The organism is Rhodovulum sp. DZ06 (assembly GCF_050586345.1).
Classification (GTDB): Bacteria; Pseudomonadota; Alphaproteobacteria; order Rhodobacterales; family Rhodobacteraceae; genus JBOCEF01.
This window is the reverse complement of the sequence record NZ_JBOCEF010000044.1, coordinates 1-42,982: the sequence shown is the minus strand read 5'-3', so window position 1 is coordinate 42,982 and position 42,982 is coordinate 1. Positions and strand designations below refer to the sequence as shown.

Sequence of the window (42,982 nt, the reverse complement as noted above, 5' to 3'; positions counted from 1 at the left end):
GGGGGGGGGGGGGGGGGGGGGTCGGGGGGGGGGGGGGGGGGGGGGGGGGGGGGGGGGGGGGGGGGGTGGGGGGGGTGGGGGGGGGGGGGGGGGAGGGGGGCCCCCCCCCCCCCCTCCCCCACACCCCCTCCTCCCGCACACTGGGGGTGTGCGCGGATCCGGCGTTGTGCGTTGTGGGCATCGGCGCGCGGCCGGCGGACCTCGCGGTCCTTCGGCCCGCATCGGCCCGCCCGCCCCGCGCTGTCGCGCGTTTTCCCCCGCCGGGCGCGCGCGGCTGGCGGAGCGCCGCCCCACGCAAGCGGCGCCCGGCTCAGAACGCCTTGCGCAGGGAGGCCGCCGTCAGGCGCGGAGTGACGAGGGGCTCTCGCGGCGGGGCCCAGGTCGCGCCCTCCTCCGCCGCCATCCGCGCGATCTCGCCCGAGGCGAGCAGCGCGCCGACCCGCGCGTCCACGAAGGCCCCGAGGGCGGTGTTTTCTTCAAGATGCGCGACGCCGATATTGAACCCGATGGCATGGCGCCAGGAGCCGAGCCGCAGCTTCGTCACCCGGTTCTGCATCCGGTGATGGTCCCAGGCGTCCACGTCCACCAGCGCGGCGTCGAACTCGCCCGTCTCCAGCCGCCACAGGAACCGCCCGCCCGGGGGCGCCATCACGCTGGCGCGCTTCTCCGGCCCCGGCAGGTGCAGGCCGAGGAGGGCGCCGCCGAGCGTGCCCTGCTGCACCCCCACCACCAGCCCCGAGAGGTCGTCGAACCCCTGCGGGTCCCGCCCCTCGGCCGAGGGCGCCATCACGAAGCCCATCTCCGCCCGCCGGTAGGGGCGGCTCAGCGCCACGGCGCGCAGGGGCACGAAGGTCCCGATCCGCCAGCTGTCGGGCCGGTCCACCCAGCGCGGCGGCGCGGCGGAGGGCGCGGGGGGCGGGCCGAAATCCCCTTCATAGAGCGGCTCGCCCATCACCAGGTCGCACAGGCCCATGGAGAGCATGGCGTAGACCTCGTGCGCGGGGTCGCTCTCCTCCTCCTGCTCGCTCTCGTACCAGACGCCCTCGGGCGCGAGGCCCGCCGCATCGGCCAGCGCCGCCAGCAGGCGCCATTCCAGCCCCGCGCCGCCCCCGGCCCGGCGGCCCGAAAGGGCGCCCCCATCAAGCGGAAGGCAGGCCGAGAGCCTGCCTTCCTTCACCGTCTCCAGGGGTCCCGCCGGGGCGGGGGCGGCCGAGGATTGCTCCCCGACCGCCTCCGCGCTTTCCGGCGGGGCCGCCGCCTGTTCGCCGCCATTGGCGTCGCCGCCCGGCTGCTCCTTGCCGCCGCGGGTGGAGACATAGAGCCAGAGCTGCTCGAGCTCCTCGGGCAGCAGGATGTCGCCCCAGGCGGGCATGTCGCCCTTGCCCTGCATCACCGAGGCCAGGAACCGCTCCTTGTCGTCCTGCGGGAACTTGCGCAGGTCGTAGGAGGAGTTGCCCGGGTTGACCATCCCGATCCCGTGGCAGTGGGAGCAGAACTGCTTGTAGACCTTGCCGGCCTTCTCGATCTCGTCCGCCGCGGCGGCGGGGGCGGAGAGAAGGGCGGGCGCCGCAAGCAGCGCCAGCCCCATCAGCATCCTGCGGATCATCGCGCCCCTCATCACTCGTCCATCAGCGCGAAGGTCCAGACGGAGCCGCCCGCGGGCACGTCCGCCAGCCGCTCGTCGCCCGAGAAGAGGGCGTAGACCGCGCCGACGCCGCTGGCGACGGTGACGTACTGCTTGCCGTCCATCTCCCAGGTCACCGGCTGGCCGACGATGCCGGATCCGGTCTGGAACGACCACAGGTGCTCGCCCGTCTCGGCGGCGTAGGCGTCGAACTCCCCGGTCATGCGGCCGGTGAAGACCACGCCGCCATCGGTGGACAGAACCCCGCCCATGCGCGGGATCGGCGTGCCGTCCTGCCACTTCACCTCGCCCGTCATCACGTCGACGGCGCGCAGATAGCCGCGGTCGCCCTCGGGCCAGGCCCAGCTGAACTCGGCGCCGAAATAGAACACGCCCTTGCGGTACATCGGCTCGACCGCCTTGTAGTTCATGCCGATGTTGAGGGTGTTGATGAAGGCGGTGCCGCCCGGGGTGACGGCCATGGGCGACCAGTTCTTGCCGCCGAAGGCCGAGGGCCAGTAGGTCACCTGCTTGCCATTGCGCGCATCATCCGCCAGCTGGTTCTCGTTCGGCTTGCCGGTCGAGAGGTCGATGCCCTCGGCCCAGTCCACCCGGTCGACGAACTTGTTGGCGGCGATCAGCTTCCCGCTCTCGCGGTCGATGACATAGAGGAAGCCGTTGCGGTTGGCCTGCACGATGGCCTTGCGGGCCGCGCCGTCCACGGTGACGTCGGTCAGCACCAGCTCGTTGGTGCCGTCATAGTCGAACGGGTCGTTCGGGGTGAACTGGTAGTGCCACTTGATGGCGCCGGTCTTGGGGTCCATGGCGACCATGGAGCCGGTATAGAGGTTGTCGCCCGGCCGCAGGCCCGCGTTCCAGGAGGCCGCGTTGCCGACGCCCCAGTAGACGGTGTTCAGATCCGGGTCGTAGGTGCCGGTCAGCCAGGCGGGGCCGCCGCCGTTCTTCCAGGCGTCGCTGTCCGAGGGCCAGGTCTCGGAGCCCGGCTCGCCCGGCGCGGGGACGGTGTAGGTGCGCCACAGCCGCTCGCCCGACTGGGCGTCATACCCTTCGATATAGCCGCGGATGCCGTATTCGCCGCCCGAGATGCCGACGATCACCACGCCGTCCACGATCAGCGGCGCGACGGTGAAGGAATAGCCGTCGCGGAACTCGGTCGATTTCGTGCGCCAGACCTCGGCGCCCGTCTTCGCGTCCAGCGCGATGACATGGGCGTCGAGCGTGGTGCGGTAGAGCTTGCCGTCGAACAGCGCGCCGCCGCGGTTGACGATGCCGCAGCAGGCGACGCGCGGGGTCTCGGCCGGGTAGTCGACGCTGGTCTTCCACACCTGCTTGCCGGTCGCCGCGTCGATGGCGACGGTTGAGGCGTGGGTGGTGACATACATCACCCCGTCCATCAGCAGCGGCGAGCTTTCCTGCCCGCGGGTGTCGGCGAGGGAATAGTTCCACACCGGCACGAGGCGTTTCGCGTTGGCGGTGGTGATCTGGTCGAGCGCGCTGTGGCGGGTCTGCGCCTGGCTGCCGGAATAGGTGAGGATGTCGCCGGGGGTGGTCGCGTCGGCCGCAAGGTCGGCGGCGGATTGCGCGGTCGCCGCCCCGGCCGACAGGCCGAGGGCGACCGCCAGCGCGGCGCGGGCCGCGAGACGGATGGGCTGCATGGTATCCTCCCAGACATTTTGTTTTTGTAGGAACCATAGTGCGCCCGTTGCATTATTTCGCCATCATACAAAAGTCGAACACCTGTATTCTGTGGTTCTTGCTGCGGAGGCGGAAAGACGAAAGGCGGCAAGGACTTGCGCCTTGCCGCCCGGTCCGCCCGCCCGGGGGGGATGTCTGACGATTTCGAAGGACGATCCGCCCCGCGGGGCGCCCTCAGCCCGGCGCGGCGCGCCAGTCGGCGAAGGCGATTCCACGCGCCGCGCAGTCGCGGATCATCGGCGCGGGGGCCCAGGCCAGGGGGTCTTCCTGCGCCAGCGCCTCCAGCCCCGCCAGCACCGCGGCGGGCCCGAGGCTGTCGGCGTAACGCATCAGCCCGCCCTTGCGGCGCGGGAAGCCGTAGCCATGCACCGTCACCAGGTCGATATCCGAGGCCGAGGCGGCGACGCCCTCGGACAGGATCGCGGCGGCCTCGTTGATCATGGCGAGGAGCAGGCGGCGGCGGATCTCCTCCGGGGTGTAGTCCACGCGGGTCACGCCCTCGAAATGCGCTTCCTCGCGCACGAGATCCTCGACCAGCGGGTCGATCACCCGCTGCCCGCCGGGATAGCGGTACCAGCCGACGCCGACCTTCCGCCCGAGCCGCCCCTCGGCCACCATCCGGTCGCTGATCGGGATGTAGCGCCGGGCCGGGTCGCGGGTGGCGTCCTGGCGGCGGCGGTTGGCATGGGCGATGTCGAGGCCCGCGAGGTCCTGCTGGGCGTAGGGGCCGAGGGTGTAGCCGAAATCCTCCATCGCCTCGTCCAGCTCCCACGGGTTGGTCCCGTCCATGAGCAGCGTATCCGCCGCCTCGCGCTGGCGGGCGAGGATGCGGTTGCCGATGAACCCGTCGCAGACGCCGGCCACCACCGGGATCTTGCGCAGAAGCCGCGCCAGCGCGAAGCCGGTGGCGAGGGCGCGGTCCGAGGTCTGCGCCCCGCGCACGATCTCCAGCAGCTTCATGATGTGGGCGGGCGAGAAGAAGTGGAGGCCCACGACCCGGGCGGGATCGCGCGTGCCCGCGGCGATCTCGTCGATGTCGAGATAGGAGGTGTTGGTGGCCAGCACCGCCTCGGCGGGCAGGGCGGCGTCGAGCGCGGCGAAGACGGCGCGCTTGACCGCCATGCTCTCATAGGCCGCCTCGATGGCGAGGGTCGCCCCGGAGGCCTCGGCATAGTCGGTCGTCGTGGTCAGCGCCTCGGCCCGCGCCTGCGCCCCCGCCGCGTCGATCTTGCCGCGCGCAAGGGCCTGGTCCGAGAGGCGGGCGATCATCTCGCCCGCCCGCACGGCCCCGTCCGCATCCGCCTCGATAAGGGTCACCCGGGTCCCGGCCATCAGCAGCGCCCAGGCGATGCCCGAGCCCATGGTCCCGCCGCCGATCACCGCGACATGCGCCAGGGGCGCGGGTTCGGCGCGGAGCGCGGCGGGTTGGACGGCCCCGCGCTCCGCGTCTTCAAGATGCGCCATCGCCGCCCCCTCCTCCGCGCTGGGCGGAGGAGGGGGCGCGGGTTTCTCCGAGCCCGGCGGCGGCGCGGCGTACATCAGGCGCCCGCGGCCTGGGCGGCGGAGAGGGCCGCGGCGGCCTCGGCCTCGGCCGCCAGCCCGTCGGCGAAGGGCGCGGTGCGGGCCAGCGACAGCAGGTCGATGGCCTTGAGCGCGGCGGCGTTCCCGGCGGCCTTGGCGCGCGCGGCGTCGAACGCGGCCTCGTCCACGTCGCCGGTGTTCAGCTCCCACACCGGGACGGCCATGCCGAGCCATTCGCCATTGGTCATCTCGGCGAAGGAGAGGGCTTCCGCGTCGATCTCGTCCACCAGGCCCATCGCCTTGGCGTCCGCTGCGCCCACGGCCTCGCCGCCCGCGATCATGGCCAGCGCGCGCTCGAGACCGACGAGCCGCGGCAGCCGCTGGGTGGCGCCGCCGCAGGGCAGGGCGCCCGCGGCGGCCTCGGGGAAGGCGATGGTCGCGCCGGGGGCGGCCACGCGGTACTGGCAGGCTAGGACCAGGTCGGCGCCCGCGCCGGTCGCATCCCCTTCGAGGACGGCGATCCACGGAACCACGCTGGTCTCGATCCGCGACAGTGCCTCCTGCAGCGACGGCCCGCCTTCGGGCGCGGCGGGGGCGGCGGCGAGGGCGCCGGAGACGATCACCCGCTCCAGCCCCTCGGCCTCGGCCCATTCGGCGGCGGAGAGGAGGCCCTGCCGGATCTCGGCGTCGAAACGGTTGGACGGGGCGGCCTCGATGACGACGTAGCCATAGATGCCTTCGCTGCGGCGGGTGACGGTCATGGTGTTCCTCCCGGAAAGGTCATGCGGTTCTGTTTGCGTAAGGTCTGGCTGGGTGCGCGATATAGTGCACCTGGCTGGCGGGTTTCGGCGCGGGGGCCTTCGGGGCGGGATCAGCCGCGGCCCAGGAAGCCGCGCTCGTGGATCAGGGCGACGAGCGCGTCGCGGGCCTGGTCGCGGGACATGCCCGATGTCTCGAACCGCGCGTCGGCGCGTTCATAGAGCGCCTCGCGCGAGCGCAGGATGGATTTGAGCTGCTCCATCGCCTCGGGGCGGCCCGCCATCGGGCGGGTGTCGCCCTGCTCCAGCACCCGCTCCATGTGCTCTTCGGGGCGGGCCTTGAGCCAGATGGTGTGGAAATGGGTCAGCAGGGTCTTGTAGGTGTCGGGCTCGGCCACGATGCCGCCTGCAACGGCGAGGATCATCGCGTCATGGGTGGCGATCACCCGCTCCAGCGCCTGGGCTTCGAGCTTGCGATAGCCTTCCTGGCCGTAGAGGGCGAGCACCTCGTTCACCGGCATCCCGGAATGGGCCTCGATCTCGCGGTTCAACTCCACGAAGGGGATGCCGAGCGACTCGCCGGTCAGGGCGCCGAGGGTCGACTTGCCCGCCCCGCGCAGCCCGATCAGGCAGATGCGGGAGGATTTGAGGCTCTCGGGCGGATGCGGCGCGAGGATGTCGAGCACCCGGGCCCGGTCGGCGGCGGAGGCGGTGCGGAACAGGTCGGCGGCGCGCAGCACCTCGGAGGTCCAGGGGTCCTCCTCGCCCACCAGCCACTCGATCCGGTGGTCGAGGGCGATGGCGACGCGCATCAGCAGGCCGATGGAGATGTTGCCCTCGCCGGCCTCGAGCTGCGCGAGATAGCGCGGCGAGACGCCGGAGATTTCCGAGACCACGCGCCGCGGCAGGCCCTTGAGCTCGCGCGCCTTGCGCACCCGCTCTCCGACCGTGCGGATCAGGGTGTCGACCGCCGCGTCGGCGTCGTCTTCCGACGCGCGCACGGCCTCTCCCTTGAAGTTGGTGATCTCGCTCATGCGCTCCGCGGGGCCGGATCAGGGGCCGGCTTGAGTGTGCAATATCCTGCACAGAATGCTAGCAGGGCCGGGGCGCGGGTCAATGCGGTTCGACGGCGTCCCGGGGCGGTATCGTGGTGGACGGCGCTCAGTCCCCGGCGGGGCGCAGATGCGCCTCGACCAGCGCCCGGATCTCCTCCGGCGGGGGGGCCTTCACGAACTTCACCGCGTCGGTGAAGACCGAGGTGAAATCCCCCGCGAAGCAGAGCGTCCCGTCCTGGCGCCCCTCGACCCGGAAGGTGATCGAGGTGGTTCCGAGGCGGCTCGGCCAGACCGAACAGACCAGCCGGTGCCGCGGCGTGACCGGGGAGAAGAACTCCATGCCGAGCTTCACGAAGGGCGTGCCGATCTTGCGGTCGAGCTCCATCTGGTACCAGCCGCCGCCCAGCTTCTCCTCCCACCAGCCGTTGATGGCCTCGAGGGCGAACCAGGGCAGGCGGCCGGTATAGGCGATGCGGGCCGGGTCGCAATCGCCCCAGCCCACGCGGATTTCATGTTCGTAGACGCTCAATCCCGGCCCGCCTCGATGATCTTCTGCGCCAGCAGGGCGGGGTTGGAGAACTGCACCTCGTGCCCGCCGGGCATGGAGACGTAGCGGAAGAGGCCGAGCTTTTCCGACAGGCGCGGGTGCCAGGGCATGGAGCCGGGCTGGGCCATGTCGTCGAGGCAGTGGATGTAGGACTTGCCGCACTCGAAGGCCGCCGGGGGGCGGGTGAGGCTGATCTTGTCGAACATCGTCCCCGAGGGATGGGGCTGGAGCTTGGCGTAGATCGCCTCGGCGGTCTCGAGGTCCATGTCGTTCATGAACGCCTCGCGCACCACCGGCCAGGGGAAGGCGATGCCGCCGTCCTCGCTGGCCGCGCGCAGGCCGCCGAACATCTCGGCCATGAAGGGGGGGACCATGTCGATCAGGCTCTCGCCGTCGTTCGGCACGAAGGCCGACCAGTAGACGAGGCGGCGGACCGTGCCCGCTTGCAGGCGGTCGAAGGCGCCGGTGATGACCATGCCGCCCCAGGAATGGCCGACCAGCACGATGTCGCTCAGCGCGTTGTCGCTGATGAAGCCGGTCAGGGACGCGATGGCGTCGTCGAGGCCCACGCCCTTGGAATCGCCCGGCCGGTTGCCCGCCATGGTCGGGGTGTGGACGTGGTGGCCCGCGGCGCGCAGGGGGGCCGCGACTTCGGCCCAGGTGTCGCCGTCATGGCAGGCGCCGTGGACGAGCACGAAAGTGGTCATTCTGTTCCCTCCCAGGAAGCGTCGCCCGTCCCCCGTCGGTTGCGGTGCAGGGGATCGGGCGGGGCGCCGGGGCGCCTCAGTAGGTCTCGACGTGGTAGCGGCCCTCGGCGCGCAGCGTCTCGCGCGTCGCGTCCCAGGGCAGGCCCACGGATTCGGCGATGTTGAGAAGGGCTTTCTCGACCCCCTCCTCCATGCCTTTCAGCCCGCAGACATAGATGTGCAGCTTCGGGTCCTGCAGCATCTCGGCGATGGCGTCTTCCTCGGCCATCATCCGGTCCTGCACGTATTCCTTGGGCTGCCCCTCGACGCGGCTGAACACGAGGTGCTTTTTCATCACCTTTTCGGGCACCTTGTTCAGCGGGCCGAAATAGGGGAGCGCGTCGGGGGTGCGGGCGCCGAAGAACAGCATCATGTCCCCCGAGGCGCCCGAGGCGACGCGCTGGCGGCGCATGGTGAAGGCGCGGAACGGGGCCGAGCCGGTGCCGGTGCAGACCATCAGCAGGCGCGTGGACGGGTCGTCCGGCATCAGGAAGGTGCCGCCGAAGGGCCCGGTCACCTTCACCTCGGCGCCTTTCTCGAGGTCGCACACGTAGTTGGAGCACAGCCCCTGGTCTTCGCGCTTCACCGTCAGCGAGACGTTGTTGTAGTTCGGCCGCTCCCCGTCGCGGGGGGAGGAGACCGAGTAGAGCCGCGGCAGGTGCGGCTTGCCGTTCTCATCGGTCCCCGGCGGGATGATGCCGATGGACTGGCCCTCGAGCACGGGGAAGGGCTGGCCGCCGAAATCGAGGATGATGTGGCGCACGTCCGACCCGGAATCCTCCTTGGTCAGCCGGTAGTTGCCCTGCACCTTCGCCACGGCGGGCTTGCCGAGATTGTAGAGGTTCACCGAGGGTTTCGAGGCCGAGGCGGGCGCGACCGACTTGCCGCCGACGCCGGAATGCGCCTCCTCCAGCAGCTTCGCCATCGCCTCGTCCAGCGCCTCGACGCCGCCGCTCTCGCCGCCGCCGGCCAGTTCCTGCTGTTCGGGCAGCTCGTCCCATTCGAACTGCTCGTCGAGCGAGTAGGGGGTTTCCACCACCCGCCATTCGTCGATCGAGCCGGTGGGGCAGACGGGGATGCAGTCCATGCAGAAATTGCACTTCTCCGCGTCCACCACGACGTTGTCGTCATTGTGGGTGATCGCCTCGATCGGGCAGGTCATCTCGCAGGTGTAGCAGCGGATGCAGATCTCGGGGTCGATGAGGTGCTGTTTGATCGGGGCGTTCATGTCGTCTCTCTCGGGGGCGCTGCGCCGCGTGGGCGGGGCGGCGCGCGGCTCCTGTCGGGCCGGAGGCGCGGACGGCGCCCGGCGCGGACGGGGCGCGGGCGCCGCGGCGCGCTCGGCGTGTTCGGTGGGACGGGGCGGGCCGAAGGGGCCTGCGCCGGGGGGCGCGGCTCAGCCCTTGCCGGGGCGGTTCAGCACGGCGTCGGGCAGGGACAGCATCTGCATCAGCGCGGCGCAGAAGCCCTGGCAGTCCTTGCAGCCGAGGCAGGGGGTGTCGAGCGCGGCGAGCATCCGCCCGGCGGCCTCTGAGCGGGGCGCGTGGCCCACGTGGCGGTCGATCTGCATGTCGTCGTCCTCCCGCTTGGTGCTGCCGCGCAGCGCGGCGCCGGGGCGTGCGCGCGTCTCCCGCCGCGCGTCTCCCGGGGTCGGCGCCGCGGCCGGGGGATCGCCCCCGCCCGCGGCGGTCATGCATCCGGCCCTCAGGCCATGTGCAGCTTCACATACTCGAAGTCGCCCGGCTTGTTGTCGATCCCGACCTTCGGCGGGGCGATCCAGGAGGCGTATTTCCCGGGCTCGAACTGCGGCTTCATCAGGGACGCGATGTAATCGCCGTCGGCATGGGTCGGCAGCCACTTGGGCAGGCCCGCGTCATACTCGGCGCCCGAGACCAGCTTGCCGTCGGGGTCGAAGTTGTGGCCCGCGAAGACGCCGATCTGGCGGTTGAAGCTCTCGTGCGGCAGCTTCAGCTCGAACTCGATCCCCGCCTTCTGGATGATCTTGTTCCAGCGCCCGACGCCGCCCGCGGCATCGCGGGTGTAGTCGTCGCGCAGGCGCATGTTGATCGCCGTCAGCGCGGGCACGTCGCGGGTCACGACCTGGCCGTCCTCCACGGTGCAGACCGAGTAGGTGTCGTTCTGCAGCTTGTGGTCGTCCTTGATGCGGTGCTCCATGTACCGGCCCTTGATGCCGGAGTTGAAGGCGTTGGCCGCGTTGGTCGACACTTCCTGGCCGAAGAGATCGAGCGACAGCGTGTAGTGCAGGTTCAGCTTCTTCTGGATCGTCGGCAGGTCGATCACGTCGTAGGAGCGGATCTTGTCCACGTCATACGGGTCGGTGATCCCGTGCTCGTTCATCACCTGGCAGGTCTTTTCGATCGTGCGCCCGACGCCGGTCTCGCCCACGAACATGTGGTGCGCTTCCTCGGTCAGCATGAAGCGGCAGGTGCGCGAGAGCGGATCGAAGCCCGACTGGGCCAGCGATTCCAGCTGCATCTTGCCGTCGCGATCGGTGAAGTAGGTGAACATGAAGAACGAGAGCCAGTCCGGCGTCTCCTCGTTGAAGGCGCCCAGCATGCGCGGGGCTTCTTCCGAGCCGGAGGAGCGGCGGAGAAGATCATCGGCCTCTTCGCGGCCGTCCTTCCCGAAATACTTGTGCAGCAGGTAGACCATGGCCCAGAGGTGCCGGCCCTCTTCCACGTTCACCTGGAACAGGTTGCGCATGTCATAGAGCGACGGCGCGGTCAGCCCGAGGAAACGCTGCTGTTCGACCGAGGCCGGCTCGGTGTCGCCCTGGATGACGATCAGGCGCTTGAGCATGTTGCGGTACTCGCCCGGCACCTCCTGCCAGGCGGGCTGGCCGGCATGCTCGCCGCAGGGGATGGTGCGCCCCTCGGCCTGCGGGGCCAGCAGCACGCCCCAGCGGTATTCGGGCATCTTCACGTAGTCGAACTTGGCCCAGCCCTTGGGGTCCACGGACACCGCGGTGCGCAGGTAGACCAGCGACTGCTGGAAGTTGTCGGGGATCAGGTCCGACCACCAGTTGATGTAGCCGGGGTGCCATTTCTCGAGCGCCTTGAGGACGCGCTTGTCCGAGCTGAGCCCCACGTTGTTGGGGATCTGGGTGTCGTAGCTGACGTTGATCAGGTCCAGCATCAAGTCTCTCCCGTATCGTGTTCCGCCGCGCGGGGATGCGCGCGGCGGGTTTTGGTTTGGGGACGCGTCAGACGCGTTCCATGTTGTAGTCGCCGCGCACGCCGGTGCCGTAGCGCTGCAGGGCGCCGTCGGCGCCGACCGCGTTGGGCCGCTGGAAGATCCAGTTCTGCCAGGCGGTGAGGCGGCCGAAGATCCGGGTCTCCATCGTCTCGGGGCCCGCGAAGCGCAGGTTGGCTTCCATGCCGGTCATCGCGTCGGGGGAGAAGGAGGCGCGCTCTTCCATGAAGATGCGGATCTCGTCCTCCCAGTCGATGTCGTCGAACATCTCGGTGATCAGCCCGGCCTCGTCGGCGGCCTCGGCCTCCATCGCCTCGCCCTTGCGGGCCTCGAGCGCCTCGACGGCCTCGGGCTCGCCCAGGAAGCGGGTCTGAAGGCGCGTGAGGTCATTGCCCATCGGGTAGCGGCCGAAATTGCCCTCGGACAGCGTGATGGTGGCGAGGGGGCGGTTGTCGCCCTCGAACTCGTCTTCCATCATGTAGCCGCGGTCGACGGCCCAGAGGAGCTCGGCCAGGACCCCGGCGAAGCAGGAGCCGTGCTCGACCAGCGCGACCATGGAGCGGGAGGTCATGTCGACCCGCTTCAGGATGCGCTTCCAGTACTGCAGGATCTCGTTGGCCAGCCAGTCGCCATCGTTGGCGAGCAGCAGCGCCTCCTCGGCCAGCACCGCCTCCGGGTCGCCCGCGGATTTGAACACGAGGAGGCCGATCTCCTTCTCGTTGTTGCGCAGGTGCAGGATGGCGTCGTCCAGCTCGCGCCCGAGGCGCAGCAGGTAGGACTTGTCGCCCAGCGCGTGGAGCGCGGCGATGTCGGCCGGGGCGTCGGCGTCCGGGCCCTTGAGCGTGATGGTCGCCTTGCGGCCCTTGCGGTCGATCTCGACCTCGACCAGCGAATAGGTGACGCCGTCGTCCGAGAAGGTCCGGTCGATGGGGCCGAGGGTGATGCCCGTCGCGTCCGCCTTGGAGGACGCGGCGGCGAATTCCTGCGCCCGCTCGGCCACCGCGGCGTCGAACTTCGAGTTCGGGATCACCTCGTCCACCAGGCGCCAGTCCTTGGCCCGCTTGCCGCGCACGCCTTCCTCGATCGAGCAGAAGATGTCGGCGCGGTCGCGGCGCACCTTGCGCTTGTCGGTGACGCGGGTCAGCCCGCCGGTGCCCGGCAGCACCGCCAGCAGCGGCACCTCGGGCAGGGCGACGGCCGAGGAGCTGTCATCGGTCAGCATGATGTGGTTGCAGGCGAGGGCCAGTTCATACCCGCCGCCGGCGCAGGAGCCCTTGACCGCGGCGATGTATTTCTGCCCGCTGTCGGCCTCGGCGGCTTCGAAGGTGTTGCGCGTCTCGTTGGTGAACTTGCAGAAGTTGACCTTGTGCGCATGGGTGGCGCCGCCGAGCATGCGGATGTTGGCGCCCGCGCAGAACACCTTATCCTTGGCCGATTTCATCACCACGACTTTGACTTCCGGGTGCTCGAAACGCATCCGCTGGACGACGTCCGCCAGCTCGATGTCCACGCCGAGGTCGTAGGAGTTGAGCTTCAGCTGGTAGCCGTCGAACAGGCCGCCATTCTCATCCACGTCCATGAACAGTTCCGCGACCGGGCCGTCATAGGTGATGCGCCAGTGGCGGTACTTGGACGGGTCCGTCTGGAAGTCGATGATCTTGGTCACGGGCCGTTCCTCCTGGGTTCGGTAGTCTTGCTCTGGGAGGCGCGCCGGGAGCGGCGCCGGGCCCGCCTGGGGGCCTCCGGGTTGATGTGCACAATAGTGCGTTCGTTGCGTCGGGTAAATACCCTATGTGCAGGATTTTGCACGGTATAAATCACGCAAAATCAATTACTTAAACCGCGTGCAGCGCCTTGGGCGCCGTGTCGGCGTCGAATGATGCATTATAGTGCATCATTCGACGAATCGTCCGCCGCCTGCGCCCGCATCGCCGCCAGCGCGGCGCCGTCCAGCCCCGGCAGGGCCGCCCCGCGCGAAGCGGCCTCGGTCAGCTCCGCCTCGGCCCGCGCCAGGATCCGCGCCGCCGCCGCGCCGCGGTCCATCCGGCCCTTCAGGCCTGCATTGGCCAGCCCGATCAGCCCGCGCAGCGCCAGCTTCTCGGCCGAGGCCGGGGGCAGGGCCATCCACACCGCCTCCCACAGCTCGTGCGCCTCCCAGTAATACCGGCGGGCGAAGGCCTCGCGCCCGGCGGCGAAGGCGGGGGCGAGGAGCGCCCCGGGTCCCTCCGGCACCGCCTCCGTCAGCGCCGCGAACAGCGCCTCGGGCGGGCGGGGGGTGCGGCCCGGCAGGTGGGGCGCCGGGGGCAGGGGCGGCAGGACGCTCATGGCCCGCGCCGCGCGCCGGGGGTCATTGGGCGGGTCACGGGGCCTCCGCCTGCGCCGCCCCGGATGTCGCCTTGTCCCGCGCCAGCCGCGCGACGAACCCGGCGACGGCGTCCAGCACCGCCTGGGGCTGTTCGAACTGCGGCGCGTGCTTGCAGTCCCCGAGCATCAGCACCTCGACCGGCGCGGGGGAGCGTTTCGCGATCTCGTCCACCTGCGCCCGCGTGCCGTACTGGTCGCCCTCGCCCTGGATCGCCAGCACGGGCACGCGGATGCCGTCGATGGCGTCGGCCACGTTCCAGTGGTGGAAGTCGGGGTTCAGCCAGGCGTCGTTCCAGCCGCGGAAAGCCGCTTCGGGATCGTCATGGTGCTTGCCCATGCGCGCCTTCATGTCGGTGGTCGCGAAAGCCTCGGCCGCGTCCTTGATCGACTGGAGCCCCATCGGCTCGGCGAAGAAATGCGGCGCCATCACCACCACGCCGCGCAGGCGCGGGTCGTCGACCCGGCCCGCGTATTCCGCGGCGATGGTGCCCCCGTCGGAATGGCCGAACAGGATCACCTGTTCGGCGCCCACGGCGTCGATCACGTCGGGCAGGACCTCCACCGCCTCGCGGGTCATGTAGTCCATCGGCCGCGGCAGCTTGGCGGGGTCCGAGCGGCCATAGCCCGCCCGCGACCAGGCGAAGACGGGCAGGCCGGTGGCCTCGGTCAGCTTCCGCGGAAAGTCCCGCCACAGCCCGAGGCAGCCGAGCCCCTCGTGCAGCAGCAGGATCGCCGGGAGCTCCGCCGAAGGGGCGGGCCCGAAGCCCGCCCACTCCAGCGATTTGCCCGCCGCGACCAGCCGACCCGCGCCCGCGCGCCAGTCCAGCTTCGGTGCGGGCCTCGATGCGGGCGCGCTCACGCCGGGACCTCCTCCGCCGCGGGGGCGGGGGCGAGGCCGCGCAGCTTGAAGCGCTGGATCTTGCCGGTCGCGGTCTTGGGCAGCTCGTCCACCACCTCGATCCAGCGGGGGTATTTCCACATCCCGACCGCGGACTTCACCTGCTCCTTCAGCGCGGCCTCGAGGCCCTCGGGCTTCTCGCCCTTGAGCACGATATAGGCGGCGGGCTTCTCCAGCCCCTCGGCGTCGCGGCGGGCGACCACGGCGGCCTCCAGCACGGCGGGGTGGTCGATCAGCGCCTGCTCGACCTCGAAGGGCGAGACCCAGATGCCCGAGACCTTGAACATGTCGTCGGCGCGCCCGCAGTAGACATAGCGCCCGTCCGCCGTGCGCTCGTACTTGTCGCCGGTGCGGGTCCAGTGCCCGGCGAAGGTGCTCTGCGATTTGTGCCGCCGGTTCCAGTAGCCGTCTGCGGAAGAGGGCCCGCGCACCAGCAGCTCGCCCACGCCGCCCTCGCCGACCTCCTCGTCATGCTCATCCACCAGCCGCACTTCATAGCCGGGGACGGGCACGCCCGAGGTGCCGTAGACGATGTCGCCGGGGCGGTTGGACAGGAAGATGTGCAGCATCTCGGTCGAGCCGACGCCGTCGACGATGGGCGCGCCCCAGATCTTCTCCCACCGCTCGCCGATCTCGCGCGGCAGCGCCTCGCCGGCCGAGGTGCACAGGCGCAGCGCGTGGTCCGGGGCGGTCCCGGCCTGCTCCTGCGCGTTGACCATGGCGGCGTAGAGGGTGGGGACGCCGCAGAACACGGTCGGCTTGTGCTCGGCCAGGATGGCCGAGACCGCGTCGGGCGTGGGGCGGCCCGAATAGATCACCGTGGTGGCGCCGACATGCATCGGGAAGGACATGGCGTTGCCGAGCCCGTAGGCGAAGAACATCTTCGCCGCCGAGTGCACCACGTCGTCCTCGGTCAGCTTGATGACGTCGGACCCGAAGGTGTTGGCCGTGGCGGCGAGCGAGGAATGGACGTGCCGCACGCCCTTGGGCGCGCCGGTCGACCCCGAGGAATAGAGCCAGAACGCCAGCTCGTCGCCGCAGGCCTCGACCGCTTCGATCGGCTCGGCGCCCGCGCAGAACTGCTGGTAGCTCTCGGTCCCCTCGGGCGCGTCGCCGATCACCAGGATGGCGCGCAGGTAGCGGTTGCCCTCCACCGCCGGCTTGACCGTGGGCCACAGCGCCTCGGACACCACCAGGATCGAGGCGCGGCTGTCATTGAGGATGTCCTCGTAGACCGGGGCGGCGAGGAGCGTGTTCAGCGGCACCGGGATCGCGCCCGCCTTCATCGCGCCCCAGAACACCACCGGGAACTCGACCTGGTCGAGCACGATCATCGCGATCCGCTCCTCGCGCCGCACGCCGTGACGCTCGAGCGCGCCGGCGAAGCGCGAGGTCTCCTCGGCCAGGCGCCCATAGGTGAGGGCGCGCCTGGCGCCGTCGGCCTCCTGGAAGGCGATTTTGGACCCCCGGCCCGCCGCCACGTGCCTGTCTACGAAATGAACGGCCGCATTCTCGTTATTCGCAACTGAGTTCACGACTTTTTCTCCTCCCTGGCGGGGATCCGCGCGGCTTTCACTTGCCTCGGCGCGAATCGTTCCGTCTTATTCCACATGCCTCTTGGATGCGTCCGCCGTCCCTCCCGGGCGGCGCTCATCGCCCGGTTGCGGGCGGGTCGGCGCATCTTCCTCTCCCAAGCGCGGAGCCCGATCAGACCCTGGCGACATGTGCGTTATAGTGCATGATTTCGCGCTTCAGGCAACGGGGGGCTTTACCTGTTGCACTTTTTTGCATACACCGAAATCGAGGCGAACGCGGCCGGGAGACCGCTGCGCCAGGATTGGGAGGATCAGATGAAATCCAGACTTTCGACCGCGGCGCTGGCCGCCGCCCTCGGGCTCGGCCTCGCCGTCGCCGGCCCGGCCGCCGCGAAGACCAAGGTCGGGCTGCTGCTGCCCTACTCGGGCACCTATGCCGCGCTGGGCGGCGAGATCACCGACGGGTTCAACCTGGCGCTGGCCGAGAGCGGCGGCGACGAGGTGGTGGTGGTCTCGGCCGACACCGAGGTGAAGCCGCCCGTCGGCCTTGCCATGGCGCGCAAGCTGGTGCTGCAGGACAAGGTCGACGTGATGGTCGGCATCGTGTCCTCGGGCGTGCTCGGCGCCGTGCGCAACTTCGTCGACGGGATGAAGGTGCCGCTGATCGTCGCCAACGCCGGCAATGACGGCGCGACCGGCGCGCAGTGCTCCAAGTACATCACCCGCGTCTCCTTCTCCAACTCCCAGGTCAACCGCCCGATGGGGACCTGGATGGCCGAGAACGGCGTGAAGAAGGTCTACACCCTGGCCCCCGACTACGCGGCCGGCCACCAGCAGATCGGCGCCTTCAAGGCCGCCTTCGAGGCTGCGGGCGGCGAGGTCGTGGGCGGCGAGTTCACGCCCTTCGGCAAGACCAAGGATTTCGGCCCCTACCTGACCAAGGCCAAGTCCTCGGGCGCCGAGGCGGTCTACGTGTTCTACGCGGGCGGCGAGGCGATCAGCTTCGTGAAGCAGTACGGGTCCTTCGACATGGAGCAGAAGCTCTATGGCTCGGGCTTCCTGACCTCGCCCCTCTACGTGAAGGCCGAGGGCGACGCGGCGGTCGGGGTCACCACCTCGCTGCACTACGTCCCGACGCTGGACACCGAGCGCAACGCGGCCTTCATCGAGGCGTTCAAGGCCAAGTACGGCCGCATGCCCTCGGAATACGCCGTGGCCGGCTATGACAGCGCCAAGGTGCTGCTGATGGCGATGGCCCAGGGCGCCAAGGGCCGCGAGGCGATCGCCGGCGCGCTGCCCAAGATCAGCTACACCGGCCCGCGCGGCCCGCTGGAGATCGACCCGGCCACCAACAACGTGGTCCAGAACGTCTACATCTACGAGACGGTCAAGGGCGCCGACGGCGAGCTGACCCAGAAGGTCGTCGGCACCATGCCGGCGGTGCGCGACGCGGCCAACGGCTGCACGCTGAACTGACGATCCGTCGCCGGGCCGCGCATCGCCGCGCGGCCCGGCGGCCCCTCGCCTTCCCTTTTTCGCCGCCCCCTTCCGCGCGCCGCGCGGGCCGCCGGGGCGCGTTTCCCCCCTACATCGACGGAGCGCCGCGGATGGATACAGGATTCTGGATCCTGCAGGTCCTCAATGCGACCCAGTACTCGATGCTGCTGTTCCTGTTGTCGATCGGCCTGACGATCATCTTCGGACTGCTGCATTTCGTGAACCTCGCCCATGGCGCGCTCTACATGATGGGCGCCTATATCGGGATCTCGGCCGCCGCCGCGACCGGCAGCTTCTGGGGCGCCTTCGTGCTGGCCCCGCTGGCCGTGACCGCGATCGGCGCCTTCCTCTACTTCACCCTGATCGACCGGCTGCGCGGGGCGGGTCCGATGAACCAGGTGCTGGTGACCTTCGGGCTGATCTTCGTGTTCCTCGACCTCGCGCGCATGGGCTGGGGGGACGTGGCGCTCGGCCTCGACGCGCCCGAGGCGCTGCGCGGCGCGGTGCCGATCCTGTCGGTCACCTACCCGGCCTACCGGCTGTTCCTGATCGTGCTCGGCGCGATCATCATGACCGCGCTGTGGTTCGCCCTCGCCCGCACCCAGGTCGGCGCGATGATCCGCGCGAGCGTCGAGAACGAGGCGATGGCCGCCTCGCTCGGCATCGACGTGCCGCGCCTGTTCTTCCTGGTGTTCTGCCTCGGCTGCGCGCTGGCGGGGCTGGCGGGCGTCGCCGCGGCCCCCGTCTTCTCCGCCACCACCGGCATGGGCGTCGAGATCCTGATCCCCACGCTGATCGTGGTGGTCATCGGCGGCCTCGGCAGCCTGCAGGGCGCCGTCGTCGGGTCCTTCATCGTCGGCTGGATCGAGACCTTCGGCGCGGTGCTGGCCCCCGACTTCGCCTCGGTCCTTCCTTACGTCCTGCTGGCCGCGATCCTGGTGACGCGCCCGCAGGGCCTGCTTCCGGCGCGGGGGTGAGCGAGCGATGTACAAGCAAACGCACCTGCGCTCCGGCGCGCTGATCCTCACCCTTGCGGGGCTGATGGCCTATGCCGCGATGGGCGGCTATTACGCGAACGAGATCGTCATCGAGATCGCGATCCTCGGGATCATGGTCATCGCGCTCGACATCGCCGCGGGCTTCGGGGGCATGGTCTCCCTGTGCCATGGCGCGATCATGGGCGTCTCGGCCTATGTCTACGCGATCATGACCGCCAAGTTCGGCTGGCCGAACCTGCCCTCGGCGCTGATGGGCGTCGCGGCGGCGGCGGTGTTCGGCACCCTGGTGGGCTATGTCACCGGGCGCACGGCGGGCATCTTCTTCATCATGGCGACGCTGGCCTTCGGGCAGATGGCGCACACGCTGTTCTTCAAGTCGCGCTGGCTCGGCGGCGATGACGGGATGGGCGGCTTCACCCGGTTCGACCTGTCGGCCGTCGGCATCGACATGAACGACAGCGTGACCTTCAGCGCCTATGCGCTGCTGCTGGTCCTTTGCGTCTACATCGCCGCCGCCTACGTGCTGCGCTCGGGCTTCGGGCGCACGCTGGAGGGGATCCACGGCAACGAGGACCGGATGAAGGCGCTCGGCGTCGACACCCAGCTGCACAAGGCGCGGGCGATGGGCTTCTCGGCGCTGCTGACCGGCGTCGCCGGGGTGCTGGCGGCGCAGCATGTGATGTACATCTCGCCGGAACTCCTGATGTGGACCGTGTCGGGCGAGGTGCTGATCGTGGTGATCCTCGGCGGGCTCGGCACGCTGGTGGGTCCGCTGATCGGGGCGGTGGCCTTCGTGCTGCTGAAGCACGAAGTGTCCGCCTACACCGCGCATTGGCACATCGTGATCGGCGCGCTGCTGATCGTCACGGTGCTGGCCGGGGGCAAGGGCATGTTCGGGACCGCCGAGCGGCTCCTGACCCGCCGCCCGGCGCCGGCCCGGACCGAGGAGGCGGCCGATGCTTGAGGTCCGCGACCTGTGCAAGAATTTCGGGGGCATCAAGGTCACGCAGAACGTGTCCTTCCAGCTCGCCCCCGGCGAGCGGCGGGTGATCCTGGGCCCCAACGGGGCGGGCAAGACCACGCTGTTCAACCTGCTGGCGGGCACGCTGGATGCGTCCTCGGGGGACATCCTGCTCGAGGGCCGCTCCATCGCCGGGCTGTCCGCGGCCAAGCGGGCGAAGGCGGGGATGGCGCGCAGCTACCAGAAGAACAACCTGTTCGACGAGCTGACGGTGCGCGAGAACCTGGCCCTCGCGGCCGGGGCGGCGCAGCGCAAGGCGCACTGGATGGTGCGCGACACCTTCCGCGACAAGGGCGTGAAGGAGGCGGTCGAGGAAGCGGCGGCGCAGGTGTCGCTGGCCGATCACCTGGACCTGCCGGTCAGCTCGGCCTCCTACGGGATGCGCCGGCAGCTCGAGGTCGGCATCGCGCTGGCCCAGCGCCCGCGGGTGCTGCTGATGGACGAGCCGACCTCGGGCGTCGGCCCGTCGATGATCGACGGCTTCCACCGGCTGCTGCACGCGCTGCCGAAGGAGCTGACGGTGCTGATCATCGAGCATGACATGGACCTGGCCTTCGACGTCGCCGACCGCATCACCGTGCTGAATTTCGGCGAGGTGGTGTTCGAGGGCACGCCGGACGAGACCCGCGGCAACCCCGTGGTGCGCGAGATTTACCTGGGGGACTGGCAGGAAGATGCTTGAGCTGACGGGCGTAGAGAGCGGCTATGGCGAGACGCGCGTGCTGCATGGCCTCGACCTCGCGGTGCGCGAGGGCTCGGTCCACGCGCTGCTGGGCCGCAACGGGGTGGGCAAGTCGACCACGCTGAAGACCGCGGTGGGCCACCTGAAGGCGGTCTCGGGCGCGGTGACGTTCCTCGGGCAGGACGTGACCGGCCTGCCGCCCCATGTCGTGGCCCGCAAGGGCGTGGCCTTCGTGCCGGAGACGCGGGACGTGTTCGGCGCCCTCTCGGTGCGCGAGAACCTGGAGCTTGCCGGGCGGCTGGCGGGCGCGAACCCGGCCTGGACGCTGGAGCGGGTGGCGGAGTTCTTCCCCAACCTCGCGAACCGGATGACCAATGGCGGGCACGAGTTGTCGGGCGGCGAGCAGCAGATGCTGGCGATCGGCCGGGCGTTGATGCAGGACCCGAAGATCCTGGTGCTGGACGAGCCGACCGAGGGTCTGGCGCCGATCATCATCCAGCAGATCTTCGCCAAGCTGAAGGAGCTGAAGGCGAGCGGGCTGACCCTGCTGCTGGTCGAGCAGAACCTGAACTTCGCGCTGGGGCTGGCCGACGACGTGTCGCTGATGTCCCGCGGCCGGATCGTCTGGCGCGGGGACGCGGCGGCGCTGAAGGCCGACGAGGAGGCGCATGTGCGCTGGCTCGGGGTCTGAGGGCGCGCGCCGGGGGGGGACGCATGCGCGTGCGCCAACGCCCCGGCGCCTGCTGCGCCGCCTCTCTTCACCGCCCCCAGGGGCATTGGAAAGCGAACGCGCGCGGGACGCCTGTCCCGGGCGCGTTCTTGCTGCGCAGGGGGACGCGGCGGCCTGCGACGCTCCTCACCGCGCGACCTAGCCGGGCCGCCTGAGCAGGGCGGCGCGCCGGCGGCTACAGGTAGACGCGCCGCGGGGCGCCGTCGATGGTCCACCACAGCTCGATGAACTCCGTGGGCCCTTCCTGGATGATCTCGGCGCGCCGGTCTCCGACCAGGACGCTGGCGCGGCCGGAGGCGAGGGAGAACCCGGACAGCGTCCGCCCGATCACGTCGGACTGGATTTCGGCAAGCGTCAGCTGCGTCCAGTTCCGCGGGCCGTCGGCCCAGACCAGCCCGTGCTTCGCCCGCAGACCGGCTTCGGCCCGGGCCGCGGCGTGGAAGTAGATGATTTCTATTTCGAACGGATAGACCTGGACGGCGAGCACCTCGCCGGAGACCTCTTCGACATGGTCCTGCAACAGGGGGGTCTGCAAACCGGGGGCCTCCTGCCAATGGGCCCGGGGACGGCCAGTGAGGCGGAGGCCGCCGCCCGGGGTGTGGGACCCATCCGACAGCGCGGCGGCGCATCATGCAAGGCGATGTGCAAGGCGCGCGCCCGATCGAAGATGGAAAAGGCCGCCCCCGTGGGCGGCCTTTTTCGTTCATCGCGCGCAGGGCAGGGGGCGGGCCGCCTCGGGGGGGCGCAAGGCCCCCGCTCGGCGTCCCGCGCGCGCCCCCGGCGCGCGGCGCCGCAATTCAGGGGGAGGCGCGCGGCGCGGACCCGGCGGCCTTACGCGCCGACCGGCTCGGGCTGCTCCACCTCGGCCCAGAAGCCGCGCAGCTCGGCCAGCACGTCCTGCCAGTGGGTGATCGGGCCGAGATGCCCGGCCCCGGCGATGCGGTGCAGGCGGGCGTTCGGCGCGGTCCCGGCCACCACCTCGGCCGCCGCGGCGGCGGGGCGGGGGCTGGTCTCGCCGGCGAACACCAGCGTCGGGACCTGCATGGCGGCGAGGTGATCGAGCCCGATCTGCCCCTCGGGCCAGCCCGCCACCCAGCCGAAATCGGCCGAGAGCCTGGCGAAGGTGGCGCAGGCCCCGGCGCGGGCCTCGGGGCGCAGCTTGTCGAACATGCCCGGCACGCCCCAGCGTTCCATGAAGGCGCGGACCTCGGCCTCGGGGCCCTCGGCTTCGCGCAGGGCGCCGACCTCGGCGATGGACCGCTCCTCCTCCTCGGCCTCGGCGATGCGGCCCGCGGGGCGCAGCAGGTGGAACCAGATCGGCTCGGCCAGCGCGGCCGAGACCACGAGGTCCGGCCGTTCCGCCGCCACCCGGCCCAGAACCGCTGCGCCGAGCGACAGGCCCACGAGATGCACCTTGCGGCCCGCGCGCTCGGCCAGGGTCTCGGCGATGGCGACCGCGTGGCGCTGGAGCGAGACGCCCTCCGCCGGGCCCTCGGTCGGGCCGTGCGCGGGCAGATCGAACGCGATCGACGGGCGCTCGGGCGCCAGCGCCTCCATCATCGGCTTCCACACCGCGGCGCGCGCGAGGCTGCAATGGGCGAAGAGGACCGGCGCCCCCTCGGCGCCCGCCCCGGCCTCGATGAAGCCGACATTGCGGCCATTCACCTGGATCTCATGCATTGGCGCTTCCTCCCCTCAGCGCGATCTCGAGGTCCTCGAGCCGGTCCTGTCCCCAGAACCGCTCCTCCCCGAGGATGTAGAACGGCGCGCCGAAGACGCCGCGACGCACGGCCTCCTCGGTGTTGCGCACATAGGTCTCGCCCGCGGCGGCGCCGCCCGAAAACACGGCGGTGCTGAAGCCGCCCTCGGCCAGCGCCTCGGCGACGACGCCGGGATCGGCGAGGTCCTTCTGCTCGGCCCAGAGGGCGCGCATCAGCGCGCGCGCGGCGGCGCCCACGTCGCCGTCCGGGGCCTGGCCCTCGGACCGCGCCTCCTGCGCCGCGATCAGGGCGCAATTGGCCAGGGTCGGGTTGCCGGGCCAGAATTTCGGCGACAGGTGCATCGGCAGGCCGGCGCGGCGGGCGCGGCGGGCGAGGTCCTGGAACCGGTATTCCTGGCGGCTGACATGGCGGCGATGCACGGGGATGCCGCCCGTCACCTCGAACACCTTGTGGATGTCGACGGGCTTGTAGCGCACCAGCGCGCCGTTGGCCTCGGCGATGCGCTCCAGCCGGTCGCCCGCGAGATACGCGTAGGGCGACAGGACCGAGAAGTAGTAGTCGACGACCGGCATGCTCAGACTCTCCCATCGCCCCGGAAGCACGGCGCGCCGACGGGCGCGGGGGCGGCGGCCGCGCGGCGGGTCCCCGGACCGGGCCGCGGCCCCGTCACGGTGGGGCGCGCGGCGGTGTGTGGCGCCGGGGGGACGCGCGCGACGTTCGGCGCAACATGCAGCCCCCGGTCGCCTTTGCAACCCTTCATGTCCGTGTTAGCGGGGGCTTGCGCGCCGGAGGGGTCCGGCGCGCTTGGCCGTCCGGCGGCCGCGCGGGCGCGCCGCGCGGCCGGGCGGGGCGGCGCGCGGGGAACGGCGCTCGGCCTGGCGGGGCCGCGTTCCCGGCCCATGATGCAGGACCGTGGCCCTATGAAGACCGACACCACCATGAAGCTGATCGCTGGCAATTCGAACCTGAAGCTGGCCGAGGCGATCGCCCGGCGCATGAGCGTCTATCGCGGCGCCGAACAGAAGCTGGCCGACGCCCGCGTCGAGCGCTTCAACGACACCGAGATCTTCGTCGAGATCTTCGACAACGTGCGCGGCGAGGATGTGTTCATCATCCAGTCGACCTGCAACCCCGCGAACGACAACCTGATGGAGCTGCTGATCATCGCCGACGCGCTCAAGCGCTCCTCGGCGCACCGGGTGACGGCGGTGATTCCCTATTTCGGCTACGCCCGCCAGGACCGGCGCACGGCCGCGCGCACCCCGATCAGCGCCAAGCTGGTCGCCAACCTGATGACCCAGGCGGGAATCGACCGGGTGCTGACGATGGATCTGCATGCCGGGCAGATCCAGGGCTTCTTCGACATCCCCGTCGACAACCTCTATGCCGCGCCGGTCTTCGCGCTGGACATCCGCCACCACTTCAAGGACCGCGAGAACCTGCTGGTCGTCTCGCCCGATGTCGGCGGCGTGGCCCGCGCGCGCGAGCTGGCCAAGCGGCTCGACCTCGGCCTCGCCATCGTCGACAAGCGCCGGATCAAGCCGGGCGAGGTGGCCGAGATGACCATCATCGGCGACGTGACCGGCAAGGACGTGATCATCGTCGACGACATGTGCGACACGGCCGGGACGCTGTGCAAGGCGGCGCAGCTTCTGAAGGACAACGGCGCGAACACCGTGCACGCCTATATCAGCCACGGCGTGCTGTCGGGCCCGGCGGTGGAGCGGGTGACCAACTCGGCGCTCTCCTCGCTGGTCATCACCGACTCGATCCCGCTGACCGCGGAGGCGCAGGCCGCGCCGAACATCCGCCAGGTCTCGGTCGCGCCGCTCTTCGCGCAGGCGATGCTGAACGTCGGCAACGGCACCTCGGTGTCCTCGCTGTTCGACGAGAAGACCATCGGCCCGATCTACGAGGCGTTCTACCGCTTCGACTGAGCCGCGACGGCGAGAGGGGACATGGGGAAGGGGCGGCCCGGCGGGCCGCCCCTTTCGCGTCTCCGGCGGGCAGGGGGCCGCGCATGGGGCCGCGCATGGGGGCCGCGCGCCGGGCCGGGCGCGGGCGGCGGCGGGGCGCCCGCGCGGCGCGGCGGGCGGGGGCGCGGGCGGGGCAGGGGGCCTCAGGCCGCCGCGGCGCCCGGCGGACCCTTGCGGCGCGCCCGGCGCAGGCCGACCAGGAAGGCCCCCAGCCCCAGCAGCGCGATCAGCGCCGACAGAAGGAAAGGCGCGCCGGGCATGTGCGGCCCCGGCCCCGAGGTCGCCGCCGCGAACACCGCCGTCATCATCGGCGGGCTCAGGATCGCCGCCACGCTGGTCAGCGCCGCGATCACGCCGCTGATCTCGCCCTGCCGGTCGGCGGGCGCCGAGGCGGAGATCATCCCCTCCAGCGCCGGGCCCGCGATCGCCGTCGCCCCCAGCAGCGGCAGCAGCGCGAACACCGCCCAGCCGGCCGAGAAGGTCGCCACGCAGACCGCCAGCGCCGCCTCGACCGCCAGCGCGATCACCACCAGCCGCGTGGTCCCCAGCGCCCGCGTCGCCGGGCCGATCAGGAACGCCATCGACAGCCCCGCGAACAGCCCGTAGCCCGCCAGCGACACGCCGATCTCGGTCGCGCCCCAGTTCCACGAGGCGCTGGCCACGAAGGTCCAGACCGACGGGTAGGCGTAGAGCGCGAAGTCATAGAGCAGGTAGGCCAGCATCAGGAGGCCGATATTGGGCAGCTTCGCCGCCCGCCGCAGCGCCCGGGTCGGGTCCACCGCCGCCCATTCGAAGGGGCGGCGCAGCGCGGGGGGGAGCGATTCGCTGAGCACGAACCAGCCGAACACGAAGTTCACCCCCGCGATGGCCGCCGCCGCCCAGATCGGCGCCCGCGGCCCGTACTCGCCCAGCAGCCCCCCCAGCGCGGGGCCGAGCACGAAGCCCAGCCCGAAGGCCGCCCCGATGCGCCCGAACGCCTTGCCCCGATCCTCGGGCCGCGACTGGTCGGCCAGCCAGGCCCGCGCCGGGGTCATCGTCGCGCCGGCCGCGCCCGACAGCAGCCGCGCCAGGATCAGCACCCACAGCGCCCCGGTGGTGGCCAGCAGCACGTAGTCGAGCGACATCGCGGCCATCGAGATCAGCAGCACCGGGCGGCGCCCATGGGCGTCCGACAGCGCGCCGATGACGGGCGCGCAGAGGAACTGCGCGAAGGCGTAGGAGAAGGCCAGCCAGCCGCCGATCACCGCCGCGCCCGACAGCTCTCCGCCCACCGAGAATTCGCGCAGCAGTTCGGGCATCACCGGCATGATCAGTCCCATCCCCGCGGCGTCGAGCACCACGGTCAGCAGCACGAACACCGCCCCGAGGCGGCCGGGGCCGGATGCGCCGGGGCCGGATGCGCCGGGGAGGGGTTCCGCGGGGGCGGGCGCCCCGCCGGGCGTCGGATCGGAAGAGGACATCGGGGCGGGCTCCGCGGCTGGCATGCAGGAACTGGAATATGAGAACGGCGTTCCCTTACCTAGCGGCGCCGCTCTCCGCGGGCAAGCGCGCGGCGCATCACTTCGCCGGGATCGCCCGCGCGCCCTTGCCCCGGCGGGCCCCATGCTGTATCGGGCGGCTTCCACGTCCCCCGGGGCGACGCGGGTTCCGGCCGGGGGGAGAGATCCCCGCGCGGCGCCCGCCCCGCGCTCAGTCCCGCCAGAAAGAGGTCCGGCCGCCCACGCCGGAATGCACGATGAAAAAAGACATCCACCCCGAATACCACATGATCGAAGTGAAGATGACGGACGGCACCACCTTCCGCACCCGCTCCACCTGGGGCAAGGAAGGCGACGTGCTGACCCTCGACATCGATCCGACCGTGCACCCGGCCTGGACCGGCGGCAACCAGCGCCTGATGGACGCCGGCGGCCGCGTGTCCAAGTTCAAGAAGAAGTTCGCCGGCCTCGACTTCTGATCCCGCTCGGCCGCGCGCGGGACGGGGCGGCGAAAGCCCCCTTCCCGCGGCGGCCCGCATGCGGTACATCGAAAGGGCGCGCCCCATCCGGGCGCGCCTTTTTCGCTTCACGGACAAGGGGTTCGGGCGCGTGGCGCATATCATCGTCACCGGCAACGAGAAGGGCGGTTCGGGCAAGTCCACGACCGCGATGCACCTGTTCGCGGCGATCAGCCGGACGGGGCGGCGCGTGGGGGCGATGGATCTCGACCTGCGCCAGCGCACCTTCTTCCGTTACCTCGAGAACCGCGAGGCGTTCATCCAGCGCAGCGGCCAGCAGCTGAGCCTGCCGGAGCGCGAATGGCTGCACCCGTCGGACCTGCGCGACCGCAAGGCGGCGGAGGCCGAGGAGGAGGCGCGCTTCTCCGAGGCGCTCGCGCGGCTCGAGAAATCCTGCGAGTTCATCATCGTCGACTGCCCCGGCTCGGACAGCTTCTACAGCCAGATGGCCCATGCCGCCGCCGACACGTTGGTCACCCCGATCAACGATTCGCTGATCGATTTCGACCTGCTGGCGCGGGTGGACCCGGAGACGGGCAAGATCCTCGGCCCCTCGATCTATTCCGAGATGGTGTGGAAGACCCGCCAGCTGCGCGCCCGCGCGGGCCTGAAGCCCGTCGACTGGATCGTGGTGCGCAACCGCATCTCCACCCTCAACGCCCGCAACAAGCGGCGCGTGGGCGAAGCGGTGGAGGACCTGTCGCGCCGCATCGGCTTCCGCGTCGCGCCGGGCTTCTCGGAGCGGGTGATCTTCCGCGAGATGTTCCTCAACGGCCTGACGCTGCTGGACCTGAAGGAGCAGGGCTTCTCCTTCTCCCTCTCCCATGTCGCGGCGCGACAGGAGGTGCGGGACCTGGTGAAGGCGCTGGAGATCCCGGGCCTGTCGGACGTCGGCTGAGCCGCCGGGCCCCTCTTCTTCCCCCGTGAGCGCATGAAAAACCCCGCCGGCTGAGCCGGCGGGGCGAAAGGCGTGGCACGCGGCGCGGCGGCTCAGCGCGGGCGCGGCGTCGGCACTTCGACCTTCATCGCGACGCCGGACGCCACCAGGCCCGGGCGGGGCGTCGGCAGCTCGGAGCGCAGCGGCGCCTGAGCCATCGCCCGGATCCGGCGCGCCGGCCGCTCGGCCGCCGAGGCGGCCGCCGCGGGCACGATCGCGTTCCCGACCTGCGCCAGCAGCGTCTCGGACCCGCCCGGCTTCTCCACCGGCAGGGGCGAGGCGACGACCGCGCCGCCGGTCACGTTGCGCGGCTTGATGATCGCCGCGTGGCGCGGGGATTTCTGGAAGCCCAGGTCGAGCAGACGCGCCACCTCGGCGTTGCGCGAGCGCGAGGAGCGCCCGCCGAACACCGCCGTGATCACGTGCTTGCCGCCGCGCTGCGCCGAGGCCACGAGGTTGTAGCCCGCGGCGCTGGTATAGCCGGTCTTGATCCCGTCCGCGCCGCGATAGGAGGACAGCAGCCGGCGGTTGGTGTTGCGGATCGTCCGCCCCATCGCCGTCGTCGTCTTGCGGCTGAACAGGTTGTAATACTCGGGGTGATCGAAGAACAGCCGGCGGCCGAGGATCGCCATGTCCCGCGCCGTCGACAGGTGCCCGCGCTGGGTCAGCCCGTGCGGGTTGCGGAAGGTGGTGTTGTTCATCCCCATCTCGCGCGCCGTCTGGGTCATCAGCCGCGCGAACGCCTCCTGGCTGCCCGAGACCGCCTCGGCCAGCGCCAGCGCGGCGTCATTGGCGGATTTCACCGCCGCGGCGCGCATCAGGTGGCGCACGGTGTAGCGATGCCCGGCCTGCAGGTAGATCTTCGAGGGCGGCTGCGAGGCGGCCCGGCGCGACGCCGTCACCTTCTGGTCCAGCCGCAGGTCCCCGTTCTTCACCGCCTGGATGGCGAGGTAGAGCGTCATCATCTTGGTGAGCGACGCGGGGTGCAGCTTCCGGTCCGGGTCGCTGGCATGCAGCGTCTGGCCGGTGCGCGCGTCCATCACGTAGGCCGCATAGGGGGCGGCGGCCGCCTGGCCGGCGCCGAGAATGATCATGGTGAGCGCCAGCGTCGCCGCCAGGCCCGCGTTCAACGCCCGGCGCGCCCTCGCGGCGCGTCCCGGGAGGGCCCTGCGCGCGGCTGCGGCGCGCCTGTGGGCGGATTGTGCCTGCATCGGATGTCCCTCGTCCTGCTCCTGCGTCACGTCGTCGTGCCTCGGGGAGACCGCGCTTCGATGGCGCTTGTTACGACATGGTCTCCTGAAGCCAGCGTAACATGCTGCGGAAGCGTTGAGAATCTCTTAGGTTAAAAACCTTCATCCCGGAGTCATGCGCCGCTGAATACCGCACAGTGAAACCGGACTGTGGCGCAAGGGACCGGAAACCAACTTTCCGCCCGGTTTTCTGCTGCGCCGCACAAGAACGATCTTGACGCAACGCAGCATGGCGCACTACCTATGGTGCAGCGCCGCGGATACCCCTGAACCTTCACGCGGCGGTTCCGCTTGAAACACCGTAAGGGAGCGAAACCCATGAACACCGCTGCTGAAGCCACCAAGTCGCTCGAAACCTTCGCCGCCGACGCGCAGAAGTCGATGTCCGCGCAGATGGAGAAGATGTCGAAGTCCTTCGAGGACGCCGCCGCCTTCAACCAGGAATCCTTCGACGCGATGGTCAAGGCCTCCAACATGTACGTGAAGGCCGCCGAAGAGCTGAACGCCGAATTCATGGCCTTCTCCAAGCAGACCGTCGAGGACTCGATGGCCGCCGCCAAGGACATGGCCGCGTCCAAGTCGGTCATGGAGCTGATGGAGAAGCAGGCCGAGTACGCGAAGGCCACCTTCGACGGCATGATGAAGCAGGCCACCAAGATGAACGAGATGGCGATCGCCGCGGCGAAAGAGTCGATGGAGCCGATCAACGCGCGCTTCACCGCCGCCGCCGACATGGTCAAGACCTACTCGGCCTGATCCCGGCGCCGCGGCGCAGCGAAGCGCGCCGCACCGGTTCGATGAATTTTGGGAAAAGGGGGCCTCGGCCCCCTTTTTTCCATCCTGCGCCATCCTATAATATGCGGCCATGAGCAGCGCCTCCGAATCCCTCGCCATCACCGACCCTGCGGCCCCGGTTTCCCCGGCGGTCGCCCCGTCCGTCATGGGGCCGTCCGTCATGGGGCCGTCCGTCATGGGCCCGTCGCGCGCCGCGCCGCGCCTCGCGGCGGACAACTTTGCGGCGGACAAGGATGATGACGGGCCGGGCGGGGACGACCGGACCGACGGCGAGATCGCCGTCGCCACGCGGCCGAAATCCAAGCGCCCCTCGATGTACAAGGTGCTCCTGCTCAACGACGACTACACCCCGATGGAGTTCGTCGTCCTGGTGCTGGAGCGGTTCTTCGGCCTCGGGCGCGAACAGGCCGTCGAAATCATGCTCACGGTCCATCGCCGCGGCCTCGCCGTGGTCGGCGTCTTCTCGTTCGAGATCGCTGAAACCAAGGTCACCCAGGTGATGGAATTCGCCCAGCAGCACCAGCACCCGCTGCAGTGCACCATGGAAAAGGAGTGATCGGCGCGTCGCCGGTCGCATTTTCCACGTCCGGACCTTGATCCGGTGCTGACATGCACTTCGTTTAATGATGCACTCGGATTCGGCCGGTATCATCGTGCCGGGCCCGCGCCCCGTCGCCCCCTCCCCAACCGGGCGACGCCGCGCGGCCGCGATGGTCCCGCTGTCGGACGTAAACAGGTGGAAAGGTACGCGCATGCCCTCGTTCACGAGCACTCTTGAGGAAGCCATCCACCAGGCGCTGGCGCTGGCCAACGAACGCAAGCACGAGCTGGCGACGCTGGAACACCTGCTGCTCGCCCTGGTCGACGAGCCGGACGCGGCGCGGGTGATGAAGGCCTGCGCGGTGGACCTGGAGGCGCTGCGCACCTCCCTCACCGGCTTCATCGACAACGAACTCGACAGCCTGGTGTCGGACGTGGACGGCTCCGAGGCCGCCCCGACCCATGCCTTCCAGCGCGTGATCCAGCGCGCCGTCATTCATGTCCAGACCTCCGGCCGCACCGAGGTGACCGGCGCCAACGTGATCGTCGCCATCTTCCACGAGCGCGAGAGCCACGCGGCGTTCTACCTGCAGGAGCAGGACATGACCCGCTACGACGCGGTCAACTACATCTCCCACGGCGTCGCCAAGAACCCCGCCTTCGGCGAACAGCGTCCCGTGCGCGGCGCGGATGACGAGGGCGAGCAGCCCGGCGCCGAGCGCGGCGAGAAGAAGGAGGAGACGGCGCTGGCCAAGTACTGCGTCGACCTCAACGCCAAGGCCCGCAAGGGCGATGTCGACCCGCTGATCGGCCGCGAGTCGGAGGTCGAGCGCTGCATTCAGGTCCTGTGCCGCCGGCGCAAGAACAACCCGCTGCTGGTGGGCGACCCGGGCGTGGGCAAGACCGCCATCGCGGAAGGCCTGGCGCGCAAGATCGTCGACGGCGAAACGCCGGAGGTCCTGTCGGGCTCGACCATCTACTCGCTCGACATGGGCGCGCTGCTGGCCGGCACCCGCTACCGCGGCGATTTCGAGGAGCGGCTGAAGGCCGTGGTCAAGGAGCTCGAGGATCACGAGGACGCGGTTCTCTTCATCGACGAGATCCACACCGTGATCGGCGCCGGCGCCACCTCGGGCGGCGCCATGGACGCCTCGAACCTGCTGAAGCCCGCGCTCCAGTCGGGCGCGCTGCGCTGCATGGGCTCCACCACCTACAAGGAGTTCCGCCAGCACTTCGAGAAGGACCGCGCCCTGTCCCGCCGCTTCCAGAAGATCGACGTCTACGAGCCGTCGGTCCCGGACACGGTGGAGATCCTCAAGGGCCTCAAGCCCTATTTCGAGGAGCATCACGGCCTGAAATACGACGATGACGCCATCCGCGTCGCGGTGGAGCTGTCGGCCCGCTACATCACCGACCGCAAGCTGCCCGACAAGGCCATCGACGTGATCGACGAGGCGGGCGCCGCCCAGCACCTCAAGCCCGAGGATGAGCGCGTGAAGCTGATCGGCGAGCAGGAGATCGAGGCGGTCGTCGCCAAGATCGCCCGGATCCCGCCGAAGACCGTCTCCAAGGACGACGCCGAGACGCTGCGCGACCTGGAGAAGACCCTCAAGCGGGTCGTCTTCGGCCAGGACGCGGCGATCGAGGCGCTGTCGGCGGCGATCAAGCTCTCCCGCGCCGGTCTGCGCGAGCCGGAGAAGCCTATCGGCAACTACCTGTTCGCGGGCCCGACGGGCGTGGGCAAGACCGAGGTCGCGAGCCAGCTGTCGAAGGCGCTCGGGGTCGAGCTGCTGCGCTTCGACATGTCCGAGTACATGGAGAAGCACAGCGTCTCCCGCCTGATCGGCGCGCCGCCGGGATATGTCGGCTTCGACCAGGGCGGCATGCTGACCGACGGCGTCGACCAGCACCCGCATTGCGTGCTGCTGCTCGATGAGATCGAGAAGGCCCACCCGGACGTGTTCAACATCCTGCTGCAGGTGATGGACCACGGAAAGCTGACCGATCACAACGGCAAGACGGTCGATTTCCGCAACGTGATCCTGATCATGACCTCGAACGCGGGCGCGTCGGAGCTGGCCAAGGCGGCCATCGGCTTCAACCGCACGACGCGCGAGGGCGAGGACCAGGCGGCCATCGAGCGGACCTTCAGCCCCGAATTCCGCAACCGCCTCGACGCGACCATCTCCTTCGGCCCGCTGCCGCACGAGGTGATCCTGCAGGTCGTGGAGAAGTTCGTGCTGCAGCTCGAGGCGCAGCTGCTGGACCGCGGGGTGAGCATCGAGCTGACCCGTCCCGCGGCCGAGTGGCTGGCGGCCAAGGGCTACGACCAGGCGATGGGCGCGCGCCCGCTGGGCCGCGTGATCCAGGAGCACATCAAGAAGCCGCTGGCCGAGGAGCTGCTGTTCGGCAAGCTGACCGAGGGCGGGCTGGTGAAGGTGGGCGTGAAGGACGGCAAGCTCGACCTGCGCATCTCGCCGCCCGAGAAGAAGGCCATCGAGGGCGGCAAGCCGCCGCTGCTGACCGCGGAGTGATCCACGGCGGATGGAATGAAGAGTGGCCGGGCGGCGACGCCCGGCCTTTTTCGTTGCGCGCCGGCCCGGAGGGGGGGATCGCGCGGCCTTGGCGCGCCGCCGGCCCGGGGGGCGGGGGCGCCGTGCGCGTCTCGCCAGCCCGGGCGCCCTTCGCTCCATCGGAGAGCGCGCGGTGTGCCCCCCCCCCTCCTCCCGGGGCCCCGGCGCCGCTCTCAGGCCGCGCTGGTGTGGCGCTTGTGCAGGGCGGCGATCATGCGCAGGTCGCTCTTGACCTGCTCGCGCAGGGGCGGGTTCATCGACAGCTCCTCGCGGATGCGGTCGAGGGCGGGTTTCTGGGTCATCATGCAGGCGGCCCACACGCTCCCCCCGGCGCCGAGCGCCACCAGCAGCGCCGCGGTGGCGCCGGCGACCGTGCCGATGCCCGGCAGGGTGACGCTTCCGGCGGCGGTCAGCCCCGGCCCCCAATAGGCGGCGGCGGCGACCCCGGCGGGCAGGGCGAATTTCGCGCATCGCTTCGCCATCTTGCGCCAGGAGCGGTCTTCGTCGGAGCCGACGATGCGGAGCAGGTCGTTCACGAAATCCTGTTCATCGGACATGGGGACCCCCTTTCGTAGCGCGGAAATTTTGCACCACGGGACGGGGGCGATCAATGGCGGGGGCAATGGCGTGGGCGGTGGGCGACTCGTCGCCAAGCGAAGTGAGGGCGGGCTGTGAAGGAGGGTATGAAGGACGGCGAGTTCGACCTGCGCATCTCGCTCCTCCGAGAAGAAGGCCAATGAGGGCGGCGAGCCGCCGTTTCTGACCGCCGAGTGAGGCTTTGCGCATGGAGTGGAGGCAGGCAGGGCGGAGACGCCGGGCCCCTTTGGGGTTCAATATCTGAGTTTTAGATGTTCAGTTGCCGTGAACTCGGGAAACCAAGGGGCGCAACGGCAGCGGTTCATGAGGCCGTAGTACATGTGCCTGCTCAGGGCGCTGCCGAGGGCGGGCGGAATATCAAGTGCGCCTTGATGTCCCTGGGCGGCTCGGGTTGATCGACCGTACTCCGGTTTGCAGGAACGGTAGAGCGCCCAGCGTATGTCGTTCAGAAACTAGGCCATCGTCGAAGCATGATATCCGAGGAACGTCTGAGTGAACCATTCGTAGAAATCTTGCAGTGCCAAGAAGCTTTCGTCTTCCGAGAGTTGGAGGCCATGATTTCCCAGGAGAGTGCGTATTTTGGCGGCTCGGCTGGAAAGACGAGCGGGATTGTGCTTCGCAACGTCGCCGCAAATGCGTATCGCCAGGAAGCGGCTCATCTTTATGTCTCGTGTCTCTCCAACGCTTTGAAAGTACAAATTTGGCGAGGTGAATTCGGCGTCCAACCAAGTGCGAAAGCGTGAGATGCTTTCTGGAAATTCCGAAGAGGCCCCGAGCAGGGCGGGGTTCCGTGCGACGTGATTGAGTTGGCGCAAGTAGGAGCGCTCGGATGCCGCCGCTTCCTGCGAGGGTCCCGCGATTCCCAGCGCGGACGGACTGTTTTGTTTAGAATGCGGGTCGGAAAGAAGATCCGCCAGCAGGATCAGAAAGATCCTCGCGCTCTCAGGAGTGTTGAAGCGCAGCTCCTTGAAAGGCGGATCCAAGGGACCGTCAAAAATGGACCAATTGACGAGATCGTCGATCATCGCCCACGCGATGTTCAGCGTAATGACCTCCGTCTCGATGGGTTCCAAATCCATCTCCCCAGGGCTCAGAGGTTTGGGGGCTAGCAGGCGCCGTTAAGCGCCCCCTAAACCCTCAACCCGTCCATCACCTCCACCAGCGCCTGCGCGATCCCCGGCTCGCTCAGCGCATGGCCCCCGTCCTGGATCATCCGCAGCTTCGATCCCGGCCAGGCCCGGTGCAGCGCCCAGGCGCTCACCGGCGGGCAGATCAGGTCGTACGAGCCCTGCACGATGTGCCCCTGCACGCCCTTCAGCCGCTCCACGTTGTCGAGGATCCAGCCATCCGTCTCCAGCCACCCGGCGTTGACGAAATAATGCGACTCGATCCGGCTGAAGGCGCGGGCATAGGCGCCGTCGGGGCCGTAGCCCTCGTTCCCGTGCCGGAGCGTGGCGCATTGCGCCTCCCACCCGGCCCAGAGGCGGGCGAAACGGGTCTGCTCCATCACGTCGTTGCTGTTGAGCCGCCGGTGATAGGCGGCGATCAAATCGCCCCGCTCGTCCTCGGGGATCGCGTGGGCGAATTTCTTCCACGCCTCCGGGCGGAACAGGCCCGCGCCGCCGCCATAGAACCAGTCGAGCTCGCGCCGCGTCATCAGGAACACGCCGCGCAGCACCAGCGCGAGACAGCGTTCGGGGTGCGAGATGCCGTAGACGAGCGAGAGCGTCGCGCCCCAGGAGCCGCCGAAGACCACCCACTGGTCGATCCCCAGCTCCTCCCGGATCAGCTCGATATCGGCGACGAGATCCCAGGTGGTGTTGTTGCGCAGGCTCGAATGGGGGCGGGATCGCCCGCAGCCGCGCTGGTCGAACAGCACGATCCGGTAGACGTCCGGGTTGAAGAAGCGGCGCATGCCCGGAGAGCATCCGCCGCCCGGCCCGCCATGCAGGACCACGACCGGGATGCCCTCGGGATTTCCGCATTCCTCGACATACAATTCGTGCCCGCCCGGGACCTCCAGGCGGAACTTGCCGTAAGGCTCGATCGGCGGGTGAAGGGCGTGCCGCGACGCCCGGTCATGATCGCTTTCTCGCATGATCGAGTTATGTCACAGGACGCAGCCGGAGCAAGGGCGCATAGGAGCGAGAGCGATGAATACCGACACGGTCGATCCGTCCGAGGTGGCGAAGTTCGAGGCCATGGCCGAGGAGTGGTGGGACCCCAACGGCAAGTTCAAGCCGCTGCACATGCTCAACCCCTGCCGGCTGGGCTATATTTCCGAGCAGATCGCGGCCGAGTTCGGGCGCGACCTGGCCGCTGAACGCCCGTTTGCGGGGCTGCGGATCCTCGATATCGGCTGCGGCGGGGGGCTGCTCTCGGAGCCGATGGCGCGGCTGGGGGCGGATGTGGTCGGCGCCGACGCCGCCCCGCGCAACATCCCCGTGGCGCAGATCCATGCCGAGAAGATGGGCCTCGAGATCGACTACCGCAACGTGACCGCCGAGGCGCTGGCCGATGCGGGCGAGCGGTTCGACGTGGTGCTGAACATGGAGGTGGTGGAGCACGTGGCCGACCCGCAGGGCTATCTCGACGCCTGCGCGACGCTCCTGAAGCCCGGCGGGCTGATGCTGTGCTCGACCATCAACCGCAACGCCAAGAGCTTCGCCATGGCCATCGTCGGCGCCGAGTGGGTGATGCGCTGGCTGCCCAAGGGCACGCATGAGTGGGAGAAGTTCATCACCCCCGATGAGCTCTGTTCGATGATCGGGAAGGCCGGGCTGACGCCGGTGGACCGCACGGGATTCGTGTTCAACCCGCTGGGCTGGAGCTGGTCGCTGTCGCAGAAGGACCTCTCGGTCAATTACGTCACCGCCAGCGTGAAGCGCTGAGCCGCGCGTCGGGCGTCGCGCGTGCTGCGGGCCGGGCGCCCGCGCGGCGCGTCTGGCGGGGCGCATGTGGCGGGGTGCGTGGCGGGCGGTGCGCCAAGGGGCGCGGCCCGCGGCGCCTGCCGCGCGGGGGCGCGAATGGGGGGCGCGCCCCCCTGGGCGTCGCCGCCCCCTCGTGGAAGGTTCAGTCCGCCGCCGCGTCCCGCCGCAGCGCCGCCAGCGCCTCGGCCGCGGGCAGGATCAGCCCGTGCCGGTCCTCGCCCCCGCCCCGGGCCAGCACCAGCGTCGCGGGCTTGCCGAAGGCGCGGGCGGCGCGCAGCCAGCCCTGCCACGCCGCGGGCGGGGTCACCCGGTCGAACGGATCGGCCACCAGCGCCGCGGCGTCGGCCCGGAAGCCCGCGACATGGGCCAGCGGGTCGTATTGCCGCCGCACCCGCGCCGACATGCTCCCCGCCGTTTCCATGTGCCAGGCCGCGAGGTCCAGCGGCGGCGCCGCGGCGGCCAGCAGCCGGATGCGCCCCGTCTCCTGCGCCAGCCCGACGGCGAGATGCGCGCCCGAGGAATGCCCCAGCGCGTCCACCCGCCCGAAGCCGTAGGCCCGCCCCAGCACGGCCAGCCCCCGGGCCAGCGCCGAAAGCTCCGCATCCGTGCGCCAGCGGGACGGATCCCCGGCCCAGGGGCGCCCGAGGGTCAGGATCGGGCCCGAGAGCCCCGCGCGCCGGGCCGCCTCGCGCGCCTGGATGCGCCAGAGCGGGGTCATCGCCGCCGCGCTCCAGCCCTTGCGGTCGCCGCCGAGGAACAGGATCGGGATCACGGCGGAGCCGCCCTTGCCGCGGTCGGCATCGAGGGGGCCGCCGTCGAGGGAGCCGTGATCGAGGGGGCCGGGATCGAGGAAGAAGGGCAGGGCGGGGCCGTCCGGGCCGGTCTCGACCCAGCCCGCGGCCGCCGCGTCGCCGGGGGCGGACAGAAGGCGGATCGCGGGGTCGGCGGGATGGGGCGCGGCGGCGTCGGGGCCGGGGAGGGGAGCGGCCTCGGCGCGCGGCGCGGCCTCGTCCTGCAGGGCATGGCCGGGGGCGGCGAAGGGCGTTTCGGGCGCGGCGGGCTGCTTGCAGGCGGCGAGCAGCAGCAGCGCCGCGGCCGCCGCCGCCGCGCGCCGGATCTTCCCGCCCCCGCGCTTGCGCGCCGCCATGGCGCTCCTCCTGTCCCTGGGCCCCGGTTTCATGCGCCGATGATCGCCGCGGACGGCGCCGGGCTCAAGGCGGGCCCGGCCCCGTCCTCAGCCCCGCTCAGCCGCCCGGCGGCGTGAAGGCGCGCGCATTGGCCAGCGACGGCACCTTGCCGCGGGCCTTCGCCACCGCCGCAAGGTCCAGCTCGGCCACCGCCACGCCGGGGACGTCCTCCATGTCCAGCAGCACCTCGCCCCACGGGCCGACGGCCAGCGAATGGCCATAGGTCAGCCGCTCGCGCCCCTTGGGGTCATGCGCGGGCACGTGCCGCCCCGCCTGCGCGGCGGCGAGCACGAAGCACCCGGTCTCGATCGCCCGGGCGCGCAGCAGCACGTGCCAGTGCGCCTTGCCGGTCGGCACGGTGAAGGCGGCGGGCGACAGGATCACCTCCGCCCCCGCCTCGGCCAGGCTGCGGTGCAGCGCCGGGAAGCGCATGTCGTAACAGATGCTCAGCCCGATCCGCCCCCAGGGCGTGTCGGCGACGGCGGCGCGGTCCCCGGGGCGGAAGCCCGCGCTCTCGCGGTAGCTCTCGCCGCCCTCGAGGTCGACGTCGAACATGTGGATCTTGTCGTAGCGCGCGACCACCTCGCCCGCCGCGTCGATCAGCAGGGAGCGGTTGACGAACCGCTCGTCCCCCGCGTCCCCGCACAGCAGGGCGAGCGAGCCGAGCGAGACCCACAAGCCGCGCTTCGCCGCCACCTCGCGCGCGGCCGCCAGCGTCGCGTCCCCGCCCTCCGGCCGCAGGACCGCGCGCTGGTGGTCGCGGTTGAAGGAGATCATGTTCGACACCTCGGGCGTGCAGGCGAGCTGCGCGCCCCGGTCGGCGGCGTCCTCCAGCGCCCGGGCGATCATCGCGGCGTTGTCCGCCGGGTCGTCCGTGGCGGTGACCTGGACGAGGCCCGCGCGCAGGATCATGCCGCCAGCATCGGGTCGAGCCCGCCCGAGCGGTCGAGCGCCATCAGCTCGTCGCAGCCGCCCACGTGGGTTCCGTCGATGAAGATCTGCGGGACGGTGCGCCGTCCGCCCGCGCGCTCGATCATCTCGGGCTTGCGGGACGGGTCCATCATCACGTCGATCTCCTCGAACGACGCGCCCTTGGAACTCAGCAGGCGCTTGGCGGCGTGGCAGAAGCCGCAGATGGGGCTGGTGTAGATCTCGATGCGGGCCATGAAGGGCTCCCTTTCCGGTGTCCGCGGAAGATATAGCCCGCACGGACCCCGGCGCAATTCAGGCGCGCGGGGATGAGATGGGGGCGCGAGCGGCGCGCGATCAGATCCCTTCCTCCAGCGCCGCGCGGCCCGCATCCGGCGCCGCGTCGCGCCGCTCCGGCGCCCAGCCGTCCCGCGGGGCGACGCGGGCGAGGCACACGGCGTCGACCCGCGCCGCCCCGGCGGCCAGCAGCGCGTCGGCGCAGGCCGAGAGGGTCGCGCCCGTGGTCATCACGTCGTCCACCAGCAGCACCCGCGCGCCCGCGATCCGGGCGGCCCGGCGCGGGTTGGCGATGAAGGCGCCGGCCACGTTCTCGCGCCGCGCGGCGCGGCTGCGGCGGCCCTGGCTCTCGCCCGGGCGCGGGCGCAGCAGCAGGTCGGGCGCATAGGCGGGGGCCGGGTGCGGCCCCTCGGCCGCGCAGAGGTCCCGCAGCCCGCGCGCGAGCTCGGCCGACTGGTTGAACCGGCGCTTGAAGAACCGGCCCCAGTGCAGCGGGACGGGCGCGATCACGTCCGCCTCGGCCAGCAGCGGCCAGGCGGCGCGGCGCATCCAGATCGCGGCCGGTCGCACGAGGTCGAGCCGGTCGCCATGTTTCAGCGCCATCGCCGCGCGCCGCGCGCCCCCGGTATAGACCGCCGCCGCCCGGGCCGAGCGGAACGAGAGCGGCGTGCGCAGGCAGGCGTCGCAGACCGGCGCGTCGCCGGGGCCATGGGTGGGCGCCCCGCAGCGCCGGCAGAGGGGCGAGGAGATGAACTCCACCTCGCGCCAGCAGTCGGGGCAGAGGCCGTGCGGCGTCTGCACCTCGGCCCGGCACAGGATGCAGGCGGGCGCCCAGACCGAATCGCGCAGGGCGGCCCCGGCGGCGCGCAGGGCGGCGGCGAGCCGCCCGGCCGCCCCCGCCGGGACGGGAGGAAGGCCGGCCAGGCGCGGCGCGGGCGGCGCGGCCTCGGGCGCGGGCGGGCGCAGGTCGGGGCGGGGCGGGGGCGGCGCCTCGGGGGCGTCCTCCTCGGCGCCCGGGATCGGGGCGGGAAGAAGGACCTCCGCCCCCGCCCCCCGGTCCGGGTCGCCGGATCGGCGCATCGCCGCGCCGACCCTGAGCTGCGCCAGCAGGCCCGCCAGCCGCCGCGCCAGCCGAGCATCCGGCGCGCCTGCGGGGGCGCCCGGCGAGGCGTCTTGCGATGCGCCCGGCGATACGTCCGGCGATACCTGCTGCGATGCGTCTTGCGATGCGACTGGCGGCGCGACGACGGGGGCGGCCTCGGGCCGTCGCCCGGGCCCGGGCCCGGGAGCGGAGGCGGGCGCCGGAACGGGCGCGGGCACGGCCCCGGCGGCGGGGCCCCCGGCAGCCATATCGGCAGCCGCATCGGCAGCCGCATCAGCAAGCGGATCGGCGGGCGCATCGGCCCGCGCGGCGGGAAGCGGCCCGTGCGCCGCGCGCACGGAAGCCCTGGACGACGACATGGCGCCTCCTTGCCCCCTGGTTCCCGGGGCCACTATACCGCGGGGGCCGGGCGCTGTCGCGTCCTCTCGCCGCCCCTTCCGCCCTCCCGCCCCCTCGCCGAGCCCCGGAGCGCCAGATGACCCGACCCGACCTGTTCGACCGCGCCCTCCTGCTGTCCCGCCGCGCCGCGCGCGGGGCGCCCGCGCCGGGGGCCGATTTCCTGCACGCCCATGCCGCCGCGGGGATCGCCGAGCGCCTCGAGGAAGTCGCCCGCGACTTTCCCCGCGCCGCGCTGGTCCATCCCGGCGCCGACGCCTGGGCCGAGACCCTGCGCCTGTCGCCCAAGATCGGCGCGCTCGACATCGCGCCCCTGGCCGAGGCGGAGGTGCTGGAGCTGGAGCAGGGCGCCTATGACCTCGTGGTCGGCGGCCTCTCGCTGCACTGGGCCAACGACCCGGTCGGGCTGCTGATCCAGATGCGCCGGGCGCTGAAGCCCGACGGGCTGCTGCTGGTGTCGATGTTCGGCGGCCAGACCCTGGCCGAGCTGCGCGCCGCGCTGGCCGAGGCGGAGGCGGCCGAGGAGGGCGGCCTGTCGCCGCGCGTCGCCCCGATGGGCGAGATCCGCGACCTCGGCGCGCTGCTCCAGCGCGCCGGCCTCGCCATGCCGGTGGCCGATTCCGAGAGCCTGGACGTGACCTACGAGAGCCCGCTGGCGCTGATGCGCGAGCTGCGGGCGATGGGCGAGACCAACGTGATGACCGCCCGCCGCCGCAGCCCGATGCGCCGCGCGACCCTGGCCAGGGCCGCCGCGCTTTATGCCGAGCGGTTCCCGGCCCCGGATCCGGCCGAGGCGGCGCGGGGCCGCGTGCGCGCCAGTTTCGAGATCGTGACCCTGACGGGCTGGGCGCCGGGCGAGGGGCAGCCGACGCCGAAGCGGCCCGGCTCGGCCGGGGTGCGGCTCGCCGACGCGCTCGGCGCCGAAGAGTTCAAGTTGCCGCGAAGTGAATAGGGAGTGAATTCTTCCTGTCCGCCACGTGTTCTGCCGAGAGATTTGCGTGATGGCGGGGGTTAACCAATTTTCAATCAAATCCCCGGCCAAATCGTCTGGCGATATGGGCGCCATCCCGGCGGGCCATGTCGATGGCCGGGGGGCCGCATGATGACGACGAAGATGATGCGCGGCGCCGCGGAAGGCGCCGGGACGGTCCTGTGCTGCCACCTCGATCCGCAGGACAGGGTCCAGGCCGTGGGCGGCGCCTGGGACATGGCGGCGCGATTGAACGGCGGCGAGGGCGCCTTCGCCGAGGAGGTCCTCGGCCGCCCGATCTGGGCGTTCGTGTCCGGGGACGAGACGCGCTCCTATCTCAACGCCCTGTTCTTCTGGTGCCGCAGCCGCGGCGGGACGTTCCGCACCCGCTACCAGTACGACACCGCGGCCCTGCGCCGCCGCTGCGTGATGGAGATCTCGCCCCTGCGCTCGGGGCTGCTGAAGGTCGAAAGCCGGCTGGCCGGGGTCGGGCCGCCGGCGCCGCGGGACGCGCCCCCGGTCGCGCCGGGGGGCGAGATCCGGCGCTGCTCGATCTGCCTGCGCGCGGCGGCGGGCGAGGCGTGGCGGCCCTGCGGCCATCCCGCGCCGGGCGGCCCGCCGGTGCGCTACGTGGTGTGCGGCGCCTGCCGCGCGGATGCGGCCGACGCGCTGCGCGAGGCGGACATGCGCCTGGCCGTGCTGGATGCGGGCGGGGGCGCGGGCGGCGGCGCGGGCCGGGGCGATGACCGGCGCGCGGGCGGGGGCGCGGGGGGCTGAGGCCGCCGCCGCCGGGCCATCCGCCCTTGCGCCCGTCCGGCCGCCGGTGTAAAGGGCGCGCCACTGACACCCCATGCGGGGATTGGGCGCTGTGCGGGGAGACATCCCGCACCGTCCGCCGGTTGGCCGGGCGCCTCGCCCGTCCTGACCCCGCAGAGGCTGAAACCGGAAAGGAAAACGGACATGGCCGTCCCTGATTTCACGCTGCGCCAGCTCCTCGAAGCCGGCGTCCACTTCGGTCACCAGACCCACCGCTGGAACCCGCGGATGTCCACGTACATCTTCGGCGCCCGCAACAACATCCACATCATCGACCTGACCCAGACGGTGCCGATGCTGCACCAGGCCCTGGTCGCCGTGCATGACTGCGTCGCCAAGGGCGGCCGCATCCTGTTCGTCGGCACCAAGCGCCAGGCCCAGGCCCCGATCGCCGACGCCGCCGAGCGTTCGGCCCAGTACTTCATGAACCACCGCTGGCTGGGCGGCACGCTCACCAACTGGAAGACCGTGTCGAACTCGATCGAGCGCCTGCGCAAGATCGACGAGCAGCTCGAGGGCGGGGCCGCCGGCCTCACCAAGAAAGAGCGCCTGAACCTCGAGCGCGACCAGGCCAAGCTGACCGCCTCGCTGGGCGGCATCCGCGAAATGGGCGGCGTGCCGGACATGCTGTTCGTGATCGACACGAACAAGGAACAGCTGGCGATCGCCGAGGCGAAGAAGCTGGGGATCCCGGTCGTGGCCGTGGTCGACTCCAACTCCAACCCGCAGGGCATCGATCACCCGATCCCGGGCAACGACGACGCCTCGCGCGCCATCTCGCTCTACTGCGACCTGGTCGCCCGCGCCGCGCTCGAGGGCATGGCCGCGCAGCTCGGCGAAGCCGGGTTCGACCTCGGCGAGCTCGAGGAAGCCCCGGTCGAGGAGCTCGAGGGCGAAGCCGCCCCCGAGGCCGACGAGGCCCCGGCCGAGTCCTGATCGCGGGACACCGCGCCGCCCCTGTCCGGGCGGCGCGCCTGACCTTCGGGCCGCGCATCGCCGCGGCCCGGCCCCGGGGGGGGGGGGGGGGGGGGGGGGGGGGGGGGGGGGGGGGGGGGGGGGGGGGGGGGGGGGGGGGGGGGGGGGGG

The 42,982-nt window shown here is 71.1% G+C and carries 41 protein-coding genes; 15 read left to right on the top strand and 26 right to left on the bottom strand.

Translation table 11 applies throughout. The features are described from left to right. Positions 1 to 310 precede the first annotated feature (310 nt). The 14 genes from ACQ5SO_RS16905 to ACQ5SO_RS16840 all read right to left on the bottom strand — a co-directional run bounded on the left by ACQ5SO_RS16905 (position 311) and on the right by ACQ5SO_RS16840 (position 15,977). Positions 311 to 1,606 carry a c-type cytochrome gene (locus ACQ5SO_RS16905; protein WP_430942805.1) on the bottom strand — a complete coding sequence of 432 codons (1,296 nt, stop codon included), beginning with the start codon at positions 1,604 to 1,606 and terminating at the stop codon, positions 311 to 313. An 11-nt stretch (positions 1,607 to 1,617) separates the two neighbouring features. After that, a complete protein-coding gene (locus tag ACQ5SO_RS16900; protein WP_430942804.1) occupies positions 1,618 to 3,300 on the bottom strand; it encodes a PQQ-dependent dehydrogenase, methanol/ethanol family in 1,683 nt (560 codons plus the stop codon). 214 nt (positions 3,301 to 3,514) lie between these two features. Next, positions 3,515 to 4,804, bottom strand: coding sequence for a 3-hydroxyacyl-CoA dehydrogenase NAD-binding domain-containing protein (locus tag ACQ5SO_RS16895; RefSeq protein WP_430942803.1), 1,290 nt, complete (start codon positions 4,802 to 4,804; stop codon positions 3,515 to 3,517). Positions 4,805 to 4,878: 74 nt separating this feature from the next. Beyond that, positions 4,879 to 5,622 carry an enoyl-CoA hydratase/isomerase family protein gene (locus ACQ5SO_RS16890; protein ID WP_430942802.1) on the bottom strand — a complete coding sequence of 248 codons (744 nt, stop codon included), beginning with the start codon at positions 5,620 to 5,622 and terminating at the stop codon, positions 4,879 to 4,881. 110 nt (positions 5,623 to 5,732) lie between these two features. Next, complete coding sequence (locus ACQ5SO_RS16885; protein WP_430942801.1) at positions 5,733 to 6,653, bottom strand: helix-turn-helix transcriptional regulator; 921 nt, start codon at positions 6,651 to 6,653, stop codon at positions 5,733 to 5,735. A 127-nt stretch (positions 6,654 to 6,780) separates the two neighbouring features. Next, complete coding sequence (locus ACQ5SO_RS16880) at positions 6,781 to 7,203, bottom strand: acyl-CoA thioesterase (protein ID WP_430942800.1); 423 nt, start codon at positions 7,201 to 7,203, stop codon at positions 6,781 to 6,783. Then, the gene (locus tag ACQ5SO_RS16875) at positions 7,200 to 7,928 is read right to left on the bottom strand and encodes an alpha/beta fold hydrolase (RefSeq protein WP_430942799.1); all 729 of its coding nucleotides are present in this window, start codon (positions 7,926 to 7,928) and stop codon (positions 7,200 to 7,202) included. Before ACQ5SO_RS16875 ends, ACQ5SO_RS16880 begins: the two co-directional genes overlap by 4 nt. Before the next feature lie 76 nt (positions 7,929 to 8,004). After that, a complete protein-coding gene (boxA, locus tag ACQ5SO_RS16870) occupies positions 8,005 to 9,195 on the bottom strand; it encodes a benzoyl-CoA 2,3-epoxidase subunit BoxA (RefSeq protein ID WP_430942798.1) in 1,191 nt (396 codons plus the stop codon). Between the two features lie 168 nt (positions 9,196 to 9,363). Next, the gene (locus tag ACQ5SO_RS16865; protein ID WP_430942797.1) at positions 9,364 to 9,660 is read right to left on the bottom strand and encodes a hypothetical protein; all 297 of its coding nucleotides are present in this window, start codon (positions 9,658 to 9,660) and stop codon (positions 9,364 to 9,366) included. 11 nt (positions 9,661 to 9,671) lie between these two features. Next, positions 9,672 to 11,123 (bottom strand): benzoyl-CoA 2,3-epoxidase subunit BoxB, encoded by a 1,452-nt coding sequence (boxB, locus tag ACQ5SO_RS16860; protein ID WP_430942796.1) that lies wholly within the window; start codon positions 11,121 to 11,123, stop codon positions 9,672 to 9,674. A gap of 67 nt (positions 11,124 to 11,190) precedes the next feature. Further along, entirely contained in the window at positions 11,191 to 12,846 is a 1,656-nt protein-coding gene (gene boxC, locus ACQ5SO_RS16855; protein ID WP_430942795.1) for a 2,3-epoxybenzoyl-CoA dihydrolase, read from the bottom strand. Between the two features lie 218 nt (positions 12,847 to 13,064). Continuing rightward, complete coding sequence (locus ACQ5SO_RS16850) at positions 13,065 to 13,505, bottom strand: DUF309 domain-containing protein (protein ID WP_430942794.1); 441 nt, start codon at positions 13,503 to 13,505, stop codon at positions 13,065 to 13,067. Between the two features lie 34 nt (positions 13,506 to 13,539). Further along, positions 13,540 to 14,403: an alpha/beta fold hydrolase gene (locus ACQ5SO_RS16845; RefSeq protein WP_430942793.1), complete on the bottom strand. Its 864-nt coding sequence runs from the start codon at positions 14,401 to 14,403 to the stop codon at positions 13,540 to 13,542. Continuing rightward, entirely contained in the window at positions 14,400 to 15,977 is a 1,578-nt protein-coding gene (locus tag ACQ5SO_RS16840) for a benzoate-CoA ligase family protein (RefSeq protein WP_430942792.1), read from the bottom strand. Before ACQ5SO_RS16840 ends, ACQ5SO_RS16845 begins: the two co-directional genes overlap by 4 nt. 315 nt (positions 15,978 to 16,292) lie before the next feature. Between ACQ5SO_RS16840 and ACQ5SO_RS16835 the strand changes: the two genes are divergently transcribed. From ACQ5SO_RS16835 to ACQ5SO_RS16815, 5 genes are all read left to right on the top strand, one after another. Continuing rightward, positions 16,293 to 17,453: an ABC transporter substrate-binding protein gene (locus tag ACQ5SO_RS16835; RefSeq protein WP_430942791.1), complete on the top strand. Its 1,161-nt coding sequence runs from the start codon at positions 16,293 to 16,295 to the stop codon at positions 17,451 to 17,453. Positions 17,454 to 17,584: 131 nt separating this feature from the next. After that, positions 17,585 to 18,451: a branched-chain amino acid ABC transporter permease gene (locus tag ACQ5SO_RS16830; RefSeq protein WP_430942790.1), complete on the top strand. Its 867-nt coding sequence runs from the start codon at positions 17,585 to 17,587 to the stop codon at positions 18,449 to 18,451. A gap of 7 nt (positions 18,452 to 18,458) precedes the next feature. Beyond that, positions 18,459 to 19,436 carry a branched-chain amino acid ABC transporter permease gene (locus ACQ5SO_RS16825; protein ID WP_430942789.1) on the top strand — a complete coding sequence of 326 codons (978 nt, stop codon included), beginning with the start codon at positions 18,459 to 18,461 and terminating at the stop codon, positions 19,434 to 19,436. Next, the gene (locus tag ACQ5SO_RS16820; RefSeq protein WP_430942788.1) at positions 19,429 to 20,175 is read left to right on the top strand and encodes an ABC transporter ATP-binding protein; all 747 of its coding nucleotides are present in this window, start codon (positions 19,429 to 19,431) and stop codon (positions 20,173 to 20,175) included. Before ACQ5SO_RS16825 ends, ACQ5SO_RS16820 begins: the two co-directional genes overlap by 8 nt. Beyond that, the gene (locus ACQ5SO_RS16815; protein ID WP_430942787.1) at positions 20,168 to 20,866 is read left to right on the top strand and encodes an ABC transporter ATP-binding protein; all 699 of its coding nucleotides are present in this window, start codon (positions 20,168 to 20,170) and stop codon (positions 20,864 to 20,866) included. Before ACQ5SO_RS16820 ends, ACQ5SO_RS16815 begins: the two co-directional genes overlap by 8 nt. A gap of 214 nt (positions 20,867 to 21,080) precedes the next feature. Here the strand turns inward: ACQ5SO_RS16815 and ACQ5SO_RS16810 are convergent, their stop codons facing one another. The 3 genes from ACQ5SO_RS16810 to ACQ5SO_RS16800 form a co-directional block, all read right to left on the bottom strand. Further along, complete coding sequence (locus tag ACQ5SO_RS16810; RefSeq protein ID WP_430942786.1) at positions 21,081 to 21,440, bottom strand: hypothetical protein; 360 nt, start codon at positions 21,438 to 21,440, stop codon at positions 21,081 to 21,083. A 296-nt stretch (positions 21,441 to 21,736) separates the two neighbouring features. Continuing rightward, positions 21,737 to 22,585 (bottom strand): alpha/beta fold hydrolase, encoded by an 849-nt coding sequence (locus ACQ5SO_RS16805; protein WP_430942785.1) that lies wholly within the window; start codon positions 22,583 to 22,585, stop codon positions 21,737 to 21,739. Then, positions 22,578 to 23,198 (bottom strand): 2-hydroxychromene-2-carboxylate isomerase, encoded by a 621-nt coding sequence (locus tag ACQ5SO_RS16800; RefSeq protein WP_430942784.1) that lies wholly within the window; start codon positions 23,196 to 23,198, stop codon positions 22,578 to 22,580. Before ACQ5SO_RS16800 ends, ACQ5SO_RS16805 begins: the two co-directional genes overlap by 8 nt. Positions 23,199 to 23,546: 348 nt before the next feature. Here ACQ5SO_RS16800 and ACQ5SO_RS16795 point away from each other — a divergent pair, with 348 nt between their 5' ends. Then, complete coding sequence (locus tag ACQ5SO_RS16795) at positions 23,547 to 24,563, top strand: ribose-phosphate pyrophosphokinase (RefSeq protein ID WP_430942783.1); 1,017 nt, start codon at positions 23,547 to 23,549, stop codon at positions 24,561 to 24,563. Positions 24,564 to 24,745: 182 nt separating this feature from the next. Here the strand turns inward: ACQ5SO_RS16795 and ACQ5SO_RS16790 are convergent, their stop codons facing one another. Continuing rightward, the gene (locus ACQ5SO_RS16790; protein WP_430942782.1) at positions 24,746 to 26,062 is read right to left on the bottom strand and encodes an MFS transporter; all 1,317 of its coding nucleotides are present in this window, start codon (positions 26,060 to 26,062) and stop codon (positions 24,746 to 24,748) included. A 275-nt stretch (positions 26,063 to 26,337) separates the two neighbouring features. Between ACQ5SO_RS16790 and rpmE the strand changes: the two genes are divergently transcribed. Both rpmE and ACQ5SO_RS16780 read left to right on the top strand, forming a co-directional pair. Next, positions 26,338 to 26,559, top strand: a complete 222-nt coding sequence (gene rpmE / locus ACQ5SO_RS16785) for a 50S ribosomal protein L31 (protein WP_430942781.1) — start codon at positions 26,338 to 26,340, stop codon at positions 26,557 to 26,559. A gap of 130 nt (positions 26,560 to 26,689) precedes the next feature. After that, complete coding sequence (locus ACQ5SO_RS16780; RefSeq protein ID WP_430942780.1) at positions 26,690 to 27,496, top strand: division plane positioning ATPase MipZ; 807 nt, start codon at positions 26,690 to 26,692, stop codon at positions 27,494 to 27,496. Between the two features lie 92 nt (positions 27,497 to 27,588). On the opposite strand, the gene ACQ5SO_RS16775 is transcribed toward ACQ5SO_RS16780, so the two are convergent. Continuing rightward, a complete protein-coding gene (locus ACQ5SO_RS16775) occupies positions 27,589 to 28,665 on the bottom strand; it encodes a D-alanyl-D-alanine carboxypeptidase family protein (protein ID WP_430942779.1) in 1,077 nt (358 codons plus the stop codon). 438 nt (positions 28,666 to 29,103) lie between these two features. Here ACQ5SO_RS16775 and ACQ5SO_RS16770 point away from each other — a divergent pair, with 438 nt between their 5' ends. The 3 genes from ACQ5SO_RS16770 (at position 29,104) to clpA (ending at position 32,654) form a co-directional block, all read left to right on the top strand. Beyond that, entirely contained in the window at positions 29,104 to 29,541 is a 438-nt protein-coding gene (locus ACQ5SO_RS16770) for a phasin family protein (protein ID WP_430942778.1), read from the top strand. A gap of 214 nt (positions 29,542 to 29,755) precedes the next feature. Next, positions 29,756 to 30,136 (top strand): ATP-dependent Clp protease adapter ClpS, encoded by a 381-nt coding sequence (gene clpS / locus ACQ5SO_RS16765; protein WP_430942807.1) that lies wholly within the window; start codon positions 29,756 to 29,758, stop codon positions 30,134 to 30,136. A 196-nt stretch (positions 30,137 to 30,332) separates the two neighbouring features. Beyond that, positions 30,333 to 32,654 (top strand): ATP-dependent Clp protease ATP-binding subunit ClpA, encoded by a 2,322-nt coding sequence (gene clpA, locus ACQ5SO_RS16760; protein ID WP_430942777.1) that lies wholly within the window; start codon positions 30,333 to 30,335, stop codon positions 32,652 to 32,654. Between the two features lie 212 nt (positions 32,655 to 32,866). Here clpA and ACQ5SO_RS16755 read toward each other — a convergent pair whose 3' ends face one another. The 3 genes from ACQ5SO_RS16755 to pip form a co-directional block, all read right to left on the bottom strand. After that, positions 32,867 to 33,250, bottom strand: coding sequence for a hypothetical protein (locus ACQ5SO_RS16755; RefSeq protein ID WP_430942776.1), 384 nt, complete (start codon positions 33,248 to 33,250; stop codon positions 32,867 to 32,869). A gap of 492 nt (positions 33,251 to 33,742) precedes the next feature. Beyond that, entirely contained in the window at positions 33,743 to 34,363 is a 621-nt protein-coding gene (locus ACQ5SO_RS16750; protein WP_430942775.1) for a hypothetical protein, read from the bottom strand. A gap of 56 nt (positions 34,364 to 34,419) precedes the next feature. Continuing rightward, positions 34,420 to 35,388 carry a prolyl aminopeptidase gene (pip, locus tag ACQ5SO_RS16745; protein ID WP_430942774.1) on the bottom strand — a complete coding sequence of 323 codons (969 nt, stop codon included), beginning with the start codon at positions 35,386 to 35,388 and terminating at the stop codon, positions 34,420 to 34,422. A gap of 55 nt (positions 35,389 to 35,443) precedes the next feature. On the opposite strand from pip, the gene ubiG reads away from it, so the two are divergent. Beyond that, on the top strand, positions 35,444 to 36,181 hold the full coding sequence (gene ubiG / locus ACQ5SO_RS16740) for a bifunctional 2-polyprenyl-6-hydroxyphenol methylase/3-demethylubiquinol 3-O-methyltransferase UbiG (protein ID WP_430942773.1): 738 nt from the start codon (positions 35,444 to 35,446) through the stop codon (positions 36,179 to 36,181). 181 nt (positions 36,182 to 36,362) lie between these two features. Here the strand turns inward: ubiG and ACQ5SO_RS16735 are convergent, their stop codons facing one another. The 4 genes from ACQ5SO_RS16735 to ACQ5SO_RS16720 all read right to left on the bottom strand — a co-directional run bounded on the left by ACQ5SO_RS16735 (position 36,363) and on the right by ACQ5SO_RS16720 (position 39,693). Beyond that, complete coding sequence (locus tag ACQ5SO_RS16735; RefSeq protein ID WP_430942772.1) at positions 36,363 to 37,367, bottom strand: hypothetical protein; 1,005 nt, start codon at positions 37,365 to 37,367, stop codon at positions 36,363 to 36,365. 97 nt (positions 37,368 to 37,464) lie between these two features. Next, on the bottom strand, positions 37,465 to 38,313 hold the full coding sequence (locus tag ACQ5SO_RS16730) for a carbon-nitrogen hydrolase family protein (protein ID WP_430942806.1): 849 nt from the start codon (positions 38,311 to 38,313) through the stop codon (positions 37,465 to 37,467). 2 nt (positions 38,314 to 38,315) lie between these two features. Further along, on the bottom strand, positions 38,316 to 38,573 hold the full coding sequence (grxC, locus tag ACQ5SO_RS16725) for a glutaredoxin 3 (RefSeq protein ID WP_430942771.1): 258 nt from the start codon (positions 38,571 to 38,573) through the stop codon (positions 38,316 to 38,318). Between the two features lie 100 nt (positions 38,574 to 38,673). Next, complete coding sequence (locus ACQ5SO_RS16720) at positions 38,674 to 39,693, bottom strand: double zinc ribbon domain-containing protein (RefSeq protein ID WP_430942770.1); 1,020 nt, start codon at positions 39,691 to 39,693, stop codon at positions 38,674 to 38,676. 497 nt (positions 39,694 to 40,190) lie between these two features. On the opposite strand from ACQ5SO_RS16720, the gene ACQ5SO_RS16715 reads away from it, so the two are divergent. From ACQ5SO_RS16715 to rpsB, 3 genes are all read left to right on the top strand, one after another. Then, positions 40,191 to 41,063 carry a methyltransferase domain-containing protein gene (locus ACQ5SO_RS16715; RefSeq protein ID WP_430942769.1) on the top strand — a complete coding sequence of 291 codons (873 nt, stop codon included), beginning with the start codon at positions 40,191 to 40,193 and terminating at the stop codon, positions 41,061 to 41,063. A gap of 147 nt (positions 41,064 to 41,210) precedes the next feature. Continuing rightward, positions 41,211 to 41,858 carry a hypothetical protein gene (locus ACQ5SO_RS16710; protein WP_430942768.1) on the top strand — a complete coding sequence of 216 codons (648 nt, stop codon included), beginning with the start codon at positions 41,211 to 41,213 and terminating at the stop codon, positions 41,856 to 41,858. 183 nt (positions 41,859 to 42,041) lie between these two features. Continuing rightward, positions 42,042 to 42,833: a 30S ribosomal protein S2 gene (gene rpsB, locus ACQ5SO_RS16705; RefSeq protein WP_430942767.1), complete on the top strand. Its 792-nt coding sequence runs from the start codon at positions 42,042 to 42,044 to the stop codon at positions 42,831 to 42,833. Positions 42,834 to 42,982: the final 149 nt, after the last annotated feature.

Excerpts from the sequence above, each read along its gene's own strand:
- ACQ5SO_RS16905 (WP_430942805.1), bottom strand. The coding sequence starts at position 1,606 with ATGATCCGCAGGATGCTGATGGGGCTGGCGCTGCTTGCGGCGCCCGCC.
- ACQ5SO_RS16900 (WP_430942804.1), bottom strand. The coding sequence starts at position 3,300 with ATGCAGCCCATCCGTCTCGCGGCCCGCGCCGCGCTGGCGGTCGCCCTC.
- ACQ5SO_RS16895 (WP_430942803.1), bottom strand. The coding sequence starts at position 4,804 with ATGGCGCATCTTGAAGACGCGGAGCGCGGGGCCGTCCAACCCGCCGCG.
- ACQ5SO_RS16890 (WP_430942802.1), bottom strand. The coding sequence starts at position 5,622 with ATGACCGTCACCCGCCGCAGCGAAGGCATCTATGGCTACGTCGTCATC.
- ACQ5SO_RS16885 (WP_430942801.1), bottom strand. The coding sequence starts at position 6,653 with ATGAGCGAGATCACCAACTTCAAGGGAGAGGCCGTGCGCGCGTCGGAA.
- ACQ5SO_RS16875 (WP_430942799.1), bottom strand. The coding sequence starts at position 7,928 with ATGACCACTTTCGTGCTCGTCCACGGCGCCTGCCATGACGGCGACACC.
- boxA (WP_430942798.1), bottom strand. The coding sequence starts at position 9,195 with ATGAACGCCCCGATCAAACAGCACCTCATCGACCCCGAGATCTGCATC.
- ACQ5SO_RS16865 (WP_430942797.1), bottom strand. The coding sequence starts at position 9,660 with ATGACCGCCGCGGGCGGGGGCGATCCCCCGGCCGCGGCGCCGACCCCG.
- boxB (WP_430942796.1), bottom strand. The coding sequence starts at position 11,123 with ATGCTGGACCTGATCAACGTCAGCTACGACACCCAGATCCCCAACAAC.
- ACQ5SO_RS16850 (WP_430942794.1), bottom strand. The coding sequence starts at position 13,505 with ATGAGCGTCCTGCCGCCCCTGCCCCCGGCGCCCCACCTGCCGGGCCGC.
- ACQ5SO_RS16835 (WP_430942791.1), top strand. The coding sequence starts at position 16,293 with ATGAAATCCAGACTTTCGACCGCGGCGCTGGCCGCCGCCCTCGGGCTC.
- ACQ5SO_RS16830 (WP_430942790.1), top strand. The coding sequence starts at position 17,585 with ATGGATACAGGATTCTGGATCCTGCAGGTCCTCAATGCGACCCAGTAC.
- ACQ5SO_RS16825 (WP_430942789.1), top strand. The coding sequence starts at position 18,459 with ATGTACAAGCAAACGCACCTGCGCTCCGGCGCGCTGATCCTCACCCTT.
- ACQ5SO_RS16820 (WP_430942788.1), top strand. The coding sequence starts at position 19,429 with ATGCTTGAGGTCCGCGACCTGTGCAAGAATTTCGGGGGCATCAAGGTC.
- ACQ5SO_RS16815 (WP_430942787.1), top strand. The coding sequence starts at position 20,168 with ATGCTTGAGCTGACGGGCGTAGAGAGCGGCTATGGCGAGACGCGCGTG.
- ACQ5SO_RS16805 (WP_430942785.1), bottom strand. The coding sequence starts at position 22,585 with ATGCATGAGATCCAGGTGAATGGCCGCAATGTCGGCTTCATCGAGGCC.
- ACQ5SO_RS16800 (WP_430942784.1), bottom strand. The coding sequence starts at position 23,198 with ATGCCGGTCGTCGACTACTACTTCTCGGTCCTGTCGCCCTACGCGTAT.
- ACQ5SO_RS16795 (WP_430942783.1), top strand. The coding sequence starts at position 23,547 with ATGAAGACCGACACCACCATGAAGCTGATCGCTGGCAATTCGAACCTG.
- ACQ5SO_RS16790 (WP_430942782.1), bottom strand. The coding sequence starts at position 26,062 with ATGTCCTCTTCCGATCCGACGCCCGGCGGGGCGCCCGCCCCCGCGGAA.
- rpmE (WP_430942781.1), top strand. The coding sequence starts at position 26,338 with ATGAAAAAAGACATCCACCCCGAATACCACATGATCGAAGTGAAGATG.
- ACQ5SO_RS16770 (WP_430942778.1), top strand. The coding sequence starts at position 29,104 with ATGAACACCGCTGCTGAAGCCACCAAGTCGCTCGAAACCTTCGCCGCC.
- clpS (WP_430942807.1), top strand. The coding sequence starts at position 29,756 with ATGGGCCCGTCGCGCGCCGCGCCGCGCCTCGCGGCGGACAACTTTGCG.
- clpA (WP_430942777.1), top strand. The coding sequence starts at position 30,333 with ATGCCCTCGTTCACGAGCACTCTTGAGGAAGCCATCCACCAGGCGCTG.
- ACQ5SO_RS16755 (WP_430942776.1), bottom strand. The coding sequence starts at position 33,250 with ATGTCCGATGAACAGGATTTCGTGAACGACCTGCTCCGCATCGTCGGC.
- pip (WP_430942774.1), bottom strand. The coding sequence starts at position 35,388 with ATGCGAGAAAGCGATCATGACCGGGCGTCGCGGCACGCCCTTCACCCG.
- ubiG (WP_430942773.1), top strand. The coding sequence starts at position 35,444 with ATGAATACCGACACGGTCGATCCGTCCGAGGTGGCGAAGTTCGAGGCC.
- ACQ5SO_RS16735 (WP_430942772.1), bottom strand. The coding sequence starts at position 37,367 with ATGGCGGCGCGCAAGCGCGGGGGCGGGAAGATCCGGCGCGCGGCGGCG.
- grxC (WP_430942771.1), bottom strand. The coding sequence starts at position 38,573 with ATGGCCCGCATCGAGATCTACACCAGCCCCATCTGCGGCTTCTGCCAC.
- ACQ5SO_RS16720 (WP_430942770.1), bottom strand. The coding sequence starts at position 39,693 with ATGCGCCGATCCGGCGACCCGGACCGGGGGGCGGGGGCGGAGGTCCTT.
- ACQ5SO_RS16715 (WP_430942769.1), top strand. The coding sequence starts at position 40,191 with ATGACCCGACCCGACCTGTTCGACCGCGCCCTCCTGCTGTCCCGCCGC.
- ACQ5SO_RS16710 (WP_430942768.1), top strand. The coding sequence starts at position 41,211 with ATGATGACGACGAAGATGATGCGCGGCGCCGCGGAAGGCGCCGGGACG.
- rpsB (WP_430942767.1), top strand. The coding sequence starts at position 42,042 with ATGGCCGTCCCTGATTTCACGCTGCGCCAGCTCCTCGAAGCCGGCGTC.